This window comes from Photobacterium jeanii, assembly GCF_001650345.1.
GTDB classification, from domain to species: domain Bacteria; phylum Pseudomonadota; class Gammaproteobacteria; order Enterobacterales; family Vibrionaceae; genus Photobacterium; species Photobacterium jeanii.
This window is the reverse complement of sequence record NZ_LVHF01000015.1, coordinates 115344-172294: the sequence shown is the minus strand read 5'-3', so window position 1 is coordinate 172294 and position 56951 is coordinate 115344. Positions and strand designations below refer to the sequence as shown.

Sequence of the window (56951 nt, the reverse complement as noted above, 5' to 3'; positions counted from 1 at the left end):
AGGCTGTTGTAATACTGGAGATAAGAAAGTGTTATCGACCGCCACTAGCGTCCCCGCCGCTTTGGCTTGCTGGCAGAGCTTGGCCACATCGACCACCCTCAGCAGTGGGTTTGACGGTGTTTCGAGCCAAATGATTTTCGGCTTTTTGGCGAACGCCGCCGCCAATGCTTGTGGATCGGACTGATCAACAAACTCAACCTGAAAGTCACCTTTGTTCGCCCGCGTACTAAATAAACGGTAAGTGCCACCATAACAATCGTGCGGTGCTATGATCAGATCGTCCGGACCTAATAATGCCGATACAAGGAGGTTAATCGCCGCGGTACCACAACTGGTGACCACCCCACCCGCACCACCTTCGAGTTCGGTCAACGCATCAGCCAACATGTTGCGACTTGGGTTACCCGAGCGAGAATAATCGTATTGCGGAACTTCCCCTAACTGTGGAAAACTGTAGGTTGAAGTGAGATAAATCGGTGGTACCACAGCGTGGTGTTGGCTGTCGGATTCAATGCCGGTACGTACAGCAATAGTGGCAAGCTTCTTGTCACTCATAATTCCCTTCCTTGTCTCGGTCAGTGGCCGAATTAAATTCCTAGCACCACCTTAACGATTACGCAAAAAGACGTCAACACTTCTAGACGTCTATATGTCTTTGCTTATGGCGGTAAATATCGCTAAAATTCAGGCAAACATTAATTATGACTCACTGCCTTACTCGCAGTTATTTCGTGAACCACCAAGCTTGCAATGTCTTTACGGTGGGAAATAACCTGAGCGGCGGTAACAACAACACGCTGAGAAGGTAAAACATGGCAGAGTGGAACGGCGAGTACATCAGTCCCTACGCAGAGCACGGTAAGAAAAACGAACAAGTAAAGAAGATCACCGTGTCGATTCCATTGAAGGTACTCAAAATCCTGACTGATGAGCGCACCCGTCGTCAGGTGAACAACCTACGCCATGCGACAAATAGTGAATTATTGTGTGAAGCATTTCTTCATGCTTATACAGGTCAACCGTTACCAACAGATGACGATATTCGTAAAGATCGCCCTGACGACTTACCAGCTGAAGCCAAAGCGCTGATGGAAGAAATGGGCATCACCTACGAAGACATCAACGAATAAGCTCTGACAGGTACAAAAAAACCAGCCGCTTGGCTGGTTTTTTTATCGCTACAGCTTGGTCATAAGCGAGTGATAACTCGCTCATTCGCTTTCGCTGTTATGCCATCGTTACGCCATGTAATTGTTTGGCATCTCGATTTGCGCTACGCCTGAATCAACCGCAGCTTGTGCTACCGCTTTAGCAACTCGTGGCAATAAACGTGGGTCCATTGGCTTAGGAATGATGTAATCAGGACCAAAGCTTAGGCTATCCACACCCGCAGCCGTTAGCACTTCTTGTGGCACTGGCTCTTTCGCTAGTTCACGAATAGCGTCAACCGCTGCTAGTTTCATTTCATCGTTAATTTGGCTCGCACGTACATCCAGCGCGCCACGGAAGATGAATGGGAAACACAGTACGTTATTTACTTGGTTCGGGTAGTCAGAACGACCAGTACCCATGATCAAATCGTTACGCACTTGGTGTGCTAGCTCAGGTTTGATTTCTGGATCTGGGTTCGAACAAGCAAACACAACAGGCTTATCAGCCATCAGTTTCAGCGCTTCCGGTGCCAGTAGATCTGGGCCAGATACACCAACAAAGATATCCGCACCTTCAATCACATCTTCCAAGGTACGCTTGTCAGTGTTATTAGCGAACAGTTGTTTGTATTCGTTGATGTCATCACGACGAGTATGGATCACACCTTTACGGTCCAGCATGTAGATCTTCTCACGCTGCGCGCCACATTTGATCAGTAGCTCCATACAAGCCACAGCTGCCGCACCCGCGCCAAGACACACAATCACAGACTCAGCGATGTTTTTGCCTTGTAGCTCAAGTGCATTCAGCATACCTGCCGCAGTTACAATCGCAGTACCGTGCTGGTCATCGTGGAATACAGGCACGTTACAACGCTCAATCAGACGTTTTTCGATCTCAAAACAATCCGGTGCTTTGATATCTTCTAAGTTAATGCCACCAAAGGTGTCAGAGATGTTAGCAACGGTATCAACGAACTCATCGATAGTGCGGTGTTTCACTTCGATATCGATCGAGTCTAGACCTGCAAAACGCTTAAATAGCAGCGATTTACCTTCCATTACTGGTTTTGAAGCCAGTGGGCCCAAGTTACCTAAACCAAGGATCGCAGTACCGTTAGTGATAACCGCAACCATGTTGCCTTTACCTGTGTACTTGTACACGTTGTCAGCATTCTGAGCGATTTCACGCACTGGCTCAGCAACACCCGGGCTGTAGGCTAGCGCTAAGTCTTCTACCGTGTCGGCAGGTTTCGTTAGAGAAATTGCAGTTTTGCCTGGTACTGGGTATGCGTGGTAGTGCAGCGCTTGTTGGCGAAAATCTTCAGACATGATGTTCTGGTCCTGAATGATAATAAGGAAAGTACAACTTTGAACCGTTTTTAGATGGTGAATGAAAACGATTCTTAGTATTTCGTGCGACCCAGATCATATTCTATAGCACGTGAAAATCCTAGCGCTGACCAGCTGGTCGAGCCAAGAGAATTGCGATTTTCGCTAACAATATTTAAAAAATGGGTAGAAAACGTGTCACAAAATTGCAATCCCGATTTCCAAACAGGATAAAAAGCTAATACCCCTATTTTAGACATGGATTTTGGCAGCAAAAACAAGTGAAGTAATAATTCCAATCGGAAACGGGGTTATGCGTGGAAGGTAAGAAAAACGCAGAAAGGCAGAAAACAAAAAGGGACGCGAATGCGTCCCTTTTGGCGATATTTATCAGGCAAATTACTTGCTTGAAAGCGCACCGAAACGCTTGTTGAATTTGTCGATACGACCACCAGTGCTAACTTGACGTTGCTTACCAGTGTAGAATGGGTGACATTTGTCACAAACATCAAGGTTGATGTCTTTGCCCATTGTAGAGTTAAATTCAAATGTGTTACCGCAAGAGCAACGAGCGCTTACAGCTTTGTATTCTGGGTGAATACCTACTTTCATGGGATAACCTCAGGTTAAGGCCGTGTCGCTCTCCCGATCCAAAGCCGGGCACCACACGCGTTAATAAAATAGTTACCGCACTAGGCGATAAATTAGGCGGCGTATAGTAATCAATCTACCCTGTGAGATCAACCAATGTTGGTCGTTTTCACAAGAAAAGTGTCCATCCATTTCTTATTGTAGAAGAAAGCCGATCACTCACAGCAGTTGGGATACGTCCCGTGGCAAGGTACACTGCCTATCCTTATTGCTCTAGCTTTGCGAATGTGCGGTTTATCATGACGCTCGATATAGCCCAAGTGGCGCTGCCTGTCCCATTGGACAAAACCTTTGATTACCTTATCAAACCCGACACTCACCCTGTTGTTGGTGGACGCGTACGCGTGCCGTTTGGGCGTCAGCATTTGGTGGGAATAGTGGTAGGCTTAAGCGATCACAGCAGCTTTCCGCGCGAGCAATTAAAACCGTTAGGCGCAGTGCTTGATAGTACCCCTTTGTGGCCTAACGCTCTGTTTGGTCTGTTGAAATGGGCCAGTCAGTATTACCAATACCCAATGGGTGATACCTTGGCAAACGCCATGCCAGCCCTGCTGCGCAAAGGACGTGAAGCCTCCCCTGCCGCCTTAAAAAGCTGGGCTTTAACCGAGACCGGACGCGAGCAACCGTTAACCAGCCTCAAGCGTGCGCCGCGTCAGGCGCAGGTGTTGACGGTATTACAACAAGGCACCACCAGCCATGAGCACTTGCTCGCCCAAGAGATCACCTCGGCGACGTTAAAAACCTTGAGCGAAAAAGGCTGGATTGAAGAAGTCATTGAGCAGCCGAAAGCCAAACTTTGGCAACGCGACTTTGCAGTCACCGAAGAAAAACCACGTCTTAACGAAGAGCAAGCGTTGGCAATTGCGACCGTCAATAGTCACCAAGGTTACGGCTGTTATCTGCTAGAAGGGGTCACAGGTTCAGGGAAAACCGAGGTCTACCTTAACTTATTAGAACCAATATTAGCCGCTGGCAAACAAGCCCTGATTTTGGTGCCAGAAATTGGCTTAACACCGCAAACCATCAACCGTTTTAAGCGCCGTTTTAATGTGCCGTTAGAGACCATCCACTCAGGGCTCAACGACACCGAACGTTTGTCCGCTTGGCTTGCCGGGCGCGATAACCAAGCTGGGATCATCATCGGCACCCGCTCAGCCTTGTTTACCCCATTTGCCAACCTCGGCATCATTATTGTTGATGAAGAGCACGACGCCTCGTACAAACAGCAAGATAGCCTGCGTTATCATGCCCGCGATATCGCGGTTCTGCGTGCCAACAAAGAAAATATTCCCGTGGTATTGGGCTCAGCAACCCCCGCGCTGGAAAGCTTACACAACGCCAAAACCGCCAAATATCACCACCTGACTTTGACGCGTCGAGCGGGCAACGCACAAAAGGCACGTCATGGGGTGCTCGATATCAAAGGACTGTATTTGGAATCGGGTCTGTCGGCGCCATTGATCGCCCAAATGCGCAAGCACCTTGCGGCGGGCAATCAAGTCATGCTGTTTCTCAACCGCCGTGGTTTCTCGCCAGCCATTATGTGCCACGAATGTGGCTGGCTCGCGGACTGTAAACGCTGTGATGTTCACTACACCTTCCACCAGCAAACCGGAGAGCTGCGTTGTCACCATTGCGGTGGACAACGCCCTGTCATGCATCAATGTGGCGGCTGTGGTTCCACCCAGTTAATTCCGGTAGGCGTCGGCACCGAGCAGCTTGAACAGCAACTGGCGACCTTATTCCCTGAATACAAAACCGTGCGCATCGATCGCGATAGTACCCGTCGTAAAGGTGCATTAGAGAACTACCTCGAAGCGATCCGCAATAACGAATACCAAATTCTGATCGGCACCCAAATGCTTGCCAAAGGCCACCACTTTCCCAATGTGACCTTGGTCGCCCTCATCGATGTCGACAGCGCCTTGTTCAGCAATGACTTTCGCGCTTCAGAACGCTTAGCCCAACTCTTTATTCAAGTCGCGGGTCGGGCAGGACGTGCCAGCAAACCGGGGGAAGTCTTACTGCAGACCCACCACCCTGACCATGCTCTGCTACAAGACCTGCTGCACAAAGGCTACGACAGCTTTGCGACCACGGCACTGAACGAGCGCAAACAAGCGTGGCTCCCGCCTTACACTTACTTGGCGTTATTACGAGCAGAAGCCAACGACAACGATCAAGTGCTGCAATTTTTGCAACAGGTTCGCAATACCTTTGAAGCCAGTCCGCACTTTTCGCCAGATGTCTGCATTTTAGGGCCCAATCCGGCTCCGCTAACCCGCCGAGCAGGGCGCTATCGTTGGCAATTATTACTCCAAGCGCCAGACCGCAAAACCTTGCAGCATATGCTTGCTGTCGCCAAACCAATGGTACAATTGCTGCCACTCGCAAAAAAAGTTCGCTGGTCGATAGACGTCGAGCCACAAGATTTGACTTAAAATAGGTAATGCGACATAGATCACACAGTGAATGTAATTTATGCTACTACAGGCATGTTTAAATTTAATCGAAGTGCCTACAATATCCACCTTGTCGGTTTAGGTATCTGCCCCTTTTGGCTATGATCCTCCGGCATCGTTATGAGAGAAATCATAGAGAGGAAGTGCAACTATGGCGACAATGAAGGATGTTGCCCAGCTTGCCGGTGTATCGACGGCTACGGTATCTCGTGCCTTGATGAACCCGGAAAAAGTGTCGGCTTCAACCCGCAAAAAGGTTGAGCAAGCTGTCATGGAAGCTGGTTATTCACCGAATTCACTAGCAAGAAATCTCCGCCGAAACGAATCCAAAACTATCGTAACCATAGTTCCTGATATTTGTGATCCATACTACAGCGAATTGATCCGCGGGATCGAAGAAGCTGCCATGGAGCATGGCTATCTGGTACTACTAGGCGATAGCGGTCAGCAAAAAAACCGCGAAAACTCATTTGTTAACTTGGTGTTCACCAAGCAAGCCGACGGCATGCTGCTACTCGGTACCGACTTACCGTTTGATGTCAGCAAACCCGAGCAGAAAAACCTGCCACCTTTGGTGATGGCTTGTGAATACTCTCCCGAGTTAGAACTGCCAACGGTTCAAATCGACAACCTCACCGCCGCATTTGAAGCCGTTAATTACCTCACGCAAATGGGTCACCAGCGCATCGCGCAAATTTCAGGTCCTGATGCAGCACCGTTATGTCATTTCCGTGCCCAAGGTTATCAGCAAGCCCTTCGCCGTGCTGGGGTTGAGTTAAATCCCGCTTATACCGTGAAAGGCGACTTCTCGTTTGCTTCAGGCGCCCGTGCCGTCACCGCCCTACTGTCATTACCTGAGCCACCGACGGCTCTATTCTGTCACAGCGATGTGATGGCAATTGGTGCGATGCAGCAAGCCAAGCGTCTAGGGTTACGTGTACCGCAAGATATTTCCATTGTCGGCTTCGACGACATTCAATTTGCCGAATACTGCGATCCACCGTTAACCACGGTTTCCCAACCACGTTACGAGATCGGACGACAAGCTATGCTCATGCTGCTTGAGCTGCTCAAAGGCAAGGATGTTCAAGCCGGTTCTCGTCTTTTAGATGCAAAATTGGTGATCCGCGAAAGTGCAGCGCCACCACCGCCAGCATAATGTGACCAAAGAATAACCACCTACCAACAAATGTGAGCTTAGCGTTTTGGGCATAAGCTCACATTTTTCATGTCATTTCCTGCTTTCATTCCGCGCTAAATTGACTCTGCTACTAGTCAGTCTCCAGTCAAGTTTGTACCATAGAGCCATCGATTCACCCTTTGTACTGTCAGTATTGTGGCCACCAGAGATTATGTAAAACGCGGTCGAGGACCGAAGAAAGCGACCAATAGTCGTCGTAAAAACCCACCAAGGTCTTCATTCCCAGTGAAATGGGCCATCATCGCCGTGATGTTAGTCGGTGCACTTGGCTACGGGCTGTACTTTCTTGCCAGCGAGCCTGCGCCAGCACAGCCAAAACCGGTGAAACAAGAAGTTGTAAAACCTAAACCAAAGCCAGTATCCAAGCCGAAGCCTCAACCTAAGCCGAAAGCGACTTTACCGCCGAAGCCGGAAGAAAAATGGCGCTACATCGAAGAGCTGGAAAACAAAGAGGTGAAGGTTGAAACCAAGAAAGAGCAAAAACCATCACGCCCTTATCTGATGCAGTGCGGCGCTTACCGCAGTATGGCACAAGCCGAAGAGCGTAAAGCCATGATTGCTTTCCAAGGGTTAACCAGCCAAATTAAAATATCGCAAGGTGAAAAAGGCAGTTGGCACCGCGTCATACTTGGCCCTTACCCGCAAAAGCGTAAAGCCGAAAGCGATCGTAACCGCCTTCGCCGTGCTGGCATCGAACCATGCGCCATTTGGTTCTGGGAATAAACCCGCTCAACCCCACAGAAAAAGGATGCCTCGGCATCCTTTTTTATATCCCATTATTATACGTACCTTGAATTTTGTTCCGGCCAACCCAAGATTAAACAGTAACATTGAAACCGGCTCTCAATGCCGGCGCAACCCAAAGAGGTTTCCCCGTGACAACTATTGTATCTGTACGTCGAAACGGAAAAGTCGTGATCGCTGGTGATGGTCAAGTATCCCTTGGCAATACAGTGATGAAAGGTAATGCGCGCAAAGTTCGCCGCCTTTACAACAACAAAGTGCTAGCAGGTTTTGCTGGCGGTACGGCTGATGCCTTCACCCTATTCGAGCGTTTTGAGCGTAAGCTGGAAATGCACCAAGGTCACCTGCTGAAATCAGCGGTTGAACTAGCTAAAGATTGGCGTACCGACCGTGCGCTGCGCAAACTCGAAGCTCTATTGGCCGTGGCCGATGAAACGGGCTCATTGATCATCACAGGTAATGGCGACGTGGTTCAGCCGGAAAACGATCTGATTGCGATCGGCTCAGGTGGTAACTTCGCACAAGCAGCGGCAACAGCCCTACTTGAAAACACAGAACTGGATGCACGTGAAATCGCGGAAAAATCGCTGAAAATTGCGGGCGATATCTGTGTGTTTACCAACCACCACCACACCATTGAAGAACTAGAAACCAAATAAGGACGTTACCATGTCTGAGATGACTCCTCGCGAGATTGTTCACGAACTTGACCGCCATATTATCGGCCAAGACAAAGCTAAACGCGCCGTTGCTATTGCCCTACGTAACCGCTGGCGCCGTATGCAGCTTCCAGAAGAGCTGCGCGTTGAAGTAACCCCAAAAAACATTCTGATGATCGGTCCAACGGGTGTGGGTAAAACCGAGATCGCACGTCGCCTAGCGAAACTGGCTAACGCGCCATTCATCAAGGTAGAAGCGACCAAGTTCACCGAAGTGGGCTATGTGGGTAAAGAAGTAGAAACCATCATTCGCGATCTGACTGACGTTGCCGTGAAGATGACCCACCAACAAGCGATGGAAAAAGTAAAATTCCGCGCAGAAGAACAAGCTGAAGACCGCATTCTCGATATCCTGCTACCACCAGCACGCGATGCCTGGGGTCAGAATGAAGAGAGCGATACGAACTCTTCGACGCGTCAATCTTTCCGCAAGAAACTGCGCGAAGGTAAATTGGACGACAAAGAAATCGAAATCGATATCGCAGCCCCGCAGATGGGCGTTGAGATCATGGCGCCTCCAGGCATGGAAGACATGACCAACCAACTGCAAGGCATGTTCCAAAACTTGGCGGGTAACACCACCAAGAAGCGTAAGATGAAAATCAAAGATGCGATGAAAGCGGCGACCGAAGAAGAAGCGGCGAAGCTAGTTAACCAAGAAGAGCTAAAAGAACAAGCGATCTTCGCGGTTGAAAATAACGGTATCGTATTCTTAGACGAAATCGACAAGATTTGTAAGCGTGGCGAATCATCAGGTCCTGACGTATCTCGCGAAGGTGTACAGCGCGACCTACTGCCATTGGTAGAAGGCAGCACAGTATCAACCAAGCACGGTATGGTGAAAACTGACCACATCCTATTCGTGGCATCGGGCGCTTTCCAAGTGGCGAAACCATCGGATCTGATCCCTGAGCTGCAAGGTCGTCTACCAATCCGTGTTGAACTAGAAGCCCTAACCAGCGGCGATTTCAAACGTATCCTGACTGAGCCAAACGCGTCACTGACCGAGCAATACCGTGCGCTAATGGAAACCGAATCGGTGAACATTGAATTTACTGAAGACGGTATCAACAAGCTCGCAGATGCAGCATGGCAAGTGAACGAGCGTACTGAAAACATTGGTGCACGTCGTCTTCACACTGTGATGGAACGTCTGATGGAAGAGCTGTCGTTTGATGCGACTGAAAAATCAGGCGATAAGATCGTGATTGATGCTGAATACGTGAGTCAGCGTCTTGGTGAATTGGTTGAAGACGAAGATCTTAGCCGCTTCATCTTGTAATCACGGTCTCATAAACCATGATAACGGTGCACTTCGGTGCGCCGTTTTTTTTGCGCTACCTCTGACTCTCCCAACCTACGACCTAACTCACAAATTTTGTTCTGAAACAAACATTGTTGCGATAAATTTGCCCAGCGACGGAATTGCGCCATAATAGCGATTCAACTGTTTGCTAAGTACGACATTATGAAAACATCTTCTTCACTCGCGATTTGGTTAGATGCCGCCCGCCCAAAAACTTTACCTTTGGCGATCGCATCTATCGTATGTGGTAGCGCGGTGGCAGGATGGCAAGGAAGTTTTTCTGCTTCAATTTCAGCGCTGGCGTTACTAACCGCGCTGTTGCTCCAAATTCTCTCTAACCTGGCTAACGACTATGGCGACGCTGTCAAAGGAACCGACAACGACAACCGCCTGGGACCAACTCGAGCCATTCAAGCTGGCTTGGTGACCCCAAAGGCGATGCGCAAAGCCATGGTGGTGAATATCATCCTCACCGTCGCAAGCGGCCTGAGCTTGATTTTCCTTGCCTGTAATAACCTGCAAGATATTTTCGGCTTCATGTTACTCGGGCTAATGGCGATTGCAGCCTCGATTGCTTACACCGTTGGTAACAAGCCTTACGGCTACCGTGGTCTGGGCGATTTATCTGTACTGATGTTCTTTGGCTGGCTGGGTGTAGCAGGAACCTACTACCTGCAAGCAGGCACCATAGATTCAGTGATCATGCTGCCGGCGACCGCTTGTGGTTTATTGGCGGTAGGAGTGTTGAACATCAATAACCTACGCGATATCGACAACGACCGCGCCTGTGGCAAGCTCACCCTTGCTGTGCGCATGGGACCTGACTGGGGACGTAAATACCACCTGTTCCTACTCGGCGGTAGCATGCTGTGTTTGGCTCTGTTTGCGCTGTTAGAAATGCACTCACCATTTGGGTGGTTGTTCATCCTCGGCACACCATTACTGTTTAGTCACGGTAAAAAGGTGTTGCAATCAGCCGATGGTGCCGCCTTACGCCCAATGATGGCCACTATGGTGAAATGTGCCCTACTGACCAACCTGCTATTTGCTGCAGGTGTGATGCTAGCCTAGTTTGCACGCTCAAGGGTTATTGCAATGACCCTTGAGCTGGTTATACTTTCAACAAGTTAGAACAAATTGTCTAACCCAGATCCTTTCGCCACAACAAGAAGTGAACTTATGGAATATAACACCTCAGAGCTATGCGATATCTATCTCGATAAAGTAGATGTAGTGGAGCCAATGTTCAGCTCTTATGGCGGTCGCAGCTCGTTTGGCGGCCAAGTTACCACTGTAAAATGCTTTGAAGACAACGGTCTTATCAATACGGTGCTAGAACAACCGGGAGCAGGTCGCGTATTGCTGATCGACGGTGGTGGTTCACTGCGTCGTGCTTTGATCGATATTGAGCTTGCCCAACTGGCAGCCGATAACGAATGGGAAGGCTTGATTGTTTACGGTAGCGTGCGCCATGTCGATGAGCTTGATGAACTTGATCTTGGCATTCAAGCGCTGGCATCAATTCCAGTAGGGGCTGACGAGCAAGGTGTTGGCGAAGTGGATGTGGCGGTGAATTTTGGTGGGGTGACATTCTTACCAGAAGATCACATCTATGCAGATAACACAGGCGTTATCCTTTCTCCTGAACCGCTAGACATCGATTAATCCTCTCATTCGACCCTAGCGAAAAGGCCATGCAGCTCAGTACCAGCTGCGCTGCATGGTGAACAGCTCGACTTACTCTACGCTATCCATCTTACCTAGAAGATTACGTACACGCTCTTGCCATGCATTATGGTCGTTACGTAGTTTCTCGTTGTCTTGTACTAGCTCTTCGCGACCTGAACGTAATTCTTGCGCTTCCATTGCTAGAGTTTCATTTTTTTCTTTTAGTTCTTCAATTTCCATTTGTAGTAGAGAAATTGTATCAACCGCACTTTGTACTTTTGATTCTAGCTTTTCCAACATTTCTAATGACATAAAGTTCACCTGATTATGGGCTCGTCCGCATCGCCTCAACCCTGATAAGACGGGGCACGAGCGTGTTTGATACGCGATGTTGAAATCTATTCTAACCACGCAACGGCTATCAAGCATCCCCTATTCCTGTGCTTTTTTGCAAGCGGTCAAAAAACAAACAAATTTAATAGAATTTTTGCATAGAAGCTGATCGCGCTATCCAAACCTCAATATGACCGATATCGCGCAATCCCTGCCATGATGCGGTTTGCATGTTCATCCACTTCAACCTTATTGACCTTTTTATTATCCAACTGCATGAATAGGCACTATTGGGGCAGGATTAATTCGAAAAATAACCGTGACACAATGCGTAGAATTGCGATCTTAATCTATTTTCATGCACCGTGAGCGTGCTACTTTTGAGCTTGATCGTATCTCTCTTGGATTTATCCAAGATTTGCCCAGTCTGGCACATCCGACCTAATTTAGGTCGGATTTTTTATTTCAATTCAATAACCTACCTATCCAGCCGCACCCTAAAATGTTGTTTTTCGCTCATTATATGAGTCATTTGGTAAAAATGAGATTCCAATCATAAAACACGCAAACGCTTGCGCGTTTGAACGCTAATATTCTTTGTTTATGCTCGAACGCACATTTTTTCCTTGAGAATATTTTCATAATATCGGTATGTGGCACATTGCCGCACCCAAAATATAACAACAATACCCCTACAACATATCGATAAAAGGACTGAAAGATGACCAACTCAAAACAACACACTCTGTTGGGAGAGTGTATCGCTGAGTTTATAGGCACAGGCTTGCTGATCTTCTTTGGTGTCGGCTGTGTTGCAGCATTGGTATTAACCAGTGCGCAATTCGGTCAGTGGGAAATAAGCATCATGTGGGGCCTAGGTGTCGCTATCGCGATCTACTGCACCGCCGGTGTATCAGGCGCACACATCAACCCTGCGGTGACTATTGCTCTCGCACTGTTCCACGGCTTTGATAAACGCAAAGTCGCTCCTTACATTATTGCCCAAGTTCTGGGTGCTTTCTGCTCGGCCGCTTTAATCTATGCCCTTTACAGTAACCTCTTTGCTGAGTTTGAAGCCACTAACCAGATCATCCGTGGCTCGGAAGCCAGCTTAGCGACCGCAGGGATCTTCTCAACCTACCCACACGCAGCCCTAACATTCAGTGGTGCAATGGCGGTTGAATTTGTGATCACCGCGGTACTGATGTTCGCTATTTTGGCGATTGGCGATGATAAAAACGGAGCCCCACGCGGCGCAATGGGTCCATTACTGATCGGTATCTTGATTGCGATTATCGGTGGTTCATTAGGCCCACTAACGGGTTTCGCCATGAACCCAGCTCGTGACTTTGGTCCTAAATTCTTTGCTTTCTTAGCAGGTTGGGGCGATATTGCCCTCTCTGGCGGCAAAGATATCCCTTACATGATTGTACCTATTGTCGCACCTATCCTTGGTGCTAGCTTCGGTGCTTGGTTGTACCCAAAAGCCATCGCTTTGTACCTACCTGGCAACAAATGCACACTGCCAAACAAGTGTGAAGGCGACGAAGAACAAGAAACCGCAAGTGTGTAATCGCACTAGCGAAATCAAAAGCATATAAGAAATAAGGATGCCTACCTATCCGAGTGTGGCACGAAGACCGCCCGCGTAGGCAGACGTTAGCATCCTTCTCTACTACCCTATAAAAATATATTGAGGAAAATGTGATGACCACTGAGCAAAAGTACATTGTTGCACTTGATCAGGGTACAACCAGTTCCCGAGCTGTTGTGCTAGACCACAACGCCAATATCGTTTGCACTGCGCAACGTGAATTTACCCAAATCTACCCGAAAGCGGGCTGGGTTGAGCATGATCCACTGGAGATCTATGCAACCCAAAGCTCCACTCTGGTTGAAGCACTCGCGAAAGCAGGGATCCGCTCTGACCAAGTCGCGGGTATCGGTATTACCAACCAACGTGAAACCACCATTGTGTGGGACAAAAACACAGGTAAGCCGGTTTACAATGCGATCGTATGGCAATGTCGCCGTACCGCAGATATCTGTGAAGAGCTAAAAAAACAAGATCTTGAAGAGTACATCCGCGACAACACAGGTTTAGTGGTTGACCCTTACTTCTCTGGTACCAAAATCAAGTGGATTTTGGACAACGTAGAAGGCGCACGCGAAGAAGCGGAAGCTGGTAACCTCCTGTTTGGTACCGTCGATACTTGGCTGATCTGGAAGATGACCCAAGGGCGCGTGCATGTGACTGACTACACCAACGCCTCACGTACCATGGTGTTCAACATCAACACCCTACAATGGGATGAGAAACTACTGAAAGCACTAGATATTCCACTATCTATGATGCCTGAAGTGAAACCATCGTCTGAAGTGTACGGTCAAACCAACATTGGTGGTAAGGGCGGTACGCGTATTCCTATCTCGGGTATTGCTGGTGACCAACAAGCAGCGCTATTTGGTCAAATGTGTGTTGAACAAGGCCAAGCCAAAAACACCTACGGCACAGGCTGTTTCTTGCTGATGAACACAGGTAAAGACAAAGTAACATCGCACAACGGTCTACTAACCACACTCGCATGTGGACCAAAAGGCGATGTGGCTTATGCGCTTGAAGGTGCTGTCTTCATGGGTGGGGCATCCATTCAATGGCTACGCGATGAAGTGAAACTCCTTAGCGATGCCAGCGATTCAGAATACTTTGCAGAGAAAGTCGGCAGTGCTAACGGTGTGTACGTAGTACCAGCGTTTACTGGTCTGGGCGCACCATACTGGGACCCATATGCTCGTGGCGCGATTGTAGGTCTAACCCGTGGCGTTAACTCCAACCACATCATCCGCGCCACACTAGAAAGTGTCGCTTACCAAACTCGCGACGTACTCGATGCAATGCAAGCGGACTCAGGGATCAAACTGGCGAACCTGCGTGTTGATGGTGGTGCAGTTGCCAATAACTTCTTGATGCAGTTCCAATCTGACATCCTAAACACCGAAGTACACCGCCCTGTTGTAACAGAAGTAACAGCATTAGGTGCAGCTTACCTTGCTGGTTTAGCGGTTGGTTTCTGGACTAGCATTGATGAGCTAAAAGACAAAGCCGTGCTCGATCGCAGCTTTGAGCCTTGTGCCAACGACAAGAAACGTGACCGTCGCTACCGCGGTTGGCAACGTGCCGTTGAATGTGCCAAAGGCTGGGCGGTCGATATCGACGACGAAGAATAAGCCGTCTTTCTTCTCTGACTGTTCCCCAACGAAAAAGGTCTGCCATTGGCAGACCTTTCTTTTGTTATTCCTTGGCTATCACTTCTTCTCATTATCAAGAAGAAAATTCAGCGCCAATCTCGCCACTTATTCTGGTTACACTAAACCTCAACTCAATAAGCTATGCCATAAAATCGGAATCGCGACGACAATCACCAACAACATCAACAACGCGTACTCGAATCGGCGTAATGTTTTCGCCGCTTTACGTTGCTGACGACGATTGAGCTGTTGGTTTTCTTGCTTCACCTCACGGCGAAAGCGCTTGATCAGCCTGTGCATGGTATCTCTCTAATTAAATTATATTTTTATGCTGATATTTTGAGCGAATTAAGCATTTATTGCCGTGATCTTTTTCACGACAGCCGAGAGATCTGGTACGTTTTTAAATTAACGCAAACGTTTCACTGAGAGCTGTGCTAAAATCGCCGCCAGTTAAATTAGCCCACTGATTTCAATTTCCGGAGTAACCATGAAACGCGATTTAGCGATGGCATTTTCCCGCGTCACTGAAGGTGCCGCATTGGCTGGCTACAAATGGCTTGGCCGTGGTGATAAAAACGCAGCCGACGGCGCAGCAGTTGAAGTGATGCGCACCCTTCTTAATCAAACCGAGATTGAAGGTGAAATCGTAATTGGTGAAGGTGAGATCGATGAAGCACCTATGCTTTACATCGGTGAAAAGGTTGGTCTAGGCGGCGATGCTGTTGATATCGCAGTAGATCCAATCGAAGGCACCCGCATGACAGCCATGGGTCAAAACAATGCCCTAGCCGTTCTTGCCGCAGGTGAAAAAGGGTCATTCCTTAAAGCCCCTGACATGTACATGGAAAAACTGGTTGTCGGTCCAGGAGCAAAAGGCGCAATTGACTTAGGTAAGCCGCTGGCTGAAAACCTAGAAAACATTGCCGCAGCACTAGGCAAAACACTGGATACCCTTGTGGTTACCACGCTAGCTAAACCGCGTCACGACCAAGTGATCGCCGACATGCAAGCGATGGGCGTGCGTGTTTTCGCTTTCCCTGATGGTGACGTAGCCGCATCTATCCTAACCTGTATGCCAGACAGCGAAGTGGACGTAATGTACTGCATCGGTGGTGCACCTGAAGGTGTGGTATCGGCAGCCGCTATCCGCGCCCTAGGCGGTGACATGCACGGTCGTTTGATCCCTCGTCACCAAGTAAAAGAAGACAACGAAGAAAACCGTCGTCTTGGTCAAATCGAAATCGACCGCTGTGCGGAAATGGGCATTGAGCCAAACGCACTGCTACGTATGGAAGACATGGCGCAAAGCGATAACGTAATTTTCGCCGGTACTGGTATCACCAAAGGTGATCTACTTGATGGCATCAGCCGCCAAGGCGAGATTGCGACCACAGAGACACTACTTATCCGTGGTAAATGCCGTACTATCCGTCGCATCAAATCGACTCATTACCTATCGCGTAAAGACGACGCGATCAAAGGTCATATCTTGTAATTTGATCGACATTTACCTGCCTCACAGGCAATCAAGGTCCAAGGCGTGCACCCAGCACGCCTTATTTTTATCTTTCCCATTCCGCTTTCCATCTTCTATGCTTAATTTGTAAAGTCGTTGCTTTATTTAGCTTGCTGATTACATAATAGCGATGACAAAGGAAGACGTTGCTATGAAAACCATTGATAAAATTCTCCAGCGCATGAAGCGTGAAGGCGATGCCACCGCCAAAGAACTCGCTCAAGAGTTCAAGCTCACTACTATGGGGGTGCGTCAGCATTTACAAGGATTAGAAGAATCAGGGCTGGTCGAATTCTACGATGTTAAAGTCAAAGTCGGCCGTCCTACTCGCCACTGGCGGTTAACCGCTCAGGGGCACGATCAGTTCACCGACCGTCATGGCGATCTTATTATCCAAATGCTCGATTCGGTGGAAGAAATTTTTGGCACTTCGGGGCTATCTCAGATTGTTGAAAAGCGAGAACAACAAACATTCGCGCAGTACCAACAAGCCCTCGCCAAGTGCGAAAATTTAAAAGAAAAACTGGAATTACTGACTACACTGAGGGAGCAGGAAGGCTACATGGCTGAGCTGCTACACGATGAGCAAGGCTACCTGCTGGTAGAGAACCACTGCCCCATTTGCCATGCGGCGAAACGCTGCCCGTCCTTGTGCCAGTCAGAACTGAATGTCTTCCAACGTTTATTGGGAGAGCAATACCGCGTGGAACGCAATGATCACATTATCGCCGGAGAGAGGCGTTGCGCTTATCGAATCATGAACAATTAGAATAAGGAGCCGCATTATGGCTGACTGGATCCCTGCTGAAGTCATCAAAAATCGTCACTGGAACAAGGATTTGTTCAGTTTGACGTTACGCGCCAATATCGAGCCGTTCAAGGCCGGGCAATTTACTAAACTGGGTTTAGAAATTGATGGCAAAATGATCCAGCGTGCTTATTCGTTCGTGAACCCGCCTAGCGATAATAACCTCGAAATTTACGCCACCCGTGTCGCTGACGGGCTGTTATCTCCTCGCCTTCACCGACTCGAAGAAGGTGATACTGTGTATGTCTCAGCGCGTGCCAGCGGTTACTTCACCCTCGATGAAGTACCCAATGGCGAACACTTGTGGTTACTGGCGACAGGCACTGCTATTGGCCCTTACCTATCGATGCTACGCGAAAAAGCGCCGTGGCAGCGCTTTCGTAAAATCATCTTGATCCATGCGGTACGCTACGCGGCGGATTTAAGTTATCAGGCAGAAATCAACGCCCTCCAAGAGCAATACGCCGAGCAACTGATCGTCCAACCCTTTGTTAGTCGTGAACCCGCGCCACTGTCGTTACCGGGTCGAATTCCACAAGCCATTGAAGATGGAATGTTAGAGCGTCGAGTGGGCTTACCGCTCAATGCCGAGCAAAGCCAAGTGCTGTTGTGTGGGAATCCTCAGATGGTACGTGACACCAAAGCCGCACTTGAGGCCAAGGGCTTAACCAAAAACCTACGTCGCGCGCCAGGGCAAATCACCATGGAGCATTATTGGTAATCAAAAAGACCGATAATAAAAAGGCGGGTAATAGAAAAGCGGATCACCGTAAAGGCTCGCATCTCGTGCGATAGAAACGGGCAACCGGACAATAAAACCGTTGCTTGGCTCTCAAATTCTTACTATGTCTCAAACCTGAGTCAGTCGGCATTGCCTCCGACTGGCTAGGGTTAGATCAGAGTCAGTTTGTAGGAGTCGGTTATGGGTCACGATCACAACATCCACCACACACAAGGCCGCAACAAGACCGCTTGCCAAACCCTGCCCAGCTTTGACGAACTCAAAACTCTCGCCGAGCAAGATCCCGCAGCACTCGATGCGCTCCGTATCGAGATGAGTCAAACCATTATCGACAACGCCAGCCCTGAGATGCAGCCTCGGTTGCAAGCTCAGCAGAGCCATATCAATCAGGTGATTGCCAGTGGCAAAAACCCTAATCATGTCAACGTGCTACTACGGGCTGAATTACACAAGCAAATTGTGCGTTTCTCACAAGCACTCAATGCGCCGCAAACCTTGCACCAACACCAAGCAGAAATTAAACCGTTTCGCCGCCCAGCTCCAACGAGCCCACCTAGCGGCGAGAATGGTTAACATAGAATGTGATAAGCCTGTAACCTAGCAGCTCACTTTCAAGAAGGCGTTGGTGTCCATATCACGCACATCGATCGTTAAACTGTTAATGTCACCACAGTGCTTTTCAAGCTCAGCCATCAGCGCCTGCACCAAAGGTTTCTTCTGCTCTAAAGTGCGGCCAGCAAGCAAGCTGAGCTCTAAATGGATAAAGGTTTGTCGCGTGCCATCATCACCGATCAGCCAGTGATGGCACGGATAACCCCGCGTCTTCACCGCATCCGGCTCAAATAAATCACTGTCCACCATTACCCGATGTAAATCGTCCAGCAAACCAGCCACATTGACACGCTCGGCCACAGGGTCGGCATACTCCACCACTAGGTTTGGCATCATTCCTCCTTAAATAACCAATTTTTGTAGCGCTTTAGACTATAAACCGTACATTAATTAACCATTTATCGCGACTAGCAAAGTGTAAAACTCCATCAAGGATCACTGTCTATTTTCTGTACTACCACGAAAATTTCCCAAAATTCGTCATTAATTACGGTTTAGTTATTCACTTTTCTTCATGAAAAAGGTACAACCAAACACGATAATGATTTCGGACAGTAAAATTAGTCAGATTTCTGTTATATTTTTACGTAATTGAAACCAATCGAATTAAGTAATTCATATTGGCTCCTGCCAATTTCACCGGTTACTTAAACCGATTTGTTTTAATTTACATCTATTAAATTTGGAGAAATGCTATGCGCCATCCTGTAGTTATGGGTAACTGGAAGCTAAACGGTAGCAAGGAAATGGTCTCTGACCTTCTTAAAGGCCTTAACGCTGAACTAGAAGGTGTTGAAGGTGTTGACGTTGCCGTTGCTCCACCAGCGCTATACATCGACCTAGCTGAGCGTGAAATCGCAGCTGGCGGTAACAAGATCATTCTTGGTGCACAGAATACTGATCTAAACAACAGCGGTGCTTTCACTGGTGATATGTCTCCAGCGATGCTTAAAGACTTCGGCGCAAGCCACATCATCATCGGTCACTCTGAGCGTCGTGAATACCACGCTGAGTCTGATGAGTTCGTTGCTAAGAAATTCGCTTTCCTAAAAGAAAACGGCCTAACACCTGTACTATGTATCGGTGAATCTGAAGCACAAAACGAAGCTGGCGAAACTGAAGCTGTATGTGCTCGTCAAATCGACGCAGTGATCAACACTCAAGGTGTTGAAGCTCTTGAAGGCGCAATCATCGCTTACGAACCAATCTGGGCTATCGGTACTGGTAAAGCAGCAACAGCTGAAGATGCACAACGCATCCACGCTTCTATCCGTGCTCACATTGCAGCAAAATCTGAAGAAGTAGCTAACAAAGTTGTTATCCAATACGGCGGTTCTGTTAAGCCAGAAAACGCTGAAGCTTACTTCGCACAACCAGACATCGATGGTGCACTAGTTGGTGGTGCTGCACTAGACGCGAAAAGCTTTGCTGCTATCGCTAAAGCTGCAGCGACTGCGAAAAAAGCATAAGTTAGCCTAACCGCTAATTCGCTTGATAAAAGGTCACTTCGGTGGCCTTTTTTGTACCTGTCATCCACGTAGCGCCAAACTTCAGGTACTAAAAAGCCGACCCCAAGGTCGGCTCATTTCATGCTTACTAACCGCTACTTAGAATAGCTTGTCAGCAATCGCGTACAGATCTTTACGTACTGGACGCTTCATGTTTTCAATCGCATCGATGATGTCGTGGTGAACCATTTTTTCGTTTTGGATACCCACACAACGACCACCTTCGCCTTGCAGCAGAAGCTCAACCGAGTAAGCACCCATGCGTGATGCTAGGATACGGTCGAATGCCGTTGGTTGACCACCACGTTGGATGTGACCAAGAACAGTTGCACGCGTTTCACGACCAGTTTCATCTTCGATGTACTTCGCCAGCTCGTTTGCGTCTGTCATCAGCTCAGTCAGTGCCACGATAGCGTGTTTCTTACCTTTTGCGATACCTTCTTTGATCTTGGCGATCAGCGCTTCTTTATCAAGACCCGTTTCAGGTGTGATGATGTACTCGCAGCCACCTGCAATCGCAGACATTAAGGTTAGATCACCACAGTGACGACCCATTACTTCTACGATAGAAATACGTTGGTGAGAAGAAGACGTGTCACGTAGACGGTCAATCGCATCAATAACAGTGTTCAGTGCAGTTAGGTAACCGATAGTGTAATCCGTACCTGCTACATCGTTATCAATCGTGCCAGGAATACCGATACATGGGTAGCCCATTTCAGTAAGCTTCTTCGCACCCATGTATGAACCGTCACCACCGATAACAACAAGTGCGTCGATGCCGTGAAGTTTTAGGTTCTCAATCGCTTGCTCACGTACTTTTTCATCTTTGAACTCAGGGAATCGTGCTGAGCCTAAGAATGTACCGCCTTTGTTGATCACATCTGATACGCTAGTACGCGTTAGTTGCTCGATGCGGTTTTGGTGTAGGCCTTGGTAGCCGTCATAAATACCAAATACTTCTAGGCCTTCTGATAGCGCTGCACGAACAACACCGCGAACCGCTGCATTCATACCAGGTGCGTCACCACCACTGGTCAAAACACCAATCTTCTTAATCATGGTTACCCTCTGACTTTGGGAATTGAAAAATCAAATCCAGACACGAGTTGCCGAGGTTCCCCCTCTCGGCCATAGGTTAACCCTATGCTCGCGAAAACTGTAACTTTCCTACTAATGTAGGAGTATTACAATCTAGATAAAAAAATTCGTTGATTCATATCACGATCAGTTGTGACTTCACATTATTCAACATTCAGACACATCACGTAATAGCTCACCTTACGACTCAGTGGTACTGACCACTTAGATCGCAAAGCGAGATGCCTCTTGTGTGTGGCGTCACTGCCACCTCATCTGCATTCATCATGAGCGATAACCGAGAGTTTTGCTGATTTGTCGTCCATGAAAATCACAATTATGGTGTGATGCAAAGCGGTGCATGACTGCCATTAATCGTTTGGGCTACTTTTAGTTTAGCTGCCAACAATTTACTTGGTCGGAAGTATAGCTGTTTTGCTGCGAAAATTAATAACAAAAATGTCGGAGAATGTTGAAAAAATGAAAAAGCCGCAACCTAAGCTGCGGCATCATTTCCAACCTAAAAGTAAGATCGTGTTAGTTTGATTGTGTAGCGCGACGCTCATCACGGCGTGCTTCGCATTTCGCCATACGCTCACTTTGCAGTTGTTGCAGCTTGGTCTTTTGCTCTGGCGTTAGAATATTCAGCATCTCGTGACGATTCTTCAGCATGGCTACGCGACGGTCTAACTGCTGCTCTGACATTTGCTGCGCAAGCTGGCGTACTGCGGCTTCATCAAAGTTCTCAGCCAGTAGCAGTTGCTGCATTTGTTGATGCGACGCTTTTCGTGCTTCGCGTACATCATCATTCGCTTGACGCTGCTCGCGATGGCTTTCACGCAGCTCTTTCATTTGCGTTTTTTGCTCACTGGTTAAATCCAATGCGCGGAACATTTTCTTGCCACCGTCCATCATGCCACAACCGCCTTTACCGCCGTGGTGTGACTTGCCGCCACCGTAAGCCAGTGCAGAAGCAGAACCCAGTGCTAAAGGAAGGGCGATTGCCATCACAAGTGTTTTCTTAAAGCTGTTCATTGTTTCTCTCCGGTTGCCGTTATCGGTGTATGAGTTAATCATATCTCGCGCTAGGTAAACTGCTGTCGAATGAACGTAAAGCTGCGTAAATCAAACCCGACTCACTTGGCGAGACAATGAAGTTTGGGGATACTAAAGCTACCGCCCCTCTATAAAGATAAGGCAACCGCGATGGCAAAAATTCTGTTGGTTGATGACGATACCGAACTCACCGCCCTATTAACCGATATTCTTGAACTAGAAGGCTTTGACGTATGTGAAGCCAATAATGGTGAGCAAGGATTGGCGATGGTTGATGACAGCATCGACCTGATCTTACTCGATGTAATGATGCCCAAACTCAACGGTACCGAGATGCTGCGCCGCCTACGTGAAAATCACAGCATTCCCGTTCTGATGCTCACGGCCAAAGGCGAAGAAATTGATCGAGTGATTGGCTTAGAGCTTGGCGCTGACGACTACTTACCGAAACCTTTTAGCGATCGTGAATTATTGGCACGGATGCGCGCTATTTTACGCCGTACCCAACACAGCCACAGTAAAGCCGACGCTGAGCCAGAATGCTTACGATGCCAAGATATTGAAGTGTATCCAGGGCGCCAAGAAGTCACTTGTCAGGGGCAGCTTATCGACATGACTGGCACCGAGCTGGCATTGCTCAGTTATTTGATCGAGCACCCGGGTAAAATTATCGCCAAAGAAGAATTGAGCCTCGAAGTGCTTGGCAAACGCCTCGCGCCGTTTGATCGTGCGATTGATATGCACATTTCCAATGTCCGTAAAAAGCTGCCAGAGCGCCAAGACGGCAAACCACGCATTAAAACCCTGCGTGGCAAAGGCTATCTGTTAGTGAACGAATCGACTCAGTAACGATTTCAAACCACGAATACGAGAGACTATGATGCGACGACCTCTTTTTTCCAGCTTATACGGCCGAATCTTCGCGGTATTCTGGCTCACCCTGCTACTCGTCGTAGTCGCATTGTTGCTGCTCCCACGTCTTGACCCTCGTGCGCAACACACCATCCCAGAGCAGCATCTCGACCGAATGCAGCACTTTGCCAGCAAAATCAGCCAGCGGATCAGTGAATACCCGGGCACACTCGAACGTAAGCTCAAGATGGTGGCGCGTCATGAAAAGCGCGACAACGCTCGGGTGTATTTCACTACTCTCGACGGCGAGGTGATCGCCCCGCATGGGCGTAACAAAGCACTGCGCAACTTTATCACCATCGCGGATAGCCCAGATCAACCAATACAACGCTTATACGGGCGTTGGATGATGGCGGGTCCGTTCAAAATTGAGGATGGCGGGCAAAGTGCTTTGATGTACCTCGGCAGCTTTTGGCATAAGCCACCGCCGTTCTTTATTCAGATTTTAGATAAGCCATTCCAGTTATTGCTGGTGACTATGCTCGTCAGCACCCCATTCCTGCTGTGGCTGGCCTGGGCAATCAGCCGTCCAGCACGCCGTCTCCAGCAAGCAGCTGAGCGGGTAGCTACCGGGCAATTTAGCCCTGATCCTGAACTAGAAAAAGGCTCAGTCGAATTCCAACAAGCCGGCGCCAGCTTCAACCAAATGGTACAAGCAATCAATCAGATGATCAGCGGTCAGCAACGTCTGCTATCTGATATTTCTCACGAGCTACGCTCACCATTAACACGCTTACGGATGGCAACGGCGTTAGCGCAACGTAAGCAAGGGGAGAGCAACGAACTTAGCCGGATTGATACCGAAGCAGAGCGGTTGGAGAAAATGATCAGCGAATTGCTCGAACTGTCACGCATGCAGGTCAACAGCCACCAACAACGCGAGCTGTCAGATGCTCACACTTTGTGGTTCGAAATGTTAGAAGACGCTCGCTTTGAAGCCGAGCAATGTGAAAAATCACTGACCTTCTCCGCCCTTGAACCTTGGCCGATCAGTGGTAACCCTAATCTCTTGATCAGTGCCGTCGAAAACGTAGTGCGCAACGCCATTAAATACGGTGACGATCAGATCGAGATCCACATCAGTGCCACTGCCCACCAACTACAGATCCAAGTTGACGATAACGGTGAAGGGGTACCCGACGATGAGCTTACCGATATTTTCCGTCCTTTCTATCGCGTCTCGACCGCGCGCGACCGAAGCAGTGGCGGTACGGGGCTTGGCTTGGCGATCACCGAAAGTGCTATCCGTCAGCACAGTGGTACCATCACCGCCAGCAGAAGCCACTTAGGTGGACTGTGCGTGACGATTTGTCTCCCTCGGGAAAAGAGCTGATCCTTAAGACCGTCACTCGTCGCTAGTACAGGCTTGCCGTTATTGGTTACAATGGCGGCAAATACTTTTTGCAGACTGACGTGATTATGTTTGATATCGCTTTATACGAGCCAGAAATTGCCCCAAACACGGGTAATATTATTCGCCTGTGTGCGAACTGTGGTGCCAATCTCCACCTGATTGAACCACTGGGTTTTGATTTAGAAGAGAAGAAACTACGCCGTGCTGGGTTGGACTACCATGATTTGGCCCATGTTCACCGTCACAAGAACTTCGACGCTTTCCTAGAGGCTGTCGGTGATCGCCGTCTGTTTGCTTGCACCACCAAAACCACCAACTTCCATACCAATGCGAAGTTTGAGGAAGGGGACATCCTACTGTTTGGCCCTGAAACCCGTGGTTTACCGGCTGAGTTTATTGAAAGCTTGCCGCTTGAGCAGCGTCTACGCATTCCAATGCACCCAGACAGCCGCAGCCTTAACCTCTCCAACGCTGCCGCAATCATCGGCTACGAAGCGTGGCGTCAATTGGGCTTCCAAGGCGCGGTATAATTCGCTATCGCTCTAACCAATAAAAAAGCAGCCCAAGGCTGCTTTTTTCATTCCCGTCAGGCGCTAGAGCACGAAGGTTAAATCCCATCGCCTGCGGTAAAGGTCTGCGAATTACCGTTAAACCGCTGATCCATATCCATCGCCGGTTTTTCAGTGCTTGGGCGACCAACAATTTTCGCCGGGACACCCGCCACTGTCGTATGGGCAGGCACGGCATTAAGCACCACAGAGCAGGAGCCAATTTTCGCCCCCTCGCCCACTTCAATGTTACCCAGCACTTTAGCACCCGCACCTATCATCACCCCTTCGCGGATCTTCGGATGACGGTCGCCACCTTCTTTACCCGTCCCCCCCAAAGTAACGTCTTGCAGGATGGAAACATCGTTTTCAACCACAGCGGTTTCACCAATCACGATCCCGGTCGCATGGTCAAACATGATCCCCTGACCAATCTTAGCCGCAGGATGAACATCCACCTGACAGCTCACTGAGATTTGATTTTGCAAATACACAGCTAGCGCAATGCGGTTTTGTTTCCACAACCAGTTAGCCACACGATAGCCTTGCAGCGCGTGAAAGCCTTTTAAGTACAGCAGTGGTACAGAGTACATACCAACCGCAGGGTCACGCTCAACCACAGCACGAATATCACAAGCTGCTGATTCGGTGATCATACAATCAGCCATATAAGCTTCTTCTATCACTTCCCGTACAGCCATCGCTGGCATCGACGGTGTCGCTAGCTTATTGGCGAGAATATAGCTTAACGCTGCGCCCAAGTTATCGTGCTTGATAATGGTCGCGTGATAAAAACTGGCCAACATTGGTTCTTGCTCTGACTGCTCTCGCGCTTCCTGTTTGATCGCTTGCCAAAGGCTGTGCTGCTTACATTCCTTCACATGACCCTCTATTTATAATTGTGTAATGATGCAAAAGTCATTCATTCCATTCGTTATCTCCCACAGCGCACGGCAAGATAACGGATACAGTAAATCACCTAATTCTTTGGTAGTTATCAAACTACCCATCCGCTGACCTTGTCAGCCTTGGTATAACTGTAACCTGCTGGCAAAAAAAAACAACGCGAGCTAATCAGCTCGCGTTGTTAATAATGCATCTAAAGCGATGTTATGCCTTGAAAATCAGACTTGCTCGTCTTTCTTTTCACGCGCTAATAAATCTTTAGCGGCTTCACGGGCATCTTTACCTTGGTATAACACCTGATAAATCTGCTCTGTGATTGGCATTTCAACCTGATGACGCTCGGCAAGTACCCACACTTCTTTGGTGTTACGGTAACCTTCCACCACTTGGCCAATGGTCTCTTGCGCATCATCGACGTTATGACCTTGACCTAATGCCAAGCCAAAACGGCGGTTACGCGATTGGTTATCGGTACAAGTAAGTACCAAATCACCCAAGCCAGCCATGCCCATAAAGGTTTCAGGTTGTGCGCCTAATGCGGCACCCAAGCGGCACATTTCTGCTAGGCCACGGGTGATCAATGCAGTACGTGCATTGGCACCAAAACCAATCCCGTCCGACATCCCCGCGCCAATGGCAATCACGTTTTTCACCGCGCCGCCGAGCTGCATGCCGATAAAGTCAGTGTTGCTGTATACGCGAAACGACTTGCTACAGTGAATTTTCTCTTGCAGTTCGCGGACAAAATTCACATCCGGCGATGACACAGCAATGGCTGTTGGCATCCCAGCAGCAAGCTCTTTCGCAAATGTAGGCCCTGATAGTACAGCCAGAGGAATTTGCTCCCCGAGTACCTCGTGCGCCACATCTTTCAACAAACGCCCTGTTTCAGGCTCTAGACCTTTGGTCGCCCAGCAAATACGCGAATCATCGCGCAAATGCGGTTTTACTTGAGTTAGGACATCACCAAATACATGGCTAGGTACCACCACCAGTAAATCACGGCTTGCTGCTACCGCTTGCGCTAAATCCGCGGTCAAAATTAATGACTCAGGAAAAGCGACGCCCGGTAGAAAGGCTTCATTAGCACGGTCAATTTCCAACTGAGCAATATGCTCAGGCTCATGACCCCACAGCACTACTTTAGCGCCGGAGCGTGCTAAGGCAATGGCTAACGCGGTGCCGTACGAGCCAGCACCGAGTACCGTCATAGTGACGTTTTGAGTTGCGTTCTGATCCATATCGACTCGCGCTTTGATTAAGCGTCTGCGTTTTCTGGGTTCGCTTCAGCTTGGTTTTGTAGGTAGTTCATGAACAACGCGTCAAAGTTAACTGGCGCTAGGTTCAGTTGAGGGAACGTACCTTTAACCACTAGGCTTGAAATAGTTTCACGCGCGTATGGGAATAGGATGTTCGGGCAGAATGCGCCTAGGCAGTGTGCAAGTTGTGGTGCTTCCATACCGTCAACAGAGAAGATACCGCCTTGCTGAACTTCACATAGGAACGCTGTTTCTTCTGCGTTTTTCACTGTTACAGTCAGACGAAGAACAACTTCAAATACGCCTTCAGCTAGTTCACGGCTTTGCGTGTCTAGGTCTAGTTTCACATCTGGGTTCCACTCTTTTTGGAACATTTCAGGTGAGTTAGGCGCTTCAAAAGAAACATCTTTTAGGAAGATGCGTTGAATTTGGAAGTTTTGTTGTGCTTCGTTGTTTGCTGCTTCAGCCATGTTGGAATCCTTGTATTTTCCGTATTCATCAGAGGATGAATGAATAAAGTGTGGCCAAGGTGAACACCGACTCACCTTGGCTGAATACGTGACCTTAAAACGTTAGCTTATTTTTTACCCTTGCTGCGGATCAGCGGCAAGTTAGCTTCGTTCCAAGAAATCAAACCATCTTTCAATACGCTTACGTTCACAAAGCCTGCTTTGTGTAGCTCATTGGCACTGTCTTGTGCGGTTTGACCTGTCTTACATACCACAATGATTGGGTCAGATTTGTGGTTTTCAAGCTCAGCAAAGTTTTGTTCTTTGATTTGGCTTGGCAAAATGTGATGTGCTCCCGCAATATGACCACGACGGTATTCGTCACGAGAGCGGATATCAACCACCACACCATTTTCACGGTTTACCATGTTTGTTGTTTGGGCGGGTGTCACAATTTGATAGCCTGCGGTTTTTTGCTTCACGTATGACATGATGATTGCCACAAACAGACCAACCCACAGTAGGGATAACATCGGGTTGCTGCTGAAAAATTCAATGTATTGCTGCATGACCTTCGCTCTAGTTCGCTTAATCCTTAGCCCACGATTGGCGCTAAGCTCAACTTAAAATGTAACATGATAATCGGCAGAGATTATCGATTGGCATTACAAAGAAACTGAGTATACCCAGCTTCGGTGGCAAGTACAGTAACCGAACCATAATCCGTGTAATAACTCACTGCCTGACCACTGTGATTTTTACTTTGCGCCAGCAACGAGGCGCCAACACCCGCCAATATGTTCACTCGAACGAATCAAACCCGCATTCACATTCAGCAAAAGCATATTCATGACCAACAAAGAAATGTTATACCTTTGAAGCACGTGAAGCATTCTTTACAAAAAATTCGGGAAATTCTAAGGCAAAAGGCTTACCTTCTAGCCAAGAAATGAATATATTTTACGGAAAAGCTAACAATTTAGTTACAGCATAGTTTGATCTCACCCTACAGTTTTCGGTTTAAACTGTAGTAAAATTACAGTCATGTCAGACTGATGACTTTAGCTTCTTTGCCTAATTGCAAAGCGTTAAGGTGATTGGTTTTTCATTTTCAACTTATGACATACAAGAGGACAGCTTATGTCTGCTAAGAAGCCTTTGGCTCTAGTGATTTTAGATGGTTGGGGTTACCGCGAAGACGCACAAAACAATGCGATCGCGAATGCAAAAACACCGATAATGGATAGCCTGATTGCTAACGAAGCAAACACGCTAATTTCAGCATCGGGTATGGATGTTGGTTTACCTGACGGTCAAATGGGTAACTCAGAAGTAGGTCACACCAACATTGGTGCAGGCCGCGTGGTTTACCAAGACCTCACTCGCATCACTAAATCAATCGCTGACGGTGACTTCTTCGAGAACGAAGCACTGGCAAACGCGATGGACAAAGCAATCCAAGCAGGTAAAGCTGTTCACATCATGGGTCTGATGTCACCAGGCGGTGTTCACAGCCATGAAGACCACATTGCTGCAGCTATCGAGATGGCAGCAAAACGTGGTGCAGAAAAAATCTACCTACACTGCTTCCTAGACGGACGTGACACACCACCACGTAGCGCACAAGCATCGCTTGAGCGTTTCGATGCCCTATTTGCTGAACTAGGCAAAGGTCGCACCGCTTCACTAGTTGGCCGTTACTACGCAATGGACCGCGATAACAACTGGGATCGTGTTGAAGTTGCATACAACCTACTAACTGAAGCAAAAGCTGAATTCCAAGCAGAAACCGCGGTTGCTGGTCTTGAAGCTGCTTACGCGCGTGACGAGAACGATGAATTCGTTAAAGCAACGGCAATCCGTGCTGAAGGTCAAGACGTGGCTGCGATGGAAGATGGCGATGCGGTGATCTTCATGAACTACCGTGCTGACCGTGCGCGTCAAATCACGCGTACTTTCGTAACAGATTTCGCAGGCTTTGAACGCGCTAGCTTCCCTGCTGTTGAATTTGTGATGCTTACCCAATACGCGGCAGACATTAACCTTGCAGCAGCATTCCCACCAGCAAGCCTAGAAAACACCCTAGGTGAGTGGTTAGCGAAGAAAGGTAAGAAACAGCTACGTATCTCTGAAACAGAGAAATACGCACACGTTACTTTCTTCTTTAACGGCGGTGTTGAAGACGAATTTGACGGTGAAGTTCGTTCACTGGTTGCTTCACCAAAAGTAGCAACTTACGACCTACAACCAGAAATGAGCTCACCTGAGCTAACTGAAAAACTGGTTGCGGCAATCAAGTCTGGTGAATTCGATACTATCATCTGTAACTACCCTAACGGTGACATGGTTGGTCACACTGGTGTTTACGATGCTGCAGTTCAAGCATGTGAAGCACTGGACAGCTGTATTGGTCAAGTGGTTGAAGCTATCCGCGAAATGGACGGTCAGCTACTGATCACTGCCGACCACGGTAACGCTGAGATGATGATCAACCCTGAAACAGGTGGTGTTCACACAGCACACACAAACCTACCAGTACCACTGATCTACGTAGGTGATAAAGCCGTGACTCTGAAAGAAGGCGGTAAGCTATCTGACCTAGCACCAACCATGCTGGCGCTATCAGATATCGAAATCCCTGCAGAGATGACTGGTCAGGTGCTGTTTGATCTGAAATAATCAATCCCATGCGGGATATGATCAAACACCTCACAAAGACCTTCCGCGCCAGTGCTTTATGCACTGGCGCTTTGTTATGTCTGTCAATTAGCCCTGTCGGATACGCTTCAGATAACCAGCAACTCGACGGGGTTAAACAAGAACTGTCGCGCCAACAAGGGCAACTGCAAGACAAGCAAAAACGCTACGCCGCGCTGCAAAACGAGCTGAAACAGCACGAGGTCTCGATTGCCAATGCGACTAAAAAGATCCATCAGGCTGAAAATCAACGTCAGGCATTAACCCGCTCAATAGCTAAACTCAGCCAAGAACAACAAACACTGCAGCAACAGCGCTTAGGCCAACAAGAAATGCTGCGTGAACTACTCAATACCCAATACCGCCAAGGACAAGACAGCCAGCTGGCGAATTTGCTCAGTGGCGAAGACAGTCACACTCTCGACCGTTTTACCGTATACGCCGAACGCATCAGTGAAGCCCGCATCAAAGCATTAACCGCCCTTGCCGCTATCGACACCGAACTGCAACTAAAAAAACACGAACTGGCTCAGCAACGTCAGCGCCAACAAGATCTCGTCGATGAGCTCAAAGAGGAAAACCAAAAACGCAGCCGCGATCAAAAGCGCCGTAAGCAAACCCTTGCAGGCATAAAAAGCCAAATCTCCACCGATCGTGGCTACATCAATGAGTTAAAAGTGAATGAACGTCGCTTACTCAAAGAAATTGCCCGCGCTAAATTAGAAGCAGAACGCGCCGCTCGCCAAGCCCCAATGGATGGCTTAGCGAAACAACGAGGCCGCCTACCTTGGCCAGTGAAAGGAAGCGTACTGCACAATTATGGCACCAAACAGCGTGGTGAATTACGTTGGAAAGGCATGGTGATCGCTAAAGATAGCGGCAGCAAAGTCAACGCGGTATACCCAGGTAAAGTGATTTTTGCCGACTGGCTACGCGGCTATGGTCTCATGCTGGCAATCGACCACGGTAAAGGTGACATGACCTTCTATGGCTATAACCAAACATTGCTCAAGAAAGTCGGTGATACAGTGCAAGCTAACGAAGCTATCGCGCTGGTTGGGGACAGTGGCGGTCAGAGCCGCTCTGGGCTGTACTTTGAAATCCGACGCAAAGGCACGCCAACAAACCCTCGCACTTGGCTGAAAAAATAACGGTTTCATAAAGGTCAGCAAGCATGCAAAGGATGGCAGCTTTAACCCTCATACTCACTCTGCTTACCGCAGGCATACCCGTGCAGGCGGCCAAGCTGGCGATTGTGATCGACGATTTGGGTCACCACGCAATGCCAGAGGCATTGAGTCAATTGCCCCATGCGGTCAGTGTCTCAATTCTACCTAATACCCCATTTGATATCACCACCGCAGAACAAGCACATCGAGAACAGCGCGACGTGCTCTTGCACATGCCCATGCAACCACAAGGCCACGCGCCACTCGAACCACTGACTTTGACCTTCGCGATGTCGCAACAACAAACGCAACAAACCCTGCGCCATGCCTTACTGCGCATTCCGTATGTGGTCGCCATCAATAATCATATGGGCAGCGCCCTCACTCAAAATCGCCAACACATGGATTGGGTCATGACAGTATTAAATGACTATGGGGTGGGATTCTTAGATAGCCGAACCAGTGCCGCCAGTGTGGCAGAGCAGCGCAGCCTCGCCATGGGGTTACCAACATTACGCCGCCATGTGTTTCTCGATCATGTCGCCAGCGAAGCCTTTGTTGCTCGCCAACTCAAAGCCGCAGTCAAACGCGCCCAACGCCAAGGGTATGCGATTGCCATCGGTCATCCCTACCCTGTGACCTTAACGACCCTTGCCAAGCAATTACCTCTGCTCGAACAAGACATTGAACTCGTGCCGCTATCAACACTGTTTTAGCGCGACAACGACACAATATGTTTCACCTCAGAAGCTTCGCATTCACTAAGCCGTATCTTGCTGCACTTGGGCACAATAGTGCGCTTCCAATTGGCTAACACGCTCGCGTCCTTTTTCGGTCGTCAACGGGCGAACAATACTCAGCATTTGCAGTACACCTTGGTACACCACAGCTTTGGTCACTTTAGCCCCTGGCGCTTGAGTGGTTTGGTAACAGATCCAGCTCGATGCCACCAATTTCAAGGTGTTGGTCAAGCTGAGTATTTCTTTTTCTTCCAAATCTAACAAACCGCTATCTCGGAAACTTTGCATTAATACCATCATGTTTTGATGCAAGTTTTCTTGTGCTTCTAGATATTTGGTTTGCAAGTTTTCATCTCGACGTAGAATGTCGGGCAAATTGGCGTAGAAAAAACGGTAGCGCCACATCAAGATAAACACCGCATCCAGATACTGCAGCAAGCTTTCTGCTGTCGCATCAAATTCAGCCTGCGGTTGAAAGCGGATCCGTAAATCACTGGCGTATTCATCAAAAATACTGTGTATAATCTCTTCTTTATTACGAAAATGATAATAGAGATTGCCAGGGCTGATCCCCAGATGTGCCGCTATATGATTGGTCGTGACATTGGGTTCGCCGCGCTCATTGAATAACTCAAGCGCAGCCATGATGATTCGATCTCGGGTCTTCATTATGATTTGCTTCCTTCGCACTCTGGCTCTCAGTTGATGTTATCATAAGATAAGAAGAATTCTTGTACGGTGGCTCAATTGCGGCCGTAGAATCAACGTTTTAGCATTAGGATTTACCATGATTATTGTAACTGGCGGCGCCGGCATGATCGGCAGCAACATTGTAAAACTACTGAATGAACAAGGTCGTAACGACATTTTAGTTGTTGATAACCTAAAAGATGGCACTAAATTCGCCAACTTGGTTGATCTTGATATCGCTGATTACATGGATAAAGAAGACTTCATCACCCAAATCATGGCGGGCGATGAGTTTGGTCCTATCGACGCAATTTTCCACGAAGGTGCGTGTTCAGCGACGACCGAGTGGGACGGCAAATACATGATGCTAAACAACTACGAGTACTCAAAAGAGCTACTTCACTACTGTTTAGAGCGTCAAATTCCATTCCTATACGCGTCTTCAGCAGCCACTTACGGTGGTCGTGACCGCGATTTCATCGAAGAAAAAGCTTACGAAGGTGCCCTGAACGTTTACGGTTACTCGAAGCAACAGTTCGACAACTACGTACGTCGCGTATGGCAAGATGCTGAAGAGCACGGCGAGAAACTATCGCAAATCACAGGCTTCCGTTACTTCAACGTCTACGGCCCACGTGAGCAACACAAAGGTAGCATGGCATCCGTTGCTTTCCACCTAAATAGCCAAATCAACAAAGGTGAAAACGCGAAGCTATTTGCTGGCTCTGAAACCTTCAAACGTGATTTCGTGTACGTGGGTGACGTTGCCAAAATGAACCTATGGTTCTTAGAAAATGGCGTTTCTGGCATTTTCAACTGTGGTACCGGTAATGCTGAATCTTTCCAAGCGGTAGCCGATGCGGTGATCAAACACCACGGTAAAGGCGGCGTTGAAACCGTACCTTTCCCAGAGCACCTAAAAGGCCGCTACCAAACTTACACCCAAGCAGACCTAACCAAGGTACGTGCCGCGGGTTACAACGAACCGTTCAAATCAGTTGCCGAAGGCGTAGCTGAGTACATGGCGATCATTAATAAGTAATTGTGTGCAGACTATGATCGATCATAACGACAATAAAGCGCATCGACCGCAATTCGAATGGTCGTTTCTTCACCCTAAGTATTGGGGCACATGGTTGGCAGTCATAGTCGGCGCGTTACTTTCGCTTCTACCGCACGGTGTCCGCCGTGCGATAGCGATCCCGTTTGCCAAGCTGGCACTTAAGATCAAAGGGGGCGCGACCCATCGTGCCCGCATCAACCTGTTGCTCTGTTTTCCTGAAAAAAGCCACCAAGAGCGTGAACAAATCCTGCTAGATACTTTTATCACTGCAGGCAGCTACTTGATGGGACTGGCCGGCCTTACCACGCGCTCACGTCAGTGGATGGAAAACAACTCAGTGATCCACAATATGGATAACCTCACCAAGCATACCGATGCGGGTGAAAGCGTGATCCTATTGGTGCCGCACACTTGGGCTGTCGATATTCCTGCCGTGCTCTTAGCATCCCGTGGCTTGCCGATTTCATCGATGGCAAAGAAGCAATCGAACCCTGTTGCCGACTGGCTAATGAACCGTCAGCGTCTGCAGTATGGCGGCAAAATCTATGAACGTAGCGTAGGCATCAAGCCGTTTATCAAATCGATTCGTGATGGTTACTTGGGTTACTACTTACCCGATGAAGATCTCGGACCAAACCACAGTGTGTTTGTTGATTTCTTTGCTACCACCAAAGCCACCATTTCTGGCTTAGGTAAGTTATCTAAGTTAAGCCGCGCGAAAATTGTGCCGCTGTTTTCTACTTACAACAACGAAACGGGCAAATTCGACATGCATATTTTGCCCGCTCTGGATCCTTTCCCGAGCGGCAGCGAAGAGCAAGATGCTCGCATGATGAACGAGCAAATCGAATTGTTTGTTAGTCAACAACCTGAGCAGTACATGTGGATTTTGAAGCTACTGAAAACACAACGTCCAGGCATCGTTGAGCCTTACTGTTCTGATGAATACAAATTCTAGCAATAAGAATGGGTTAGCATAATGAAAATTCTAATTATTGGCCCTTCTTGGGTGGGCGATATGGTGATGTCGCAAAGCCTGTATCGCACACTCAAAGCGAATAATCCGGCAGCAAGTATTGATGTGATGGCACCTGATTGGTGCCGTCCTATTCTTAGCCGTATGCCAGAAGTGAGTAATGTGATTGCAATGCCAATCGGTCATGGTGCTTTGCAATTAGGTCTGCGCCGCCAATTAGGTAAAGAGCTTAAACAAACTGGATACGACCAAGCCATCGTACTGCCAGGTTCGCTCAAGTCTGCGCTAGTCCCTTGGTTTGCCGATATTGCCAAGCGCACAGGCTGGCTAGGTGAAATGCGTTACGGCTTACTCAACGACTACCGCAAGCTAGACAAAGCAGCGTTTCCCCTGATGGTTGAGCGTTATGTCGCCCTAGCTTTCGATAAAGCTGAGATGACGTCTGCACAAGCATTACCTCAACCACTGCTCTACCCAGCACTGCAAGTCGACAGTGAAAGCAGTCAAGCCGCTTGCCAAGCGCTAGGACTAAACCAGCAACGACCAACACTGGCTATCTGTCCGGGGGCTGAATTTGGTCCAGCCAAACGCTGGCCGCACTATCACTATGCCGCAGCCGTAAGCCAACTGATTGAAAAAGGCTGGCAAGTTTGGATTTTTGGTTCAGGCAAAGACCAACCTGTCGGTGACGAAATCATCGCAGCACTTCCTGAGCAACACCGCGAGCACTGCGTTAATTTGGCTGGAAAAACCCAGTTAGAGCAAGCGGTTGATTTGATGGCAAGCTGTAAAGCAGCGATCACCAATGACTCAGGCTTAATGCATGTAGCCGCAGCGGTAGGTTTACCTCTAGTCGCACTATACGGCCCATCAAGCCCAGACTTTACCCCGCCTTTAACTCATCAAGCGAAAGTGCTCCGCTTGATTGATGGTTACTTGAAGGTGCGTAAAGGCGATGGCGAACAGGGCTATCATCAAAGCTTGATCGACATTACCCCACAAATGGCGCTCGATGCGTTGGATGAACTATTGGCAGGTCAATCATGCGCGTCTTGATTGTCAAAACTACCTCGATGGGAGATGTGATCCACACCTTACCAGCGATCACAGATGCAGTGCGTGCCATTCCTAGTATCCAGTTTGATTGGGTAGTCGAAGAAGGTTTTGCTCAGATCCCAGCTTGGCATAATGCTGTCGAGCAGGTGATCCCAGTGGCAATCCGTCGCTGGCGTAAAAATATCATCAACACCATCAAATCGGGTGAATGGCAACGCTGCAAACAGCAAATCCAAGCCCAACAATACGATGCAGTGATTGATGCCCAAGGCCTGATCAAAAGCGCCTTCCTGACCTGCAAAGCGCACGGTGAAAAACACGGTTACGACAAGCACTCGATCAAAGAGCCACTAGCCAGCTACTGCTACGACAAGCGCCATCCGGTAAGTAAAGAATTACACGCGGTCGAACGCATCCGCCAACTGTTTGCCAGCGCATTAGGTTACACCCTACCAACGCACACTGACGGTCAGGTACAAACCGGGGATTACGCGATTGCTCAGCACTTCTTGGCACAAGCAACACCAACCAAACAACCTTATTTGGTGTTCTTGCACGCCACAACGCGTGATAACAAGCATTGGCCTGAACAACACTGGCGTGACTTGATCGCCCAAGTATCTACACTCGGCTACCAAGTAAAACTACCGTGGGGAGCGCCGCATGAACAGCAACGCGCCCTGCGTTTAGCCGAAGGTTTTGACCACGTCGAAGTGCTGCCTAAGCTCAGCTTGTATCAAGTTGCTGAAGTATTGGCAAATGCCAACGCTGTGGTTTCTGTCGATACGGGTTTAAGCCACCTTGCGGCCGCGTTAGATAAACCCAATATCACCTTGTACGGTCCAACCGACCCAGGGCTGATTGGCGGCTATGGTCAAGGGCAGGTGTATCTCACCGCTTCGTCACTCAACCAACAAGACATGGCAGCCTTAACAGCTGAACACGTCTTTGCTCAGCTATCGCAATTATTACAACAAGGTGACAGCTAATGGAAACATCATGCTTGCAAGACTACCTGCCTCATCCGATTGATTGGGCACAAGTCAAACGCGTTTTGGTGATCAAGCTTCGTCACCATGGCGATGTCTTATTGTCGTCGCCGGTATTCCAAACGTTAAAAAATCATCACCCGCATTTAGCGGTAGATGCGCTGGTATATGCTGATACCGCTCCTATGCTACAAGCACATCCAGCTATCGATACGCTGCACGTGATCGATAAAAAGTGGAAAAAGCTTGGTGCGATTAAGCACATCAGCAAAGAAATCGAACTACTGAAAACCCTGCGCGGACAAGAGTATGATTTGGTGATCAACTTAACCGAAAGCCGTCGTGGTGCTTGGATAAAATGGGCGACAAAAGCGCGCTACGGTATCGCAGGTAATTACAAAAATCGCCAAGACAAATCGTGGAAAAAAGCGTTTCCATTGCGTTACCACTTACCGCGCGTAGGCAATACCCGTCATACCGTCGAAGTCCATTTGGATGCGCTTCGCAAAGCAGGTCTTATCATTAGGCCACAAGATAAACCTTTGATCCTTGAGCTTAGTGAGCAAGAGCACCAAACGGCTCGCCAACTACGCACGAACGTTGACGACAAAAACTTTATTGTGTTGCATCCCACTTCACGCTGGCTATTTAAAACATGGCGCATCGAACATTACCGCAGCTTGATCCAACAGTTATTAGCTGATGGTCATCAGGTGGTGATCACCGCAGCACCTGATAAAGTCGAAATGGGCTTGGTTGAAGGGATTTTAGACGGCATCGATCACCCGAACTTGCACAACCTTGCTGGTCAACTCTCACTGCGCTCGCTCGCTGCAACCATAGCGCAAGCCAAGCTCATGGTTGGTGTTGATTCGGTCCCTATGCACATTGCGGCCGCGGTCGACACGCCTTGCGTCGCCCTGTTTGGCCCAAGTGGCAATATCGAATGGGCACCATGGAGTGATAAAGCTCGCGTACTAACCTCGAACCATACTTGCCGTCCATGCGGCTACGATGGCTGTGGCGGTGGCAAAATCAGTGAATGTTTAACCGCAATCAGTGTCGAAACCGTGTATGCGGCAATTTTGGAGCAGTTATCTCATGACTAAACTCGCCATTGTGCGCCAGAAGTATCGCCCAGATGGCGGCGCGGAAAAGATCATTGCTCGCTCACTAGAAGGTTTGCAGCATGCTGAGCTCGATGTGTCCGTTATTACTCAGGCTTGGCCTAAAGACGCTAATTCTCAGTATCATGTCCATCAAGTTAAAAAGTCAGGGCTAACACGTACCACTAAAGCCAAAAGCTTTACACATAATGTTCAACAATATTTAGCGACGCACGATTTCGATATCGTGCAGTCTCATGAAAGAGTGCCTGGCTGTCACCTTTATCGCGCAGGTGATGGCGTTCACGCTCAGTGGTTAAAAATTAAAAACCGTCAAGCCAACACCCTACAAAAGTGCTGGCAACAGATGGATAGTTTCCATCGTTATATTCTTGATGCTGAGCGACAGATGTTTGAATCGAATGAGCTGCAAAAAGTCATCTGTATCTCCGAAATGGTCAGACAAGATATTATTAACCACTTCGATATATCAGAAGATAAACTCGTTACCATTTATAACGGCATTAATTGCGAGCAGTTCACGCCCACTTGGCAAGATGATCAACGCCAACTTCGTCAAGAACTCGCCTTACCTCAAGATAAGCGTATCTTGATTTTCGTTGGCTCCGGCTTTGAACGTAAAGGCGTGACCGAGGCGATTCAGGCTATTGCTCAAACCAATGAAGACACAATCTTGTTAGTTGTCGGTAAAGAGAAAAAACTAGCAAAATATCAAAAACTGGCTTCTGAACTTAATATCACTGAGCGCGTAATGTTTATGGGGGTACGTAGCGATATAGCCAAACTGATGGCTGCATCAGATCTATTACTGCACCCTGCACACTACGAACCATTTGGGAACGTCGTGTTGGAAGCGATGGCAGCAGGCATTGGAGTTATCGTGTCTGACTCAGTTGGAGCTAAAGACCTCGTTGAGCCTACTGTAAATGGTTATATTTGCGAAACATTCTCGGCAAACTCCCTCGCTAACTGTTTAACACAATGTGAGACCCAAGCTCAGTTACAACAATTAGGGCACAATGCTCGTCACACCGCAGAACAATTTACAATCGAGAAAATGGTGACTGATATGACGGCCTTGTACTCCACACTAATGAAAGAAAAACACTCATGAAAAAATTAAACATCTTACATACCGAATCATCCTGCGGCTGGGGTGGTCAAGAAATTCGTACATTGACAGAATCTGAAGGCATGATCGCACGTGGTCACCAAGTGACTATTGCCTGCCCTTCAAACTCAAATATTTATACCGCAGCAAAAGAGCGTGGCATCAATACTGTTGCGTTACCAATCAACAAAAAGCGCCCTGCGGCACTGATGGCAATGTACCGTTTCCTAGCTGAGAATCAGTTCGATGTGGTGAATACCCATAGCTCTACTGACAGCTGGTTAGTCTCTTTATCACTGGCATGGAATAAATCACGCCCAGGTATTGTGCGTACCCGCCACTTATCCACTGCGGTTCATAATAAGAAAACAACCCAGTGGCTATATCGAAAAGGTAATGATTTCATTGTGACCACAGGTGAAAAACTTCGCCAAACACTACACAGTGATAACGGCGTAGCATTAGATAAAATGCAATCCATCCCGACCGGTATCGATGAAAACCGCTTTGTTCGCCCTGATGACAAACAGCAAGTGCGCCAAGCGTTATCACTACCGACCGATAAAACCATCATTGGTATTCTGGCAACGATTCGTTCATGGAAAGGACATGAATATTTAGTGGAAGCAGTGGCATCACTGAAGCGCCAAGATAATCATATTCTGATCGTAGGGGATGGTCCGTTTCGTCCCACACTAGAAGCTAAAATTGATGAATTAGGTATTCGCGACCAAGTCACACTGGTGGGTAATCAAGACGATGTTGTGCCTTGGTTGCAGGCAATGGATTTATTCTGCTTACCGTCTTACGGTAATGAAGGTGTACCGCAAGGCATTATGCAAGCCATGCTATGTGGCTTACCTATCATCTCAACCGATGTAGGCAGTATTCTTGAAGTACTTCACCATGAGAAAAATGGCTACTGCGTGGAAACCAAAGACAGCGTATCACTGGCGAAAGCGATTGAAACATTACTGGATAACCCAGCCTTACGCGAAGAATTTGGCGCCTACAGCTATCAACACGCCTCAGCAAATTGCACCATGACTAAGATGGTGGATGAGATGGAAGCCATTTTCCAACGAGTAAGCAAGTAACATGTCATCGCGCACGGGATTTCGCTTAATTCAGCTCGGGGCTATTTTGCTCCGAGCACCTCGACTTATATTCAAACGCCGTCAGCAACCTCAATCACCTAAGCGCATTCTCGTTATCCACCAGTTATTACTGGGTGATGCGCTAATGGCAACAGGGTTACTCGCCCATCTGCGCGATAAATACCCTGATGCAGAGATTGATGTCGCGGGTCCTCCGTTTCTCGCCGGGCTTTATCAATCTAAACCCTATAATGTCTCTTTTATCGGCTTTACCCCTAAAAACTGGCGTTCCTTTTTTTCCATATGGAAACAGCCTAACTATGATTTAGCGCTACCTGTATTAGACAACCGCTTTTCATGGACTGCTTTTGCTATTGGCGCACGATGGATCAAAGGCTTTGCCAATACCAAGACCAACTATAAAGATATCCCGTTTAATGAACTGATCCCAATTCCAAACCAAGCAACCTCCATTACCGACATGATGAGTTTGCTGAGCGGATCTCATTCAACGCTAACCTTTGACCCATCACAATGGCCAGCGCCGCAACACAAGACTTTTGAGCTGCCAAGTAAGCCTTACGTAGTATTACATTTAGGAGCCAGTACACCACTAAAATTTTGGCCAAGTGAGAACTGGCTAAGACTCGCGAAAGGAATGGAAAAACTCGGGTTCACTCCTGTTTGGAGTGCAGGACCAAACGAGTTAGCTTTAGTTCAAGCCGCCGATCCTTGTGGTAAATTTCATTCCTTTGGCGGCAAATTAGATTTAGCGCAGCTATGGCACTTAATTGAGAATGCGACATTACTGGTAAGCCCTGATACAGGGATCACCCATATAGCTAAGCACACCGCCACTCCAACTATTGCGTTATTTGGCCCTGGCAGTGAATTACTTGCTGGACGAGGGGAATTTTTTCACGACTCTCCATATCACACCCTAGCGACCAATATAGTTTGTCGAAATCATCACAATTTCTTCAAGCGTGATGTGACATGGGTGCAACACTGTAAGCACAACATAAACACCTGTCCACATAATGCTGAATGTATTAAGAGCTTACCTTTTGACCGTGTGTATCAAGAGTGCTGTAAGCTACTGGGGATACCAAAAAGTTAAGGACTGGCTGCCTCTTAATTAAGAGATAAGCCTTAATATTCAAGCGAAAAAAAGAGAGCTATTTCAGCTCTCTTTTTTGCGGGTTACTGGTTACTATTCAATCCAATAACGACTGAGTTATTTACTTTCTTCGACCCTGTTCGCATTCATAAAGAAGCCAATCAGAATCCAAAATAACAAGAGTGAATTTCGGATAAAGAAATCATCCGTCATGCTCTTGGCAAAATAGCCGACAAAAACAAGCAAAGCAACCACAGTTATTTGGTCGTGTTTAAACGGTAGCACTGATTTTTTAAACGCCAAACCGTATAGCAACATAAACAGGGCTAAGCCAATAACACCCATCTGCAATTGCTTATTTAACAATACATTATGCGCATGAATCTTATTCAAATGGTTAAAGTTACTTGGGAACTCACCTTTAAACGTTTCCCGTGGCATCGCATATCCCGCACCATAACCAAGAACTGGGCTTTCGAATGCTTTATCTAAGTAAAAGTCCCACATATATAATCGAGGATCGTGTTTAGATACCGACTCAACTTGCTCAAAAGCATTTTGATGCTGGTGCGCTTTTAAGCCAAAACCAAAAAAGAACAATGTAGCTGCAAGCGGTAGCATGACAGCAACAATAACTGTACGTCTAGCGATACTCAAACGCCATACTATGCCGAACACGTAAACAGCATAGATTAGCGCAAAGCAAACAAACGCCATCCGGTTTTGAGTTAGAAACGCTGCATAAACAATCAATACTTGATATAGCACGCCCACACAGATCTTTGTTTTTTGCTTAGTGACAAACAAGTAAAAGCTCAAAGCAAAGAACAACACAAGTAAGGTTGAGGCATCACCCACACCAGGTAAATGCTTTTGGGTAAACGCCGTTAATACCTGGACTTGAATACCGAAATGGTCAATCATCTGCATCGCAGATAAAATAACCCCGCCAAACAAGACAGCATAAATAAAAACATCTTTACTCTTTTCTTTGGCTTTATAAAAAGCAGCAAAACTCAGCGCAAATGCAAAGACGGTGTAGAGGTTTTCTTTACGCAGATCACCGATCACCATCTTTGGCACGACGCTCCATAAGGCTGATAAACCATAAAGTAAACTATAAACACCCCAAATAATTAATACCCAACGGCATGCTTTCATCGCGTCTTTATTAAAAAAAGCCACCAAACCGCCAACGGCTAAACACACAGTAATTAAGCCACCAGCATCACCTAACGGCATTACTATTGCCAATAGTGACACGATAGATAATAAAAACAGCTGACTTTTCGTCATTTTATCTTCAGCTAATTGCGCTTTCATTTAGTTACTCATTAACTCGTTCCAATGCTTATAAGCCATATCGACAGATACGGAAGAAGCTTTACCATCGTCAGTTTGCAGAATTTGATAATGCTCACACCATGGGTGCCAGTGATCAACTGGGGTTTTACCAAAAAACACCAGCAGTTTTTTATCTAAAGCCGCCGCTAAATGCATTGGACCACCATCGCTACAAATTATACTGCTACACAATGAAAATCCCGCCTTCAGCTCTTCAATAGAGGCTGTTGGCACCGGGCTAACATTAAGCCCCTCACATTGTGCTAATAATTCTTTGGCTCTTAATGAATCGCCTTTATCTGAGTTATCTTCCGCTTTTTCTGGAGCCCAAAACAGCAAAAACTGCGTATCACTCTCTTGCTCGGTAATTTTCTGCATCAAAGTAACATAGCGCTCAATCGGCCAGCGGCTATCGGGGCGACGTACACTAATATGAATTCCAACAACTGGTTTAGTGATATCTAAATGAGACAACTGTGTTTGTAAACGCTGCACTTCATCATCAACAGGGAAAATTTTATTAGTAGGAATGCTCGGCACCTGCTCGGTTAACGCCGTTAAGTAACTATGAACATGTTCTACTTGATGTTTTCCTGAAAAATCTTCAGGCATAAAAGAATGCGTTAAACAATTTTCACCCTGTATGTTGGCGCCTATGATTTTTTTCGCGCCGACCAACTTGGCCACTTTTAAGCTTTGCTTACAAGGTTGAGGATTTGCCAAAATCGCAACATCTACACCTTTTAGGCGTAATTTGAGTAATTGTGAAAAGCGCTCAATATAGGTTGCCAACACACTTTGATTATCTTTTCTATGCTTGGTCTTGGTATAAATAAATGTCTCGTCAATGAAAGGATTACCTTCAAGCACAGAGGCATTCATTGAATTAACGTAAGCAAAAAGATTACATTCAGGCTCTATATTTTTTATCGATTCAAAAAGTGGCGTGGTACATACCAAATCACCAATATTATCTCTGCGGATAACGAGTATATTTTTTCGTTCCATCTAACGTCGCCTGTCTATATTGTGTAAACTAGCCTCAATATTCATCGCATAAACCTATCTGATGGCTAAATTTACCTACAATCTATTATTGCTTATCATCCAGCCACTGATTGCTGCTCGATTACTGTTCAGATCATTAAAAGCGCCATTATATAAGAAGCGATTGAAAGAACGCTATGGCTTTGCCCCACCTTTTGCCAAAGGCGGTATCTGGCTTCACTCGGTCTCAGTAGGTGAAACTATCGCCTCAGTGCCGTTAGTCAAAGCATTGCAACAGGCATATCCCGAGCTGCCGATCACGATCACCACGATGACACCAACTGGCTCGGAGCAAGTAAGAAAAAGCTTTGGTGACAGCGTGCAGCATTGCTACCTGCCTTATGATCTACCCTTTGCGATGGGTCGACTGATCGATAATTTAAGCCCTAAGCTGGCGATCGTCATGGAAACCGAGCTTTGGCCTAACATGATCCACCAGCTAAATAAGCGCCAAATTCCGGTGATGCTCGCCAATGGCCGCCTATCCGCCCGCTCAGCCAAGGGCTATGGGAAAGTCAAAAATCTTGTGGCGCCAATGCTCAACGAAATGTCGTTAATTGCCGCTCAATACCAAGCCGATGGCGACAGGTATGTTGAACTCGGCCTACCAAAAGACAAATTGCACGTCTGCGGTAGCGTAAAGTTTGATATCGATGTCACTAAAGAGCAGTACGAACAAGCACAACAACTAAAACAAAGCTGGGCTTTCGAGCGTCCAGTGTGGATCGCTGCCAGTACCCATGACGGTGAAGATGCTGTCATCTTAGCTGCACACCAGCAGATATTGCAGCACTCCCCCGATGCCCTGCTCGTCTTGGTTCCTCGCCATCCTGAGCGTTTTGATAGTGTTGCTACCCTCATTGCTGAACATGGCTTTAGTTACCTCCGTAAGAGTGAACAAACGAGCCTATCAACAAGTGTATCAACTAACGTATCCGCAGATGATTACCAAGTGGTGCTAGGTGATACCATGGGTGAACTCATGACACTGTTCGGCGTCGCTGATGTCGCCTTTATTGGCGGTAGCCTAATTGAACGAGGTGGTCACAATCCGCTAGAGCCCGCGGCTTATGGTCTTCCTTTGATTATGGGGCCGCACACATTTAACTTCAGTAGCATCTGCCAGATGTTAACCGATGCTGATGCTCTTAAGACGGTAACTAACAGCCAAACACTAGCAACCACCATCAACCGCTATCTGCAATCACCACAGCAAGCAAAAGCACAAGGTGGAAACGCCTTACAAGTGCTTAAGCTTAATCAAGGCTCGCTTGCGAAACACCTCGAGCTCATTGCGCAACTTCTGGAGAAACCACATGTCAACCACTAATCGCGCAACGCTATCTGTTGTATTGATTGCCAAGAACGCCGCCACTACCTTACATGCGTGTCTTGAGTCCGTGCAATGGGCTGATGAAATCATCCTTTTAGATTCGGGAAGTGACGATAACACCACCGAGATCGCCTCTCAATTTGGCGCTAAGGTATACAGCAACCTTGATTGGCAAGGCTACGGCAAACAACGTCAAATCGCCCAGCAATACGCGACCTGTGATTACACCTTCATGATTGATACCGATGAAGCCGTCACACTAGAGCTCAAAGCCAGCATTGAAGCGGTATTAACCCAGTCAATTAAAAATAATGTCATTTATAGTTGTGCTCGTCGTAATTGGTTCCTTGGCCGCTATATGTACCACTGCGGCTGGTATCCCGATCGCGTTATGCGCCTCTACCAAACCCAAGAGCGCAGCTATAACGACAACTTAGTCCATGAAGCCGTTGACACAACAGGGGCAACTGTCGTTAACCTCGATGGCGACCTCTTACACCAAACCTGCACCAACTTTGCGGATTTTCAACAAAAGCAACTAACTTATGCCAGAAACTGGGCTCAAGATCGTTTTCAGCAAGGGAAAAAAGTGGGCTTTGGTAGTGCATTTAGTCATGCGATTGGTGCCTTCTTGAAAACCTACCTCCTGCGAAAAGGGGTACTCGATGGTGCTCACGGCTTACTTCTTTCCATCATCATTGCGCAATACACCTTCAATAAGTACATTGCACTTTGGTCTTTACAACAATCAGTTACCAATAAGAGCGAATCATGACGGATAAAAACACGGTCATCTACCCTGGCACTTTTGATCCTATTACTAACGGTCACCTCGACTTAATTGAGCGTGCCGCAGCGATGTTTGATCACGTGATTGTTGGCATTGCGGCGAGCCCAAGTAAGAAGCCGCTGTTTGATCTTCAGGAGCGTGTCGCGCTAGCCGAGCACATTACGCGCCACTTAAGCAATGTCACCATTGTTGGCTTCTCTGGCTTACTGGTTGATTTTGCGAAAGAGTATCAAGCCAATGTCTTGGTTCGTGGTTTGCGTGCAGTTTCTGATTTTGAGTATGAATTCCAGCTCGCCAACATGAACCGTCGCTTGATGCCTGAGTTAGAAACGGTATTTCTCACTCCAGCGGAAGAGAACTCTTTCATCTCGTCGACCATAGTGAAAGAAGTGGCGCTGCATAACGGCGATGTCAGTCAGTTTGTTGACCCATTTATCACTGATGCTCTTATGAAGAAGCTACATACAAAGTAACTAGCTAGCGTCCGGGAATAAACAACAAAGGGAAGCCATTGGCTTCCCTTTTGATTTCTTGCAAAACTGCGATTTATTTTTGGTAAAACTCACGATACCAATCAACAAAGGCTTTGACCCCTTCGGTCACTTTCACCTCTGGTTGATAACCCGTTGCCGCAAATAAATCTTGCGTATCAGCATAAGTCGCGTACACATCACCAGGCTGCATTGGCATAAAGTTTTTCTTCGCTTCAATGCCTAACGCATCTTCCAATGCTGTAATGAAGTCCATTAGCTTCACAGGGCTACCGTGACCAATGTTATACACACGGTACGGCGCAGAACTCGTTGCAGGTGAACCCGCTTCAACGCTCCACTCACTGTTTGGCTCAGGGATCACATCTTGAATACGCAAAATACCTTCTACGATATCATCAATGTAAGTGAAGTCGCGGCTTAGCTCACCGTTGTTGTAAACATCGATCGACTCGCCTTCAATGATTTTCTTGGTGAACTTAAACAGCGCCATATCAGGGCGTCCCCAAGGGCCGTACACAGTAAAGAAGCGCAACCCTGTAGTAGGCACACCGTAAAGGTGCGAGTATGTGTGCGCCATTAACTCGTTAGACTTTTTGGTCGCAGCATACAGAGAAATAGGGTGATCAACACTGTCTTTAGTATCAAATGGCATCTTTTGATTCAAGCCATACACAGAGCTTGATGATGCGTAGACTAAGTGTTTCACCTTGTTATGGCGACAGCCTTCAAGGATGGTCAAATGCCCCACCAAGTTACTGTCAGCGTACGCCATTGGATTATCCAACGAATAACGCACACCTGCTTGCGCTGCCAAATGAATTACGCGATCAAATTGCTGCTCAGCAAATAATGTCGCGATACCTTCACGATCGGCTAAATCCAAGGTAATGAAAGTAAAATTATCATCAGCAATGCGCTCTAGACGTGCTTCTTTCAATGACACATCGTAGTAATCATTTAAGTTATCGATACCGATAACTTGATGACCTTGCGCACAAAGTCGCTCTACAACGGCACTACCAATAAACCCAGCCGCGCCTGTTACTAAATATTTCATTGTAATCCTTTCTGGTAGATAGATACTTACCACTAATTAATTCGGTTAAAGATGCCATAGAACGACCTAATGAAAGCAATAGCTTTCATTACATCATTCCATTTGAAAATAAAAAATTAATCGCTTTGCGAGTAAATTCAAAATCATCGCTGGCACACACTACAATACACTGTAGTGCGTTGACCAATCTTCACTTCACTGAGTGTATGATCGCACCGTGGACACGCTTGCCCTGCTTTACCATACACCTGTAATTCTTGCGCAAAATACCCCGGTTTACCGTCGGCATTTTTAAAATCTTTAAGCGTGGTGCCCCCTTGCTTAATAGCAAAAGCTAACACCGCCTTAATCGCAGCCACCAAAGCCTCTACCTCTTGGTGAGTCACTTGATAGGCTGGGCGCTGAGGAGAGATTTTAGCACTGAATAAGGCTTCGTTGGCGTAGATATTACCGACACCAACAACAATTTTATTATCCATAATCAATTGTTTGATCACGGTACGTCGCTTATTCAGCTTGGCAAACAAGTAATCAGCATCAAATTGTGCATCTAGCGGCTCAGGACCAAGCTTTGCCAACACCTCATGCTCGGTATCTGGCGCAGCCCATAACCAAGCCCCAAAGCGACGAGGGTCGTTATAACGCAACATCTCACCACTTTCCAACACTAAGTCCACGTGATCGTGCTTTTCAGCAGGCACATCAGCAGGAAGTACTCGTAAGCTTCCTGACATTCCCAAGTGTACGATTGCTGTGCCTTTCTCTGTATGAAGCTGTAAGTATTTGGCACGACGCGTAACATGGGTGATCACCTGCCCTTCAATATCGTGGATCACATCAGGGATCAACCAGCGTAGTTGATACTGGCGGATCTTAATGATCTTAACCTTTTGCCCTTCCACATGCGGGCTAATCCCCATGCGACTGACTTCAACTTCCGGTAACTCAGGCATTACTGCTCTCTTTTCGTATCAGGTACTGGGAACAAATAACTCGGCTCAACCGACACAGCCAACCATTGTGCCTGCCAGTTTTGTAACAACCAAAACTGTGGCAACTGATACACAGTAACCCGCACAGGTTCAGCTTGAGTCGCTAACCATATCTCAACGCTCGTCGGCTGTGTTAATTGTGGTTTTAGCTTTGCCATCACCTCAGGCTCCACAGGGGTGCCAGTGAGCTCTCGCCAATGCATTATTGGCGCGGTATCGCCACTCGCAATACCATCAAGCAACCAATGTTCGCCTTCTCGTTGATAATGACGGGCTGGCAGAATGAGCTGAGTGATATTGGCATCACTCGGTAATAAGCGAACAAGTAAAGGGGCTTCATCGACAGTCGCTTTAACTGTCGTACCAAACTTTTCTTTAATTAAGGGGGGCAATTGAATCGCAGCAATAAACATCAATACCGCAAAGATAATGACATTGTTCCAGCCACGGCGAGATAACTTCATTGAAAGCTCCAACTAACCACTTAACACAAGCTTATACCAATATCCGTAATCACTGGATGGTGAGCGTTCACCACAACAAAGCTTGATGCTGCTAGAAAAGAGTTATCATACCATCAAAGATCGCGCTGCTAACGGCGAATTTCAGGTATAAAAAAACCCAGACTAAGCTGGGCTTTTATCAAAGAGGTGAAAAATCAATTACTTGATTTTAGCTTCTTTGTACATAACGTGCTTGCGAACTACAGGATCAAATTTTTTGATCTCGAATTTGCCTGGCATGTTACGCTTGTTTTTGTCGGTAGTGTAGAAGTGACCTGTACCAGCAGATGATACTAGGCGGATCTTCTCACGAATGCCTTTAGCCATTACTCAAATCCTCTTAAACGTTCTCGCCGCGAGCACGCATATCTACAAGAACAGCATCGATGCCTTTCTTGTCAATGATACGCATGCCTTTCGCAGAAAGGCGTAGTTTAACGAAGCGTTTTTCGCTTTCTACCCAGAAACGATGAGTTTGCAGGTTCGGCAGAAAACGACGCTTGGTGGCATTACGTGCGTGTGAACGGTTGTTACCCGTTACAGGACGCTTACCAGTTACTTGGCATACTCGGGACATTACTGTCTTCTCCAAATCGTTTCAGCTCGATATCTACCGTGGTCTCATTTGATGTAAAAAAATGATTTACATATAACCACAGCTATCAAAGGTCGCGCATTATACTAAGTCAAAAGCAGTTGCTCAAGTCCCGAGCAGATCCTTTCTTCATTTTTTAGCCCAAAATTGGCTATTTTATAGCCAACCTCGTTCAGAAAAAGAAACGATTTCCCCATCGCCCACCACAAAGTGGTCGAGCACTCGAATTTCCACCAATGCCAGAGCATCCGTGAGTTTTCGGGTGATTCGACGGTCAGCCTGACTAGGTTCAGCAACGCCTGACGGGTGATTATGCGCTAAAATGAGCGCGGCTGCATTAAGTTCCAGTGATCTTTTTACAACTTCGCGCGGATAAACAGCAGCTGCGTCGATCGTACCTTCAAACATTACCTCCCCAACGATCACACGATGTTGATTATCAAGAAATAAAACGTAGAACACTTCACGATGACGATCGCGTAAAATTTGACTCAAATACTGCCGTGTTTGTTGTGGGCTGGTCAGGGCATCGCCTTTTTTGAGGGTTTCTTCCAAATGACGATGGCTCATCTCCATCACAGCTTGTAGCTGCACATATTTAGCTGGGCCAAGCCCCTTCACCTGACAAAAATCACGCTCATCAGCTGCTAATAACGCACGCAAGGATCCAAATTCTTCGAGCAATAACTGCGCCAGTTGGATCACATTGATCCCCGGTAAGCCAGTACGTAAAAAAATCGCTAATAATTCGGCATCGGTTAAAGCCTTGGCACCAAATTGAAGTAACTTCTCACGGGGTTGTAGCTCTGCAGGTAGATTTTTCAGTGTCATAACTTTGCCCTTAAGGTAAGCCACTAACACATCCTGCCCACTCGCAGAGCACAAACCCTAAACGCACAAACTGGGAACCACCTACCCTAAGTTGACGCAATACGTGCTGCATTTTAAACACTTCTGCGACTTAGCCACAGGCAACACATACGGCGAATACAGTGGCTGTGGCTTGATCTCAACCGATGAATCGCAACAAATTTGATGCTATCGTGTCAGGCTTGTTTTTGGGATAAATCAGGCAACATCATGCAAACACTAGCAGGAAAAAAGATACTTCTCGGGATCAGTGGTGGCATCGCCGCATACAAGTGTGCAGAGCTTACCCGTCGTCTAATTGAGCGCGGTGCGCAGGTTCAGGTCGTGATGACCAAAGCCGCTAAAGAGTTCATTACCCCACTCACGATGCAAGCCGTCTCTGGCAATCCAGTATCTGATAGTCTGCTAGATCCTGCCGCTGAAGCGTCAATGGGACATATCGAACTCGCCAAATGGGCTGACATGGTGTTGTTAGCACCAGCAACAGCCGATCTCATCGCACGGATCAGCGCGGGGATGGGCAATGATTTACTATCAACGCTTTGCTTAGCAACCGACTCACCAATCGTGGTTGCGCCAGCGATGAACCAGCAGATGTACAATAATATTGCGACCCAAGAGAACATTGCGACTCTTAAACGCCGTGGCTTCCATATTTGGGGCCCTGCGAGCGGTGAGCAAGCTTGTGGTGATGTTGGTCCGGGTCGGATGTTAGAGCCGATGGATCTTGTGCATCGTGCAGAAGCCTTTTTAGGATCCAAGGATCTTGACGATCTTTCGATCACCATTACTGCCGGTCCAACGCGTGAAGCGCTCGATCCCGTACGTTATATTTCGAATCACAGTTCAGGCAAAATGGGTTACGCCATTGCACAAGCTGCCGCCGAACGTGGTGCCAAGGTCACGCTGATCAGCGGCCCTGTGAACTTAGCGACACCAGCGAACGTCACCCGCATTAATGTCGATAGCGCAGAAGAAATGCATCAAGCAGCAATGACACACGCAACCCGTCACGATATTTTCATCGCTTGCGCTGCCGTGGCTGATTTCCGCCCTGCCACTGTTGCTGAGCAAAAAATGAAAAAGCAAAGCGACGAAGACACCATGACGCTGACGCTGGTGAAGAACCCAGATATTGTTGCCAGCGTGGCAGGTCTGAGTGAACAACGCCCATTCACCGTTGGCTTCGCGGCTGAAACCCAAGATGTCGAGCAATACGCGAAAAGCAAGCTAACCCGTAAAAACCTCGATCTCATTTGTGCCAACGATGTCGCACAACAAGGCCAAGGCTTTAATAGCGATCAAAACGCGCTTCACCTTTATTGGCCTCAGGGTGATAAAGCCCTGCCGCTAACGGCAAAAAGCGAGCTAGGCAAACAACTGATTGACGAAATCACCACGCTTTACCGTGGTTTATAAGCAACAACTAAAGAGAACACCATGAAAAAGATCGACCTTAAAATCCTAGACCCTCGCGTGGGTAACGAGTTTCCCCTCCCTGCATACGCGACGGAAGGATCGGCTGGGCTCGACCTCCGTGCCTGTCTAGATGCAGCGTTAACCGTTGCGCCGGGAGAAACTCACCTGATACCGACAGGGTTAGCCATCCACATTGGCGATCCAAGTCTTGCTGCGACTATTTTGCCGCGTTCAGGCTTGGGCCATAAACACGGTATCGTGCTGGGCAACTTAGTGGGCTTAATTGATTCTGATTACCAAGGTCAGTTGATGGTATCAGTATGGAACCGTGGGCACGATCACTTCACCATTGAACCAGGCGATCGTATCGCTCAGTTGGTGTTTGTCCCTGTGGTGCAAGCTGAGTTTAATCTGGTGACTGATTTTGATAGTAGCGACCGCGGTGAAGGCGGTTTTGGTCACTCAGGGCGTCAATAATTCACCTTCCATCGCCATCCTTGTCAGCGATACGGTGTATTCAAACAAAATAACAATGCAAAAACGCAGCCTTAAGGTTGCGTTTTTTTTGCCGATATACATTTTTTACCGATAACTCGTCACTATAGGTAGCTAATGCTTTTCTCTGTGTCAGCGCACCGTTAAGATAGGCGGGTTTTTCTATACCCAGCAACCATCTGTGGTAGTCATCTCGAAAAGGAACGGTTATTCATGGCAGGCAACAAAAAAAACAATCGCCGCGAAGAAATTCTCCAGGCTTTGGCGCAAATGCTGGAGTCTGCACAAGGTAGCCAACGTATTACTACCGCCAAACTGGCAGCACAAGTGGGTGTTTCCGAAGCCGCACTGTACCGTCACTTCCCAAGTAAAGCGCGGATGTTTGAAGGCCTGATCGAATTCATTGAAGATTCCATCACCACCCGCATTAACCGTATTCTTGATGAAGAAAAAGACACCCTAAATCGCCTACGCATGGTGCTACAGCTTATTTTGGTGTTTGCCGAGCGCAACCCAGGTCTGACTAGGATCATGACAGGTCATGCACTGATGTTTGAACAAGACCGCCTGCAATCGCGCATCAACCAACTGTTTGAGCGTATCGAAACCCAAATTCGCCAAGTGCTGCGTGAGCGCAAACTGCGCGAAGGTAAAGGTTTCCCGGTCGATGAAAGCATTCTTGCAGCGCAACTGCTCGGTCAAGTAGAAGGCAGCCTGAACCGCTACGTACGTTCAAGCTTTAAGTACAAGCCAACCGACAGCTTTGACGATTACTGGGCATTGCTAAGCGCCCAACTAGGATAAATTCTATTTCTGCCACGCAGAAACAACAAAGGCTTGCCAGTGGCAAGCCTTTGAACTTTTAGCGCAAAGCAATTTTTCGATTATACGCCGTATTCTGCACGGTACGCTTTTACCGCTTCTAGATGCGCTTCCATACCAGCCTGCTCTGACAAGTAAGTCACCACATCGCCTAGCGATACAATCGATACCACATCACAACCAAAATCACGCTCGACTTCTTGGATAGCCGATAGCTCACCTTTGCCTTTCTCTTGGCGGTCAATCGCAACTAACACACCCGCTAAGTCTGCGCCATTTGCTTTGATGATTTCCATCGACTCACGGATCGCAGTACCTGCGGTGATCACATCGTCCACCAACATAATACGACCTTCTAGCGCACTACCGACTAGGTTGCCGCCTTCACCGTGATCTTTGGCTTCTTTGCGGTTAAAGCAGTATGGCGTATCAATATCATGATGATCTGCCAATGCTACTGCCGTGGTTGTTGCAATTGGGATCCCTTTGTACGCAGGACCAAACAACACATCGAAGTCGATACCAGCTTCAACCAAAGCTTCAGCGTAAAAACGGCCGAGGCGCGCAAGATCGCGACCTGAATTAAATAGCCCAGCATTGAAGAAGTATGGGCTCTTACGACCAGATTTCAGTGTGAACTCACCAAACTTTAATACACCTTTCTCTAGAGCAAATTCGATGAACTGACGCTGATATGCTTTCATTGTGACTCCTTAATTTGGGTTGTGTTTCTATTCATCCAATCTATCGATGTCATTCGACAAATTTTAGACAAAAAAAAGCGACTCAATCGAGTCGCTCAATGTAATTAACTTTCCAGCGCTGCCTTCTGCATCGCAATAATGTCGGTAATACCGTCTTTCGCCAGAGCCAGCATTGCCAGCAACTCTTCATGGCTAAAGGCTTCCCCTTCGGCAGTACCTTGAATTTCGATCATCTTGCCTTCTTCGGTCATCACCACGTTCATGTCGGTTTCAGCCGCTGAGTCTTCAACGTATTCCAAATCACAAACAGGCTCGCCGTTGTAAATACCAACGGAGACTGCTGCGACCATGCCTTTTAGTGGGCTTTGCTTAAGCATGCCTTTTTCTAGCATGTAGTTAATCGCATCCACCAGCGCAACCATCGCACCAGTAATAGACGCCGTACGCGTGCCGCCATCAGCTTGAATCACATCACAATCAACGGTGATCATTTGCTCGCCAAGCGCTTCTAAATCCACCGCTGCACGCAAGCTACGTGCGATCAAGCGTTGGATTTCCATGGTACGACCGCCCTGTTTACCACTTGCCGCTTCACGACGATTACGTGAATGCGTTGCACGCGGCAACATACCGTATTCAGCAGTTACCCAGCCCTGACCTTTACCTTTTAGCCAACGCGGTACATTCTCTTCCACGCTCGCGGTACAGATCACTTTTGTATCACCGAACTCCACTAATACTGAACCTTCAGCATGCGCAGTAAAGTTACGCGTAATGGTAATTGGACGAACTTGTTCAGGCTTTCTGCCACTTGGACGCATCGGGATAACCTCTGACTGAGTAATTTTAACCGGCGATTATAGCCAGTTACGCAGCCAAGTGCGAACCCTTTGCTAAACGATTGCTACCGTACGCCGACAATTGCAGCGCTTGGGCGGCAATAAGCCAATCGACACTCAATTTCTTTTATTATCAATGCTGCGTATAATCATGCCATCAACGCGACAAGGAATGACTTGTCAGCGAACCGCTAACATAAGGGCCATCAGCCAATGATTCATAGCATGACCGCCTACGCGCGCCGTGAAGTAAAAGGCGACTGGGGCAGCGCCGTGTGGGAAATCCGCTCGGTAAACCAGCGTTACTTAGAAACCTACTTGCGTATGCCTGAGCAGTTCCGCGGCTTAGAGCCAGTACTGCGCGAGCGCTTTCGTAAACGCCTTGCTCGCGGCAAGGTCGAATGTAACCTGCGCTTTGAAGCCAACACGGCGGCAAGCAACGAGCTATCAATCAACGAAGAGCTAGCGAAACAAGTGATCAAAGCCGCGCAGTGGGTGAAAGACACCGCTGGCGAAGGTAACATCAACCCGTTCCAAGTGATGAACTGGCCGGGGGTAATGGAAGCACCAGAGCAAGATTTAGATGCAATCAACAAAGACCTACTCGCAGGCTTTGAAGAAGCACTGAATGACTTCATTGCAGCTCGCGCGAGCGAAGGCGAAAACATGAAAGCTCTGATTGTACAGCGCCTTGATGCGATCACCGAAGAAGCAGGCAAAGTACGCGCCCAAATGCCAGAAGTAATGGCATGGCAACGTGAACGTCTACTTAGCCGTTTTGAAGAAGCCAAAATTGAGCTTGACGCTAGCCGCGTTGAGCAAGAGCTGATCTTGTTGGCACAAAAGAGCGATGTGGCAGAAGAGCTGGATCGCCTCGACTCGCACGTGAAAGAAACCCAGAAAATCATGAAAAAAGGTGGCGCTTGTGGCCGCCGTTTAGACTTCATGATGCAAGAGTTCAACCGTGAGTCGAACACCCTAGCCTCTAAATCAATCAACACCGAGATCACGGCATCAGCCGTTGAACTCAAAGTGCTGATCGAGCAAATGCGCGAGCAAATTCAAAATATTGAATAAGCGTTATCGCCAGCTCAAAAGAAAAAAGCGCCCAACGGCGCTTTTTTTACATCCAAAACTAGCAATAGTCAGAAGTACGCAGACTTAAACCATTAACCAAGGTAGGGCTTTTTCAACACGCTGAGTAAAGACAGGCTGCGAGAAAGCATCAAGGTGGGCTTTGTGGTCAACTGGCTGTGGCATCGCTCGTTCACCCTGTTGGATCTCAGTCAAAATGGCTTTTAGCTCGGCACCATTATCTTGACGAGGGTCGGTAAACAAAAAGCCCGTTTTGCCATCGGCAACGGTCTCGACAAATGGTGAGGCATTCACCGCCAACACAGGTAAATCACAATGTTGGGCTTCGATGACATTCAAACCCAAGGCTTCTTTTTCTGGCAACCCCGCCATTAGAAAATCAAGCTGACGGTAGATACCTTCAACATTTTTTTGGAAACCCCAAAAACGTACCCGATCGCCAAGTGGCGCAAGGGCTTTTCGTAAATCGCGCACCGAGGCATAACCGCCGCTACCAAAAATTTCCACGTTCACGTCAGGCACTTCAGACAGCGCTTGTGCTATGTGCTCAAACATCAAAGGGAACTGCTTAATTGGCGTTAATCGCGACACAATACCTATGGTTAATCCTGGCTTTTTCTGCCACTCCACTTTAGGACGAAATGGTTCATAAACCGGTTCCAGCCAAGATAGAATACGATCGCGTCCTTTGCGGAGGTCCCAGTCGTAGCAAGAGGCTTTCAGAATTGGGCTATTCGCTTCCTTGTTACGCGTTAGCGATGCAACCCCATACCAAGGTTCAGGATAGATATTCTCAACCTTGGCATCTTTCAAACTCTCGATAACGTATTGAGAAACGCCAATAACGCCATCGTAATGATCATAAGATGAAGGGTCTCGACCATATAACGGCATATGCGCAATCGCAATTAAACGGTGCCCTTTCGCCTTAATGGCTGTACGCCACGCTTTATCTATCCCGCCATGGGTTAACAAAATAGCCGGCTCTTCACCCAGGGCTGCCAACACACCATCCAAATCAGGACTGATCGGCGTAATGACATCACGCTCAAAAGATAACTTATTCCAATACTCGGCTTTAGGGTGAGTCAGTAAAGTGTAATCAACACTCAACGCGTCTAAGCCCTGACATAAAAAATGAGTGTAAA

At 47.7% G+C, this 56951-nt stretch carries 60 protein-coding genes (2 of these 60 cut by a window edge); 36 read left to right on the top strand and 24 right to left on the bottom strand.

Translation table 11 applies throughout. From position 1 onward, the window contains the following. A protein-coding gene (locus A3K86_RS08910) for an O-succinylhomoserine (thiol)-lyase (RefSeq protein WP_068330549.1) crosses the window boundary here: on the bottom strand, positions 1 to 555 show its 5' portion. 612 nt of this gene lie to the left of the window's left edge; 555 of the gene's 1167 nt are visible here — the first part of the coding sequence; it begins with the start codon at positions 553 to 555; its stop codon lies beyond the left edge, outside the window. 257 nt (positions 556 to 812) lie between these two features. Here A3K86_RS08910 and metJ point away from each other — a divergent pair, with 257 nt between their 5' ends. Further along, positions 813 to 1130: a met regulon transcriptional regulator MetJ gene (metJ, locus tag A3K86_RS08905; protein WP_068330548.1), complete on the top strand. Its 318-nt coding sequence runs from the start codon at positions 813 to 815 to the stop codon at positions 1128 to 1130. Positions 1131 to 1238: 108 nt separating this feature from the next. Here metJ and A3K86_RS08900 read toward each other — a convergent pair whose 3' ends face one another. Together A3K86_RS08900 and rpmE are read right to left on the bottom strand one after the other, a co-directional pair. Then, complete coding sequence (locus A3K86_RS08900) at positions 1239 to 2483, bottom strand: malic enzyme-like NAD(P)-binding protein (protein ID WP_068330547.1); 1245 nt, start codon at positions 2481 to 2483, stop codon at positions 1239 to 1241. 399 nt (positions 2484 to 2882) lie between these two features. Next, on the bottom strand, positions 2883 to 3095 hold the full coding sequence (rpmE, locus tag A3K86_RS08895; protein WP_068330546.1) for a 50S ribosomal protein L31: 213 nt from the start codon (positions 3093 to 3095) through the stop codon (positions 2883 to 2885). A gap of 278 nt (positions 3096 to 3373) precedes the next feature. On the opposite strand from rpmE, the gene priA reads away from it, so the two are divergent. The 7 genes from priA (at position 3374) to rraA (ending at position 11231) form a co-directional block, all read left to right on the top strand. Next, positions 3374 to 5575: a primosomal protein N' gene (gene priA / locus A3K86_RS08890; protein ID WP_068330545.1), complete on the top strand. Its 2202-nt coding sequence runs from the start codon at positions 3374 to 3376 to the stop codon at positions 5573 to 5575. A 172-nt stretch (positions 5576 to 5747) separates the two neighbouring features. Beyond that, a complete protein-coding gene (gene cytR / locus A3K86_RS08885; protein ID WP_068330544.1) occupies positions 5748 to 6755 on the top strand; it encodes a DNA-binding transcriptional regulator CytR in 1008 nt (335 codons plus the stop codon). Positions 6756 to 6932: 177 nt separating this feature from the next. Next, on the top strand, positions 6933 to 7520 hold the full coding sequence (locus tag A3K86_RS08880) for an SPOR domain-containing protein (RefSeq protein ID WP_068330543.1): 588 nt from the start codon (positions 6933 to 6935) through the stop codon (positions 7518 to 7520). Between the two features lie 152 nt (positions 7521 to 7672). Further along, positions 7673 to 8200, top strand: a complete 528-nt coding sequence (hslV, locus tag A3K86_RS08875) for an ATP-dependent protease subunit HslV (RefSeq protein WP_068330542.1) — start codon at positions 7673 to 7675, stop codon at positions 8198 to 8200. Between the two features lie 10 nt (positions 8201 to 8210). Beyond that, positions 8211 to 9542, top strand: a complete 1332-nt coding sequence (gene hslU, locus A3K86_RS08870; RefSeq protein WP_068330541.1) for an HslU--HslV peptidase ATPase subunit — start codon at positions 8211 to 8213, stop codon at positions 9540 to 9542. 186 nt (positions 9543 to 9728) lie between these two features. After that, the gene (locus tag A3K86_RS08865; RefSeq protein ID WP_068330540.1) at positions 9729 to 10637 is read left to right on the top strand and encodes a 1,4-dihydroxy-2-naphthoate polyprenyltransferase; all 909 of its coding nucleotides are present in this window, start codon (positions 9729 to 9731) and stop codon (positions 10635 to 10637) included. Positions 10638 to 10745: 108 nt separating this feature from the next. Continuing rightward, positions 10746 to 11231, top strand: a complete 486-nt coding sequence (rraA, locus tag A3K86_RS08860) for a ribonuclease E activity regulator RraA (protein WP_068330539.1) — start codon at positions 10746 to 10748, stop codon at positions 11229 to 11231. A 72-nt stretch (positions 11232 to 11303) separates the two neighbouring features. Here rraA and zapB read toward each other — a convergent pair whose 3' ends face one another. Beyond that, entirely contained in the window at positions 11304 to 11546 is a 243-nt protein-coding gene (zapB, locus tag A3K86_RS08855) for a cell division protein ZapB (RefSeq protein ID WP_068330538.1), read from the bottom strand. A 742-nt stretch (positions 11547 to 12288) separates the two neighbouring features. Between zapB and A3K86_RS08850 the strand changes: the two genes are divergently transcribed. Both A3K86_RS08850 and glpK read left to right on the top strand, forming a co-directional pair. Further along, complete coding sequence (locus tag A3K86_RS08850) at positions 12289 to 13140, top strand: MIP/aquaporin family protein (RefSeq protein ID WP_068330537.1); 852 nt, start codon at positions 12289 to 12291, stop codon at positions 13138 to 13140. A 134-nt stretch (positions 13141 to 13274) separates the two neighbouring features. Next, positions 13275 to 14795 (top strand): glycerol kinase GlpK, encoded by a 1521-nt coding sequence (glpK, locus tag A3K86_RS08845; protein WP_068330536.1) that lies wholly within the window; start codon positions 13275 to 13277, stop codon positions 14793 to 14795. A gap of 147 nt (positions 14796 to 14942) precedes the next feature. Here the strand turns inward: glpK and A3K86_RS22650 are convergent, their stop codons facing one another. Beyond that, on the bottom strand, positions 14943 to 15116 hold the full coding sequence (locus A3K86_RS22650; RefSeq protein WP_157599460.1) for a hypothetical protein: 174 nt from the start codon (positions 15114 to 15116) through the stop codon (positions 14943 to 14945). 190 nt (positions 15117 to 15306) lie between these two features. Here A3K86_RS22650 and glpX point away from each other — a divergent pair, with 190 nt between their 5' ends. The 4 genes from glpX to A3K86_RS08825 all read left to right on the top strand — a co-directional run bounded on the left by glpX (position 15307) and on the right by A3K86_RS08825 (position 18458). Beyond that, entirely contained in the window at positions 15307 to 16314 is a 1008-nt protein-coding gene (gene glpX, locus A3K86_RS08840; RefSeq protein WP_068330535.1) for a class II fructose-bisphosphatase, read from the top strand. 172 nt (positions 16315 to 16486) lie between these two features. Beyond that, positions 16487 to 17104 carry a helix-turn-helix transcriptional regulator gene (locus A3K86_RS08835; RefSeq protein WP_068330534.1) on the top strand — a complete coding sequence of 206 codons (618 nt, stop codon included), beginning with the start codon at positions 16487 to 16489 and terminating at the stop codon, positions 17102 to 17104. Positions 17105 to 17120: 16 nt separating this feature from the next. Then, a complete protein-coding gene (locus A3K86_RS08830) occupies positions 17121 to 17864 on the top strand; it encodes a ferredoxin--NADP reductase (RefSeq protein WP_068330533.1) in 744 nt (247 codons plus the stop codon). A gap of 201 nt (positions 17865 to 18065) precedes the next feature. Continuing rightward, the gene (locus A3K86_RS08825; protein ID WP_068330532.1) at positions 18066 to 18458 is read left to right on the top strand and encodes a DUF3135 domain-containing protein; all 393 of its coding nucleotides are present in this window, start codon (positions 18066 to 18068) and stop codon (positions 18456 to 18458) included. 24 nt (positions 18459 to 18482) lie between these two features. On the opposite strand, the gene A3K86_RS08820 is transcribed toward A3K86_RS08825, so the two are convergent. Next, positions 18483 to 18830 (bottom strand): 5-carboxymethyl-2-hydroxymuconate Delta-isomerase, encoded by a 348-nt coding sequence (locus tag A3K86_RS08820; protein ID WP_068330531.1) that lies wholly within the window; start codon positions 18828 to 18830, stop codon positions 18483 to 18485. A gap of 362 nt (positions 18831 to 19192) precedes the next feature. Between A3K86_RS08820 and tpiA the strand changes: the two genes are divergently transcribed. Further along, the gene (gene tpiA / locus A3K86_RS08815; protein ID WP_068330530.1) at positions 19193 to 19966 is read left to right on the top strand and encodes a triose-phosphate isomerase; all 774 of its coding nucleotides are present in this window, start codon (positions 19193 to 19195) and stop codon (positions 19964 to 19966) included. 138 nt (positions 19967 to 20104) lie between these two features. On the opposite strand, the gene pfkA is transcribed toward tpiA, so the two are convergent. Then, positions 20105 to 21067 carry a 6-phosphofructokinase gene (gene pfkA / locus A3K86_RS08810; RefSeq protein ID WP_068330529.1) on the bottom strand — a complete coding sequence of 321 codons (963 nt, stop codon included), beginning with the start codon at positions 21065 to 21067 and terminating at the stop codon, positions 20105 to 20107. A gap of 555 nt (positions 21068 to 21622) precedes the next feature. Continuing rightward, entirely contained in the window at positions 21623 to 22120 is a 498-nt protein-coding gene (locus A3K86_RS08805; protein WP_068330528.1) for a CpxP family protein, read from the bottom strand. A gap of 171 nt (positions 22121 to 22291) precedes the next feature. Here A3K86_RS08805 and A3K86_RS08800 point away from each other — a divergent pair, with 171 nt between their 5' ends. The 3 genes from A3K86_RS08800 (at position 22292) to trmL (ending at position 24937) form a co-directional block, all read left to right on the top strand. Continuing rightward, positions 22292 to 22990 carry a response regulator gene (locus A3K86_RS08800; RefSeq protein WP_068330527.1) on the top strand — a complete coding sequence of 233 codons (699 nt, stop codon included), beginning with the start codon at positions 22292 to 22294 and terminating at the stop codon, positions 22988 to 22990. 31 nt (positions 22991 to 23021) lie between these two features. Then, a complete protein-coding gene (gene cpxA / locus A3K86_RS08795; protein ID WP_068330608.1) occupies positions 23022 to 24386 on the top strand; it encodes an envelope stress sensor histidine kinase CpxA in 1365 nt (454 codons plus the stop codon). 86 nt (positions 24387 to 24472) lie between these two features. Then, positions 24473 to 24937 carry a tRNA (uridine(34)/cytosine(34)/5-carboxymethylaminomethyluridine(34)-2'-O)-methyltransferase TrmL gene (gene trmL / locus A3K86_RS08790; protein WP_068330526.1) on the top strand — a complete coding sequence of 155 codons (465 nt, stop codon included), beginning with the start codon at positions 24473 to 24475 and terminating at the stop codon, positions 24935 to 24937. Between the two features lie 77 nt (positions 24938 to 25014). Here trmL and cysE read toward each other — a convergent pair whose 3' ends face one another. The 4 genes from cysE to A3K86_RS08770 form a co-directional block, all read right to left on the bottom strand. After that, complete coding sequence (gene cysE, locus A3K86_RS08785; protein ID WP_068330525.1) at positions 25015 to 25836, bottom strand: serine O-acetyltransferase; 822 nt, start codon at positions 25834 to 25836, stop codon at positions 25015 to 25017. A gap of 243 nt (positions 25837 to 26079) precedes the next feature. Continuing rightward, positions 26080 to 27102 (bottom strand): NAD(P)H-dependent glycerol-3-phosphate dehydrogenase, encoded by a 1023-nt coding sequence (gene gpsA, locus A3K86_RS08780; protein ID WP_068330524.1) that lies wholly within the window; start codon positions 27100 to 27102, stop codon positions 26080 to 26082. A 17-nt stretch (positions 27103 to 27119) separates the two neighbouring features. After that, the gene (gene secB, locus A3K86_RS08775) at positions 27120 to 27590 is read right to left on the bottom strand and encodes a protein-export chaperone SecB (protein ID WP_068330523.1); all 471 of its coding nucleotides are present in this window, start codon (positions 27588 to 27590) and stop codon (positions 27120 to 27122) included. Positions 27591 to 27697: 107 nt separating this feature from the next. Then, positions 27698 to 28138, bottom strand: a complete 441-nt coding sequence (locus A3K86_RS08770; RefSeq protein ID WP_068330522.1) for a rhodanese-like domain-containing protein — start codon at positions 28136 to 28138, stop codon at positions 27698 to 27700. 571 nt (positions 28139 to 28709) lie between these two features. On the opposite strand from A3K86_RS08770, the gene gpmM reads away from it, so the two are divergent. From gpmM to A3K86_RS08755, 3 genes are read left to right on the top strand one after another with little or no spacing between them, the layout of a single operon-like run. Beyond that, positions 28710 to 30248, top strand: coding sequence for a 2,3-bisphosphoglycerate-independent phosphoglycerate mutase (gene gpmM / locus A3K86_RS08765; protein ID WP_068330521.1), 1539 nt, complete (start codon positions 28710 to 28712; stop codon positions 30246 to 30248). A gap of 17 nt (positions 30249 to 30265) precedes the next feature. Continuing rightward, a complete protein-coding gene (locus tag A3K86_RS08760; protein ID WP_084406548.1) occupies positions 30266 to 31417 on the top strand; it encodes a peptidoglycan DD-metalloendopeptidase family protein in 1152 nt (383 codons plus the stop codon). Between the two features lie 32 nt (positions 31418 to 31449). Beyond that, positions 31450 to 32151 (top strand): divergent polysaccharide deacetylase family protein, encoded by a 702-nt coding sequence (locus A3K86_RS08755; protein WP_232321941.1) that lies wholly within the window; start codon positions 31450 to 31452, stop codon positions 32149 to 32151. A 45-nt stretch (positions 32152 to 32196) separates the two neighbouring features. Here the strand turns inward: A3K86_RS08755 and A3K86_RS08750 are convergent, their stop codons facing one another. Continuing rightward, positions 32197 to 32844: a TetR/AcrR family transcriptional regulator gene (locus A3K86_RS08750; RefSeq protein ID WP_068330518.1), complete on the bottom strand. Its 648-nt coding sequence runs from the start codon at positions 32842 to 32844 to the stop codon at positions 32197 to 32199. Positions 32845 to 32962: 118 nt separating this feature from the next. On the opposite strand from A3K86_RS08750, the gene rfaD reads away from it, so the two are divergent. The 8 genes from rfaD to A3K86_RS08710 are packed head-to-tail and all read left to right on the top strand — an operon-like array spanning position 32963 to position 41404. Further along, on the top strand, positions 32963 to 33907 hold the full coding sequence (gene rfaD / locus A3K86_RS08745) for an ADP-glyceromanno-heptose 6-epimerase (RefSeq protein ID WP_068330517.1): 945 nt from the start codon (positions 32963 to 32965) through the stop codon (positions 33905 to 33907). A gap of 13 nt (positions 33908 to 33920) precedes the next feature. Next, positions 33921 to 34886 (top strand): lauroyl-Kdo(2)-lipid IV(A) myristoyltransferase, encoded by a 966-nt coding sequence (lpxM, locus tag A3K86_RS08740; RefSeq protein WP_068330516.1) that lies wholly within the window; start codon positions 33921 to 33923, stop codon positions 34884 to 34886. Positions 34887 to 34907: 21 nt separating this feature from the next. Next, positions 34908 to 35960 carry an ADP-heptose--LPS heptosyltransferase RfaF gene (gene rfaF, locus A3K86_RS08735; RefSeq protein ID WP_068330515.1) on the top strand — a complete coding sequence of 351 codons (1053 nt, stop codon included), beginning with the start codon at positions 34908 to 34910 and terminating at the stop codon, positions 35958 to 35960. Next, a complete protein-coding gene (rfaC, locus tag A3K86_RS08730) occupies positions 35948 to 36949 on the top strand; it encodes a lipopolysaccharide heptosyltransferase RfaC (protein WP_068330514.1) in 1002 nt (333 codons plus the stop codon). Before rfaF ends, rfaC begins: the two co-directional genes overlap by 13 nt. Beyond that, entirely contained in the window at positions 36949 to 38058 is a 1110-nt protein-coding gene (gene rfaQ, locus A3K86_RS08725; RefSeq protein WP_068330513.1) for a putative lipopolysaccharide heptosyltransferase III, read from the top strand. Before rfaC ends, rfaQ begins: the two co-directional genes overlap by 1 nt. Beyond that, positions 38051 to 39190, top strand: coding sequence for a glycosyltransferase family 4 protein (locus A3K86_RS08720; RefSeq protein ID WP_068330512.1), 1140 nt, complete (start codon positions 38051 to 38053; stop codon positions 39188 to 39190). The genes rfaQ and A3K86_RS08720 overlap by 8 nt, the downstream gene beginning before the upstream one ends. Continuing rightward, entirely contained in the window at positions 39187 to 40284 is a 1098-nt protein-coding gene (locus A3K86_RS08715; RefSeq protein ID WP_068330511.1) for a glycosyltransferase family 4 protein, read from the top strand. The genes A3K86_RS08720 and A3K86_RS08715 overlap by 4 nt, the downstream gene beginning before the upstream one ends. 1 nt (position 40285) lies before the next feature. After that, on the top strand, positions 40286 to 41404 hold the full coding sequence (locus A3K86_RS08710; protein WP_068330510.1) for a glycosyltransferase family 9 protein: 1119 nt from the start codon (positions 40286 to 40288) through the stop codon (positions 41402 to 41404). Positions 41405 to 41521: 117 nt separating this feature from the next. On the opposite strand, the gene A3K86_RS08705 is transcribed toward A3K86_RS08710, so the two are convergent. Then, a complete protein-coding gene (locus tag A3K86_RS08705) occupies positions 41522 to 42727 on the bottom strand; it encodes an O-antigen ligase family protein (protein ID WP_068330509.1) in 1206 nt (401 codons plus the stop codon). After that, positions 42728 to 43756, bottom strand: coding sequence for a glycosyltransferase family 9 protein (locus A3K86_RS08700; RefSeq protein WP_068330508.1), 1029 nt, complete (start codon positions 43754 to 43756; stop codon positions 42728 to 42730). A gap of 61 nt (positions 43757 to 43817) precedes the next feature. On the opposite strand from A3K86_RS08700, the gene waaA reads away from it, so the two are divergent. From waaA to coaD, 3 genes are read left to right on the top strand one after another with little or no spacing between them, the layout of a single operon-like run. Further along, positions 43818 to 45125, top strand: coding sequence for a lipid IV(A) 3-deoxy-D-manno-octulosonic acid transferase (gene waaA, locus A3K86_RS08695; RefSeq protein ID WP_068330507.1), 1308 nt, complete (start codon positions 43818 to 43820; stop codon positions 45123 to 45125). Then, on the top strand, positions 45112 to 45903 hold the full coding sequence (locus A3K86_RS08690; protein ID WP_068330506.1) for a glycosyltransferase family 2 protein: 792 nt from the start codon (positions 45112 to 45114) through the stop codon (positions 45901 to 45903). Before waaA ends, A3K86_RS08690 begins: the two co-directional genes overlap by 14 nt. Beyond that, positions 45900 to 46391, top strand: coding sequence for a pantetheine-phosphate adenylyltransferase (coaD, locus tag A3K86_RS08685; RefSeq protein WP_068330505.1), 492 nt, complete (start codon positions 45900 to 45902; stop codon positions 46389 to 46391). Before A3K86_RS08690 ends, coaD begins: the two co-directional genes overlap by 4 nt. Positions 46392 to 46464: 73 nt before the next feature. Here the strand turns inward: coaD and A3K86_RS08680 are convergent, their stop codons facing one another. The 6 genes from A3K86_RS08680 to radC form a co-directional block, all read right to left on the bottom strand. Then, positions 46465 to 47469, bottom strand: coding sequence for an NAD-dependent epimerase (locus A3K86_RS08680; RefSeq protein ID WP_068330504.1), 1005 nt, complete (start codon positions 47467 to 47469; stop codon positions 46465 to 46467). 143 nt (positions 47470 to 47612) lie between these two features. Further along, positions 47613 to 48422, bottom strand: coding sequence for a bifunctional DNA-formamidopyrimidine glycosylase/DNA-(apurinic or apyrimidinic site) lyase (gene mutM / locus A3K86_RS08675; RefSeq protein WP_068330503.1), 810 nt, complete (start codon positions 48420 to 48422; stop codon positions 47613 to 47615). Then, positions 48422 to 48925, bottom strand: a complete 504-nt coding sequence (locus A3K86_RS08670; protein ID WP_068330502.1) for a hypothetical protein — start codon at positions 48923 to 48925, stop codon at positions 48422 to 48424. The genes mutM and A3K86_RS08670 overlap by 1 nt, the downstream gene beginning before the upstream one ends. 198 nt (positions 48926 to 49123) lie before the next feature. After that, complete coding sequence (gene rpmG, locus A3K86_RS08665) at positions 49124 to 49291, bottom strand: 50S ribosomal protein L33 (protein WP_004405486.1); 168 nt, start codon at positions 49289 to 49291, stop codon at positions 49124 to 49126. A gap of 13 nt (positions 49292 to 49304) precedes the next feature. Then, the gene (gene rpmB / locus A3K86_RS08660) at positions 49305 to 49541 is read right to left on the bottom strand and encodes a 50S ribosomal protein L28 (protein ID WP_005302534.1); all 237 of its coding nucleotides are present in this window, start codon (positions 49539 to 49541) and stop codon (positions 49305 to 49307) included. Positions 49542 to 49715: 174 nt separating this feature from the next. Further along, on the bottom strand, positions 49716 to 50390 hold the full coding sequence (gene radC / locus A3K86_RS08655) for a RadC family protein (RefSeq protein WP_068330607.1): 675 nt from the start codon (positions 50388 to 50390) through the stop codon (positions 49716 to 49718). A 249-nt stretch (positions 50391 to 50639) separates the two neighbouring features. Here radC and coaBC point away from each other — a divergent pair, with 249 nt between their 5' ends. The 3 genes from coaBC to slmA all read left to right on the top strand — a co-directional run bounded on the left by coaBC (position 50640) and on the right by slmA (position 53147). Then, positions 50640 to 51848, top strand: a complete 1209-nt coding sequence (coaBC, locus tag A3K86_RS08650; protein ID WP_068330501.1) for a bifunctional phosphopantothenoylcysteine decarboxylase/phosphopantothenate--cysteine ligase CoaBC — start codon at positions 50640 to 50642, stop codon at positions 51846 to 51848. Between the two features lie 21 nt (positions 51849 to 51869). Next, positions 51870 to 52325 (top strand): dUTP diphosphatase, encoded by a 456-nt coding sequence (gene dut, locus A3K86_RS22645; RefSeq protein WP_068330500.1) that lies wholly within the window; start codon positions 51870 to 51872, stop codon positions 52323 to 52325. Positions 52326 to 52556: 231 nt separating this feature from the next. After that, complete coding sequence (gene slmA / locus A3K86_RS08640) at positions 52557 to 53147, top strand: nucleoid occlusion factor SlmA (RefSeq protein WP_068330499.1); 591 nt, start codon at positions 52557 to 52559, stop codon at positions 53145 to 53147. Positions 53148 to 53227: 80 nt separating this feature from the next. On the opposite strand, the gene pyrE is transcribed toward slmA, so the two are convergent. Continuing rightward, positions 53228 to 53869 carry an orotate phosphoribosyltransferase gene (pyrE, locus tag A3K86_RS08635; RefSeq protein WP_068330498.1) on the bottom strand — a complete coding sequence of 214 codons (642 nt, stop codon included), beginning with the start codon at positions 53867 to 53869 and terminating at the stop codon, positions 53228 to 53230. 104 nt (positions 53870 to 53973) lie between these two features. Next, positions 53974 to 54690, bottom strand: a complete 717-nt coding sequence (gene rph, locus A3K86_RS08630) for a ribonuclease PH (protein ID WP_068330497.1) — start codon at positions 54688 to 54690, stop codon at positions 53974 to 53976. A 231-nt stretch (positions 54691 to 54921) separates the two neighbouring features. Between rph and A3K86_RS08625 the strand changes: the two genes are divergently transcribed. After that, the gene (locus tag A3K86_RS08625; RefSeq protein ID WP_068330496.1) at positions 54922 to 55785 is read left to right on the top strand and encodes a YicC/YloC family endoribonuclease; all 864 of its coding nucleotides are present in this window, start codon (positions 54922 to 54924) and stop codon (positions 55783 to 55785) included. Positions 55786 to 55869: 84 nt separating this feature from the next. Here the strand turns inward: A3K86_RS08625 and A3K86_RS08620 are convergent, their stop codons facing one another. Further along, a protein-coding gene (locus tag A3K86_RS08620; protein ID WP_068330495.1) for a glycosyltransferase family 4 protein crosses the window boundary here: on the bottom strand, positions 55870 to 56951 show its 3' portion. Its footprint extends 55 nt past the window's final position; only the last 1082 of its 1137 coding nucleotides appear in the window; its start codon lies off the right edge, out of view; its stop codon occupies positions 55870 to 55872.

Excerpts from the sequence above, each read along its gene's own strand:
- A3K86_RS08715 (WP_068330511.1), top strand. The coding sequence starts at position 39,187 with ATGAAAAAATTAAACATCTTACATACCGAATCATCCTGCGGCTGGGGT.
- A3K86_RS08690 (WP_068330506.1), top strand. The coding sequence starts at position 45,112 with ATGTCAACCACTAATCGCGCAACGCTATCTGTTGTATTGATTGCCAAG.
- waaA (WP_068330507.1), top strand. The coding sequence starts at position 43,818 with ATGGCTAAATTTACCTACAATCTATTATTGCTTATCATCCAGCCACTG.
- A3K86_RS08800 (WP_068330527.1), top strand. The coding sequence starts at position 22,292 with ATGGCAAAAATTCTGTTGGTTGATGACGATACCGAACTCACCGCCCTA.
- rfaQ (WP_068330513.1), top strand. The coding sequence starts at position 36,949 with ATGGAAACATCATGCTTGCAAGACTACCTGCCTCATCCGATTGATTGG.
- zapB (WP_068330538.1), bottom strand. The coding sequence starts at position 11,546 with ATGTCATTAGAAATGTTGGAAAAGCTAGAATCAAAAGTACAAAGTGCG.
- rpmG (WP_004405486.1), bottom strand. The coding sequence starts at position 49,291 with ATGGCTAAAGGCATTCGTGAGAAGATCCGCCTAGTATCATCTGCTGGT.
- A3K86_RS22650 (WP_157599460.1), bottom strand. The coding sequence starts at position 15,116 with ATGCACAGGCTGATCAAGCGCTTTCGCCGTGAGGTGAAGCAAGAAAAC.
- priA (WP_068330545.1), top strand. The coding sequence starts at position 3,374 with ATGACGCTCGATATAGCCCAAGTGGCGCTGCCTGTCCCATTGGACAAA.
- A3K86_RS08755 (WP_232321941.1), top strand. The coding sequence starts at position 31,450 with ATGGCAGCTTTAACCCTCATACTCACTCTGCTTACCGCAGGCATACCC.
- rraA (WP_068330539.1), top strand. The coding sequence starts at position 10,746 with ATGGAATATAACACCTCAGAGCTATGCGATATCTATCTCGATAAAGTA.
- cytR (WP_068330544.1), top strand. The coding sequence starts at position 5,748 with ATGGCGACAATGAAGGATGTTGCCCAGCTTGCCGGTGTATCGACGGCT.
- secB (WP_068330523.1), bottom strand. The coding sequence starts at position 27,590 with ATGGCTGAAGCAGCAAACAACGAAGCACAACAAAACTTCCAAATTCAA.
- radC (WP_068330607.1), bottom strand. The coding sequence starts at position 50,390 with ATGACACTGAAAAATCTACCTGCAGAGCTACAACCCCGTGAGAAGTTA.
- A3K86_RS08835 (WP_068330534.1), top strand. The coding sequence starts at position 16,487 with ATGAAAACCATTGATAAAATTCTCCAGCGCATGAAGCGTGAAGGCGAT.
- rfaD (WP_068330517.1), top strand. The coding sequence starts at position 32,963 with ATGATTATTGTAACTGGCGGCGCCGGCATGATCGGCAGCAACATTGTA.
- pyrE (WP_068330498.1), bottom strand. The coding sequence starts at position 53,869 with ATGAAAGCATATCAGCGTCAGTTCATCGAATTTGCTCTAGAGAAAGGT.
- gpsA (WP_068330524.1), bottom strand. The coding sequence starts at position 27,102 with ATGGATCAGAACGCAACTCAAAACGTCACTATGACGGTACTCGGTGCT.
- glpX (WP_068330535.1), top strand. The coding sequence starts at position 15,307 with ATGAAACGCGATTTAGCGATGGCATTTTCCCGCGTCACTGAAGGTGCC.
- lpxM (WP_068330516.1), top strand. The coding sequence starts at position 33,921 with ATGATCGATCATAACGACAATAAAGCGCATCGACCGCAATTCGAATGG.
- glpK (WP_068330536.1), top strand. The coding sequence starts at position 13,275 with ATGACCACTGAGCAAAAGTACATTGTTGCACTTGATCAGGGTACAACC.
- A3K86_RS08680 (WP_068330504.1), bottom strand. The coding sequence starts at position 47,469 with ATGAAATATTTAGTAACAGGCGCGGCTGGGTTTATTGGTAGTGCCGTT.
- trmL (WP_068330526.1), top strand. The coding sequence starts at position 24,473 with ATGTTTGATATCGCTTTATACGAGCCAGAAATTGCCCCAAACACGGGT.
- coaBC (WP_068330501.1), top strand. The coding sequence starts at position 50,640 with ATGCAAACACTAGCAGGAAAAAAGATACTTCTCGGGATCAGTGGTGGC.
- dut (WP_068330500.1), top strand. The coding sequence starts at position 51,870 with ATGAAAAAGATCGACCTTAAAATCCTAGACCCTCGCGTGGGTAACGAG.
- A3K86_RS08850 (WP_068330537.1), top strand. The coding sequence starts at position 12,289 with ATGACCAACTCAAAACAACACACTCTGTTGGGAGAGTGTATCGCTGAG.
- A3K86_RS08700 (WP_068330508.1), bottom strand. The coding sequence starts at position 43,756 with ATGGAACGAAAAAATATACTCGTTATCCGCAGAGATAATATTGGTGAT.
- A3K86_RS08830 (WP_068330533.1), top strand. The coding sequence starts at position 17,121 with ATGGCTGACTGGATCCCTGCTGAAGTCATCAAAAATCGTCACTGGAAC.
- A3K86_RS08705 (WP_068330509.1), bottom strand. The coding sequence starts at position 42,727 with ATGAAAGCGCAATTAGCTGAAGATAAAATGACGAAAAGTCAGCTGTTT.
- rfaC (WP_068330514.1), top strand. The coding sequence starts at position 35,948 with ATGCGCGTCTTGATTGTCAAAACTACCTCGATGGGAGATGTGATCCAC.
- rph (WP_068330497.1), bottom strand. The coding sequence starts at position 54,690 with ATGCGTCCAAGTGGCAGAAAGCCTGAACAAGTTCGTCCAATTACCATT.
- A3K86_RS08720 (WP_068330512.1), top strand. The coding sequence starts at position 38,051 with ATGACTAAACTCGCCATTGTGCGCCAGAAGTATCGCCCAGATGGCGGC.
- A3K86_RS08670 (WP_068330502.1), bottom strand. The coding sequence starts at position 48,925 with ATGAAGTTATCTCGCCGTGGCTGGAACAATGTCATTATCTTTGCGGTA.
- gpmM (WP_068330521.1), top strand. The coding sequence starts at position 28,710 with ATGTCTGCTAAGAAGCCTTTGGCTCTAGTGATTTTAGATGGTTGGGGT.
- A3K86_RS08865 (WP_068330540.1), top strand. The coding sequence starts at position 9,729 with ATGAAAACATCTTCTTCACTCGCGATTTGGTTAGATGCCGCCCGCCCA.
- cpxA (WP_068330608.1), top strand. The coding sequence starts at position 23,022 with ATGCGACGACCTCTTTTTTCCAGCTTATACGGCCGAATCTTCGCGGTA.
- hslU (WP_068330541.1), top strand. The coding sequence starts at position 8,211 with ATGTCTGAGATGACTCCTCGCGAGATTGTTCACGAACTTGACCGCCAT.
- tpiA (WP_068330530.1), top strand. The coding sequence starts at position 19,193 with ATGCGCCATCCTGTAGTTATGGGTAACTGGAAGCTAAACGGTAGCAAG.
- rpmB (WP_005302534.1), bottom strand. The coding sequence starts at position 49,541 with ATGTCCCGAGTATGCCAAGTAACTGGTAAGCGTCCTGTAACGGGTAAC.
- A3K86_RS08625 (WP_068330496.1), top strand. The coding sequence starts at position 54,922 with ATGATTCATAGCATGACCGCCTACGCGCGCCGTGAAGTAAAAGGCGAC.
- coaD (WP_068330505.1), top strand. The coding sequence starts at position 45,900 with ATGACGGATAAAAACACGGTCATCTACCCTGGCACTTTTGATCCTATT.
- metJ (WP_068330548.1), top strand. The coding sequence starts at position 813 with ATGGCAGAGTGGAACGGCGAGTACATCAGTCCCTACGCAGAGCACGGT.
- A3K86_RS08820 (WP_068330531.1), bottom strand. The coding sequence starts at position 18,830 with ATGCCAAACCTAGTGGTGGAGTATGCCGACCCTGTGGCCGAGCGTGTC.
- mutM (WP_068330503.1), bottom strand. The coding sequence starts at position 48,422 with ATGCCTGAGTTACCGGAAGTTGAAGTCAGTCGCATGGGGATTAGCCCG.
- A3K86_RS08750 (WP_068330518.1), bottom strand. The coding sequence starts at position 32,844 with ATGAAGACCCGAGATCGAATCATCATGGCTGCGCTTGAGTTATTCAAT.
- pfkA (WP_068330529.1), bottom strand. The coding sequence starts at position 21,067 with ATGATTAAGAAGATTGGTGTTTTGACCAGTGGTGGTGACGCACCTGGT.
- rfaF (WP_068330515.1), top strand. The coding sequence starts at position 34,908 with ATGAAAATTCTAATTATTGGCCCTTCTTGGGTGGGCGATATGGTGATG.
- rpmE (WP_068330546.1), bottom strand. The coding sequence starts at position 3,095 with ATGAAAGTAGGTATTCACCCAGAATACAAAGCTGTAAGCGCTCGTTGC.
- A3K86_RS08760 (WP_084406548.1), top strand. The coding sequence starts at position 30,266 with ATGATCAAACACCTCACAAAGACCTTCCGCGCCAGTGCTTTATGCACT.
- A3K86_RS08710 (WP_068330510.1), top strand. The coding sequence starts at position 40,286 with ATGTCATCGCGCACGGGATTTCGCTTAATTCAGCTCGGGGCTATTTTG.
- A3K86_RS08900 (WP_068330547.1), bottom strand. The coding sequence starts at position 2,483 with ATGTCTGAAGATTTTCGCCAACAAGCGCTGCACTACCACGCATACCCA.
- A3K86_RS08805 (WP_068330528.1), bottom strand. The coding sequence starts at position 22,120 with ATGAACAGCTTTAAGAAAACACTTGTGATGGCAATCGCCCTTCCTTTA.
- A3K86_RS08770 (WP_068330522.1), bottom strand. The coding sequence starts at position 28,138 with ATGCAGCAATACATTGAATTTTTCAGCAGCAACCCGATGTTATCCCTA.
- A3K86_RS08825 (WP_068330532.1), top strand. The coding sequence starts at position 18,066 with ATGGGTCACGATCACAACATCCACCACACACAAGGCCGCAACAAGACC.
- slmA (WP_068330499.1), top strand. The coding sequence starts at position 52,557 with ATGGCAGGCAACAAAAAAAACAATCGCCGCGAAGAAATTCTCCAGGCT.